We start from the raw sequence: 55,656 nt of genomic DNA on the forward strand, positions 1-55,656 counted from the left end.
GCTTATAAGACATCCCCATGTCCAGAACGGTCCAGGCTTTTAAATTTGCGCCTTTGTCGTCATACACCGCCTTTTGTACTGCGCTGAGGTTGTCGTAATTCTCCGTATAGCGTGGAGCCTTACCGCGGTAGCGAGCGCTCAGCCAGGCGTTCATATCTTCCGTTGCCTGCCAGTTCAGACGGGCGTTCGCCATGTGTTTCGGGGTATAACTCAGTGGCGCGCCTTTATTCTCGCCATCTTTTTGCTTGCTCTGGGTATAGGTGTAATTGAGAGATAAACTCAGCGAGTCCGACCACAGCGGGAATGTACTGGCAAACTCGATACCATCGGTTCTTGCTTTACCGCTATTGGTGTAGCTGTTGGTATTATCATCGATAGAATACGAAACGATTTTATTTTTGTATTCAGTATAGAAACCCGTGACGTTGGCGTTCAGCCCAGCGTCATTCTCATAGTAAAGCCCGGTTTCGTAACTGGTACTTTCTTCAGGTTTAAGGTTCGGGTTCCCGACGGTATTGACGGTTCCCTGTGCCGTCACGCCGCTGATGCCGTTATGAAGTTGGCTGAGCGATGGCGCTTTATAGCCCGTTGTGACACCGCCTTTGAGGGTCCACTCGTCGGAGACGTCCCAGACCATATAGGCGCGTGGGCTGAGGTGCCCCCCAAAGACGTCGTTATGTTCATAGCGTGTCCCCACGGTTAAGGCCAGAGAGTCGAGGATATGCCACTCATCTTCAGCATAGGCCGACCATGTTTTCTGGTGGAATGTCTCGCCGGTATTGGCCAGCACGACACCGTCCTTCATGCGGGCATCCCAGTATTCCCCCCCGAGGGTCAACAGGTGCGAGTCACCTAACGGCGTCAGCAGCATGGAATCCAGAATAACGTTGGTGTTCTTCAGTTCACGCGCGTCGCCAGCCCGGTTCGCGTTCTCTGGTGTCAGTGCCGAGGAGACCAACTGGCGGCCTTTGTTCTCGGTTTCATTCCAGCCCACAGAGGATTTCCAGGTCCCAAATGTTAATGCGGTATCGTGGCCGAGCGTCACTTTGTTACGTTCATAACGCAGCGTTTTATCATATCCGCCGGTCAGATTGCCAAGTTGTCCATCATCGTTATCGTAACGTTGTCTGGCGGAATCGAGATCCAGCCACAACGTATTGCTGCCGCTGGTTTTCCAGTCCAGACGAGTACCGATATTGTAATTCTCGGATTCCGTAGGATACGGCACGCGGGTGGAAGAGGTATCACTCAGCGAAGTGACACTGGAGCCTTGGCGCTGTGTGGTGCTGCCGCGAACCTGCATATCCAGTACACCTGCGATCAATGGGCCGCTTGACCAGAAGTTGGCGACCGTGCTGTTACCCCATTTATTACTTTCTTGCAGGTTAACGCCAGTATTAATGGACGTGCTCCATTTATCGGTGCTCTTTTTGGTGATGATATTGACGACACCGCCAATGGCATCGGAACCGTATAACGTCGACATCGGACCGCGGATCACTTCAATATGGTCGATTGCCGCCAGTGGAGGCATAAAGCTGGTGTTCATGGCCGAAAAGCCGTTCGGTGTCACGTCGCTGCTTCCATTTTGACGGATACCGTCAATCAGGAGCAGGGTATAGCTGGCTGGCATACCACGGATGCTAATTTCCAGACCGCCGGTTTTACCCGTGCTGCTTTCGACATCCACACCTTCCACAGAACGTAGAGCTTCACCTAAATCGTTATATTTATTGGTCTGCAACTCTTGCTGTGAAATAACGGAAACGCTGGCAGCCGCGTTGGTGATCTTTTTTTCGTAACCCGAAGCGGTTACTACCATCACGTCTTCAGCGAAGACAAAGGGGCTGGTAAACCCTATGCAGGACAGAACGACAGAGGCAACAGGTTTTAAACGCATAGTCAAACTTCCTTTGTTAAAAATTCAAAGGCAGTAAGATAATTGATGAAAATGATAATACAAATAATTATCATTATATATTTACATAACTTGTCACTTACTGTGTCTTTCTTTAATAAATATACATAAATTGTCATGAATTTGAGGTAGGCAAAAACCGAAGCGGGTGAATAGTTTCCCCTGCAACTATTGCTTCTTATTTAATATAACGCCGAATAAATACGGTGATTTTGCTTAACCACTTCAGCGAAGTGAAACGTGAAAGCGCCGGGTATTAGAAAGTCGTATGATGTTTTTTAAAAATCGTCATACTTTTCTGCGCTGTATCATTTTTTTCGGCATTACTGTCCGCCATAATCCCTTCCCCAGGAGACCGTCTAACGTAAATTGTTCGTTAAACGAGATAAAAATAACGTAAATCTGGATAAGAGAATGATTAAAGGCAAGCTGGCACTGCTGACGTGCGCACTGACTCTCGCATTAACCTCGCCACTCTTCGCTGCGCAAAATGCAGACGAAGGCCAGACGCTAAAACTGGCCATTGGGCCCGAGCCGACGGAGGGATTTGACCCGATGTTGGGCTGGAGTCATGGCAGCTATCTGCTGTTGCATGCACCTGTGTTAAAGCAAAATGCGGATATGAGCTGGGGGAACCTGCTGACGGAAAAAGTGGTGACCAGTGCCGACGGCAAAACCTGGACGCTGACGCTTAAGCCCGATCTCAAATTCTCTGATGGTTCACCGCTAACGGCTGAAGATGTGGTCTTCACCTACAACAAAGCCGCAAAGAGTGGTGGAAAAATTGACATGGGAAATTTCACCCATGCCCGCGTGATAGACAACCGCACGGCAGAAATTACGCTTAGTCATCCGCAGAGCACTTTTGTGAATGTGCTCGGTTCGTTAGGTATTGTTCCGGCAAAACAGTATGACGAAAAAACATTTGCCAAAAATCCGATTGGCGCAGGTCCTTACCGCCTGGTGAGCTTTCAGCCGGGGCAGCAACTGATCGTGGAAGCAAACCCGTGGTATGCCGGTAAGAAGAATGATTTCAACCGGTTAGTATTTGTATTCCTCGATGAGGATAACGCATATGCCGCAGCGCGAAGTGGTCAGTTGGGACTGGTACGTATTGCGCCGTCGATGGCGGTATCACCTGAACAGCAGAATTTAAAACTGTGGGTTCGCGACAGTGTAGAAAACCGCGGTATTGTTTTCCCAATGGTTCCGGCAGGGAAGAAAGATGCTAATGGTTATCCGGTAGGGAACGATATTACAGCCGATATTGCTATCAGGCGTGCGATCAATTACGCCATTGACCGTAAGCAGCTTGCCGGGCAGGTTATGGAAGGCCATGCAATCCCCGCGTATAGCGCGGTTCAGGGGTTGCCATGGCAGGGGACTTCGGTGGCATTCAAAGATGGTGACGCTGAAAAAGCCCGGACGATTCTGGATCAGGCCGGCTGGAAAGTGGGCAAAGACGGTGTACGGGTGAAAGACGGTAAAGAGGCGCGTTTGACGTTGTGGTATGCCAGCGGCGACAGCACCCGTCGTGATTTAGCCGAGGCCGTGCGTGCCATGCTGCAGCCGGTAGGCATTGCAGTGTCGCTGCAGTCGGGTAGCTGGGAAACCGTTGAACGCCATATGCATGCTAATCCTACGCTGTTCGGCTGGGGGAGTCTGGATCCGATGGAGCTTTTCCATCACTACAGCGGGCAGGCGGCGGGGGTGGAGTATTACAACCCTGGCTACTACAGCAATCCGGTGGTTGAGCAACATCTCAAGCAGGCCATTGATGCGCCAGACTGGCAAAAAGCGTTGCCTTTCTGGCAACAGGTTGAGTGGGATGGCAAACAAGGTGCAGGCGTACAAGGGGATGCCGCATGGGCATGGCTGCTGAATATTCAGCACACCTATCTGGCAAATCCGTGCATTGATCTGGGCAAAGGTGCACCGGAAATTCACGGTAGCTGGTCGTTGCTCAACAATCTTGATGAATGGACCTGGACCTGCCGTTGATGAAGTCTGTTTTAGGCCATGTATTACGGCTGATAGTGTTGTTAGTGCTGGTCGCGGCTGGCACTTTCATCTTGCTCAGCTTTTCTCCGGTCGATCCAATCCGTGCCTATATTGGCAACGATTTGCTGCATGTTCCACCGGAGCAATATGCACGTATTGCTGCGCGTTGGGGCCTGGATCAACCTCTGTGGGAGCGTTTTTTCCACTGGTTCTTACGCGTGCTACAGGGCGATCTTGGTTACTCGATGTTGTTTAATGCCCCTGTTGCCAGCGTGATTAAGGAGCGGTTTGCGACCTCGTTTGCGCTGCTTAGCGGTGCGTGGTTGGTTTCCGGTTTATTGGGAACGACAATGGGGTTTGTTGCTGGTCGCTACCTGAACCGTTGGCCGGATAAAGTCATCTGCCGACTTAGCTATCTGCTTTCTTCCTTACCGACCTTTTGGATTGGCATGCTGTTGCTGGCGGTATTTGCGGTGCGCTGGCCGCTGTTCCCGGTCTGTTGTGCGTGGGAACCGGGAAATAACAGTGATATGGCAACGCTGACTGAACGTCTGCGCCATCTGGTTCTCCCTGTTTGTGCACTTAGTCTGCTGGGGCTGGGGCAAATTACGTTGCACACGCGGGAAAGTATCGCCAGCGTGATGAAAAGCGAATTTGTCCGCTTTGCGCGTTTGCAGGGTGACAAGGGATGGTCGTTGTTGCGACACCAGGTTCTGCGACACGCCATCACGCCAGCGCTATGTCTACAGTTTGCCTCGTTGGGCGAACTGTTGGGCGGTGCGTTGCTGGCTGAAAAGGTTTTTGCCTATCCGGGGCTGGGGCAGGCTACCATCGATGCCGGATTACGCGGTGACCTGCCGTTACTGATGGGGATTGTCTTGTTCAGTACCGTGCTGGTGTTTATGGGTAACTCTCTCTCTGCCTGGTTTGTCCATGTTCTGAATCGTGCGCTGGAGCGACCCGATGCTCTATAACCCGACGCCGACGCTTGTTCGTCTTCTGCTGTCCGTGAGTGGCCTGTTATTTATTGCAGTATATGGTGCGGCCACATTGGATAATCCGTTGAGCGTGAATCTTCTTGCCCGTCATCTTCCGCCTGATGCGCTGTACTGGTTTGGTACCGACAATCTGGGGCGCGATTTGTGGGTTCGTTGCTTTCAGGGGGCGCTTACCAGTCTGCAAATCGGTATTGGCGCGGCCCTGTGCAGCGGGTTCATTGCGTTACTGATGGCAGCGATTTCCCGTTTACATCCACGCCTGGATGTTGTCATGCGTCTGATCACTGATGCGATGCTGTCCATGCCGCACCTTCTGCTGCTGATTTTGATCTGTTTTACGTTGGGCGGCGGGAAAAGCGGGGTGATTATGGCGGTTGCACTCACACACTGGCCGCGGCTGGCATTGATTTTACGTGCTGAAGCGGAACGCGTGGCCCACAGCGATTACCTGACACTCACCTGGCGACTGGGACATGGCCACTTTTACTGCTGGCGGCATCACTATTTACCCGCGCTGTTGCCCCAGTGGCTAACGGGAACGTTGCTGATGTTCCCTCACGCGGTATTGCACAGTGCAGCGTTAAGTTTCCTTGGCTTCGGGTTGGCACCCCACGAACCTTCGCTGGGACTGTTGCTGGCAGATGCGCTGCGGTTTATCAGTCATGGCGACTGGTGGCTGGTGCTGTTTCCAGGGCTGATGCTATTTCTCCTTGTGATGCTATTTGATCAACTTGCCCGGGCGGTACAGCGTTTATGGTTGAGAGGTGATACATGTTGAGTTTGCAGCAGATTTCGCTGGAAGTGGCGCGTTATCGCTGGTACGGCGCAAAAAAATGGTCCTCGTTGCTGCAGGATGTCTCCTTTGATGTTGCGCCGGGCCAGATGGTGGCGTTAGTGGGGGGCAGCGGTGAGGGTAAGAGCCTGCTGCTGCAATGCCTACTTGATCTATTGCCGGAAAATTTGCGCTTGCATGGCAATATCACCCTTGATGGAAAAATGCTGGATAACAATGACATCAGGGCATGCCGTGGCAATACGTTTAGTTATGTTCCGCAAGGTGTGCAGGCGCTGAATCCACTGCTGTCGATTGAAAAGCATTTACGAAGAGCCAGCCAGCTTTCCGGTCAGGCGTGGAATACAGGGCAAATTGAACGCTTGCTCGAACGTCATCATCTGGATACCACCGTGTTAGAGTCTTTCCCGCGTCAGCTTTCGGGGGGGATGGCCAAACGCATTCTGGCGTGTCATGCCGCGCTCAGCCAGGCGCGTTATATTCTTGCTGATGAGATTACCGCCTGGCTTGATGCGCCTCTGGCAAATCAACTGCTGGAACAGCTACGCGGCCTGTGTGAGCAAGGAGCCGGCGTTATATGGGTGACACATGATCTCACTCTGGCGGCACGTCACGCAGATCGCATTGTCGCGCTGCATCACGGAACAGTGTCGGATAATGTCAGCCGGGAACAGCTTTTGCGTGGTGAAATTAGTGAACATCTGCAACGGCAATGGCGAGCGCTGCCCGAAAGAAATCAACTTTTTGGAGAGCGGTATGCTGTGCTGTCGTAATGTGTTCGTTCGTCAGGGCGGTAAAATACTGTGGCAAAATCTCTCGTTCTCGCTTTCGCCAGGGGAACGTATTGGGATTTGCGCACCCAGTGGAACCGGAAAAACAACGCTGGGACGTGTGCTTGCGGGGTGGCAAAAGCCGACATCCGGCGACGTTCTGGTTGATGACCAACCGTTGCCGCGCCATCAATATTGCCCGGTACAGCTTGTGCCGCAGCATCCGGAATTAACCTTTAACCCCAGACGGAGTACCGGTGATGCGGTTCATGATGCCTGGCGGCCAGATGCAGAAACGCTTGCCCGACTGCATATTAAGCCGGAGTGGCTAACGCGTCGTCCCGGACAACTTTCGGGTGGCGAGTTGGCTCGAATTGCCATACTGCGGGCGCTCGACCCGCGTACGCGTTTTCTGATTGCCGATGAAATAACTGCGCAGCTCGATCCCTCTATCCAACGGGATATCTGGGCGCTGCTGCTTGAAGAGTGTCAGCGCCGTCCGTTAGGTATGATGATTATCAGCCATCAACAGGCATTGCTTGATCAGATTTGCACGCGAACGCTACGCAGTCCGGATAACCCCTCAGATTAAACCACTCACTGGTCAATAACATGAAGATAAAACCGATGGCTATGATCGCGGCCCTGTTGTGGGCCGCGGTGCCGATGGCAAATGCCTCTGTTCAGGTAGGTTTTTCACCGGAAGGTTCGGCGCGGGGTTTAGTTCTCGACACTATTCATCATGCGCGGCACACCATCGACATGATGGCGTATTCCTTTCAGTCTGCGGATATTGTTCAGGCGCTGGTAGATGCAGAAAAAAGAGGTGTTGTTGTCCGGGCAGTGATCGATAAAAAACGTAATCAGGGGAAAGTCAGTCAGAAAGCGATTGCGTTTGCGACGGCCAACGGTATCGATATCAGATTGGATGACCACTATCACCTACAACACGACAAGACCATGATTATTGATGGTGACACGCTGGAGACCGGCTCGTTTAATTTTGCCAAATCCGCCGAATTTGCGAATTCAGAAAACGTGTTGGTGATCCGTGGAGAGCCTGGTGTTGTGGCGCAGTACCAGGCCCATTTTGACAGCCGTTGGAAAATTGCCCGCCAGCATGATTGAGTGACGTAAAACGATATTGATTAAACCGTAATGTTATATTATAACATTTCATTCGCAAATGATTTGAGGGTGAAATTTTGGCTATGCATGTGGAAAAATTGGCAGTCGCTCTGGGGATGCTTTTGGTTAGTAGTCAGGTACTGGCGCATGGTCACCATTCCCATGGTGCACCAATGACCGAAATAGAACAAAAGGCGGCAGAAGGCGTTTTTGATGACAAAAATGTACAGAACCGCACGCTAGCCGATTGGGATGGCATGTGGCAGTCTGTCTATCCGTATCTGGTGAGTGGTGAACTGGATCCGGTATTCAAAAAGAAAGCGGAGAAAGACAAGAGCAAAACGGCAGAGCAGATTAAAGCCTATTACCGTGAGGGTTACGCGACCGATGTTGACACTATTGGTATTGAAAACGGCGTAATGGAGTTTCATACCGGTAAAAAGGTGGCATCGTGTAAGTATGATTATGCCGGATATAAAATTTTGAACTATACGTCAGGCAAGAAAGGTGTACGTTACCTGTTCGAATGTAAAAGCGCTGGCAGCGACGCGCCGAAATACGTGCAATTCAGTGATCACATTATTGCGCCACGTAAGTCGAGCCACTTCCATATCTTTATGGGGAATACCTCGCAGGCTGCCCTGCTTGAAGAGATGGATAACTGGCCAACCTATTACCCTTATCAGCTCAAGGGAGAAGAGGTGGTGGATGAAATGCTGCACCACTAATCCTGACTGAAACTGTTCAATGAAACCCGCCGATGTTGGCGGGTTTCTGTGTATTACACTGACAGGAATATTATTTCCCGGATGTCAGCGTGTTGTAGCTGGTCATCAGGTTACGATAGTCAGGAATATGGTTGGAGAACAACGTTCCCAGCCCTTCAATATCGTTGCGCCAGTCGCGGTGTAATTCACAGGCCAGACCGAACCACGTCATTAATTGTACGCCAGCAGATGACATACGATTCCACGCGGAATCACGGGTCAGTGGATTAAACGTACCGGATGCATCGGTGACCACAAACACGTCGAAACCGGCTTCAATGGCAGAAAGCGCAGGGAATGCGACGCAGACTTCGGTTACTACCCCGGCGATAATTAGTTGCTTTTTGCCTGTTGCTTTGATCGCGTTAACAAAATCTTCGTTATCCCAGGCATTAATCTGGCCAGGACGTGCGATGTAAGGGGCATCCGGGAACAGTTCTTTCAGCTCAGGAACCAATGGACCGTTAGGACCGGTTTCAAAGCTGGTGGTCAGAATCGTCGGGAGTTTGAAATACTTCGCCAGATCGCCTAATGCCAGAACGTTGTTTTTAAACTTGTCTGGATCGATGTCACGGACCAGTGAAAGCAAACCCGTTTGGTGATCGACCAGTAGTACGGCAGCCTGATCTTTATCGAGACGTTTATAAGCAATAGTCATTTTTCTTTCTCCATGTGATGAGAGGGTGCCTTGCGGGCTGAATCTACTGATAAACATTAGTGGCTAAACGGGGCATTGGGTAGGCGCAAAAGTGGGTTTCATCGTTGCAAATGTGGAACGAATAATGATGTTGCAACCGGACTGAAACAGAATGCTATATTCTAAAGCTTCTCTTTCCATCCCCTGGCGCATTCGTTAGCATATTGTCTCGCAGCAAGTGCATGTGTTTTTTCAGGAAGAGGTTAACGTGTTCGCAGAGTATGGAGTTCTGAATTACTGGACGTATCTGGTGGGGGCTATTTTTATCGTGTTGGTACCGGGGCCAAATACGATATTTGTGCTGAAGAACAGCGTCGGTCGTGGCGTGAAGGGCGGTTATCTGGCCGCAAGCGGTGTGTTTATCGGTGATGCCGTATTGATGTTTCTGGCCTATGCCGGCGTAGCTGCGCTTATCAAAACGACGCCCGTATTGTTCAATATCGTTCGTTATCTCGGCGCGTTTTATCTGCTGTATCTCGGTGCGAAGATCCTGTATGCCACACTGAAATCGAAGGCCAGCGATGCTGCGCCAGACGAAGTTCCGTTTGGCGCAATTTTCAAACGTGCATTAATTCTGAGTCTGACGAATCCTAAAGCCATTCTGTTTTATGTTTCGTTTTTCGTACAGTTTATTGATGTCAACGCGACTCACTCAGGGTTGTCGTTCTTTATTTTGGCGATGACGCTTGAAATAGTGAGCTTTTTCTATCTGAGTTTCCTTATTTTCTCCGGTGCGTTTGTGACACAGTATATTCGTACGAAGAAAAAACTGGCTAAAGTTGGGAATTCCCTCATCGGCTTGATCTTTGTCGGTTTTGCGGCACGTCTGGCGACGCTTCAGTCGTAATGCTATTGGCCCGCTGCTGACGGCGGGCTTTCAGTATTAAGCTGTTCCTTTCATTGAAAGATGTGATGGTTATAACCAATAAATGGTATTTTAAATGTATATTTTGAGGCGTACCCTGTTTACAGCAGCGATTCAATAAGACTCGCTGGTTGTCGACTGGAAAAGGGAAGAAAAATGCTTCAAATTCCACAGAATCATATTCATACACGCTCAACGCCGTTCTGGAACAAAGAAACTGCACCTGCCGGAATTTTCGAACGCCACCTTGATAAGGGTACCCGTGCCGGGGTTTATCCTCGACTTTCTGTGATGCAGGGGGCGGTCAAATATCTCGGATTTGCAGATGAACACAGCCCGGAGCCTGAAGAGGTGATGATTATCGAAGCCGGTCAGTTCGGCGTTTTTCCACCGGAGAAATGGCATAACATCGAAGTGATGACCGACGACACCTACTTTAATATCGACTTTTTCGTGGCGCCCGAAGTGTTGATGGAGAGCGCAAATCAACGAAAAGTTGTGCGTACCGGCAAGGAGTAAATCATGGGTAAAGCAACCTACACCGTTACAGTCACCAATAACAGCAATGGCGTGTCTGTCGATTATGAAACTGAAGCACCGATGACGCTGTTGATTCCGGATGTGGCCGCTGAAGTGGTTAAAGACCTGGTCAATACGGTTCGTTCATACGATACCGAGAATGAGCACGAAGTCTGCGGCTGGTAGGGTTTCATCTCTGCTATTGCTTGATTGCATTCATTTTAAAATTAAAACCGCATCGCGCGTTGACGGCTCGATGCGGTTTTTTTTATTCATGATGCGTAGTTTGTGCGCTCATTTTCTGTAAAAAAGTTTTCTTAAGAAAACCTTAAGAAGATCGCATAGATTGCTAATGGCTTAAAATTCGCTGGGGTTATGATCGGCTGTCTTTCATTTAACAGAACATCGTGCTTATGAAACTTGATACCCGATTAACATTCCCAACACTCCTGCTGGGGCTGGTCACTGCGGTGATCCCGTTTACTGCCAACTTGAATCTCCCCTTGCTCAACGGCGGCGTCGTCAGATGGATTGAAAATGGTCAGGCGCTTTGGTTGTTTTTTGGTGCCATGTTTACTTTCTGCTACATCCGGCCTTTTTCGCGTCCTGATGGCGAGAAGCAATTTTGGCTGTGGGCCGCGCTGTGGTGGTTAGTTTTGCTGGGACGAAGCACCAGTTGGGGGCGCGATTATTTTCCCGATCAGCCCAGGTTGTTATTCAGGGCTATCTCTGTTGTATTAATCGCCATGATTATCTTGCCGGTAGTGATTTCAGCGAACCTGCGTCGGGAGATTGTCAATCGCTTGCGCAATGAGCCGCTACCGCTCTGGTTGTTGGCGATCACCAGCTGTGCATTTTTGATCTCCGACACGGTCGAGCACCATCGTCTGCTGGCTCCCGTCTTTCTTCACAACGCGCAGTATGGCGATCTGATTGAAGAACTGTACGAATTGCCGTTTATGGTTGGGCTATTTCTGATGAGTTTTAACTTTATGGCGCGGGATAAGCAGGCAGAAGATATGGCTATTCGGTTTAACGATCCGCAGTTGGCGAAGTAACGCAATGGCATTTGCCTGAGCCTGGAGGTACGACTCAGGCAAATGTGCAGGTTACTTACGCGATAGCCTCACACAGACGTGATTTCATCTCGCTGTAAGATTTCGCGGCATAGTTCTCCGCCCAACCTTGATCGGTGATGTGCTCAACATTGACGGCGCAATATTTGGTTTCCGGGGTTTTCGAGATGGGGTCCAGATTATCCTGGGTCAACTCATTACAGGCGCCAATCCACCATTGATAGGTCATGTACACGGTTCCGGGATTGATGCGTTCAGAGACATCAGCCCGACTGATAACCTTGCCACGACGCGAGCTCACCCAAACCAGATCGCGATGACGGATACCGAGAGTTTCCGCATCACGCGTACTGATCTGAACATAGCCCGGCTCATCGGCCAGGGCCTGCAATGCTGCGCAGTTACCGGTCATCGAGCGGCACGAATAGTGGCCGACTTCGCGCACAGTGCATAACACCATTGGGTACTTTTCATCAGGCACTTCTGCAGGAGCACGCCACTGTGCGGCAAACAATTTACCTTTGCCATTGGCGGTATCAAACTGGCTGTGTGCATACAGATACGGCGTGCCTGGATGATCAAGCTCCGGACATGGCCACTGAACATGGCCCATGTCACCCATTTTTTCGTATGTCACACCGTAGAAGAGCGGACATAGCTCGCGCATCTCATCCCAGATTTGCTGGTTATTTTGATACTGCATCGGATAGCCCATTGCGGTGGCCAACAGACTGATGATTTCCCAGTCGCGTTTGACATCCCCCGTAGGCTCAATCGCCTGTTCAAACCGCTGGAATCCGCGGTCGGCGCAGGTAAAGACGCCGCCATGTTCGCCCCACGATGTTGCGGGCAGGAGAACGTCGGCCATTTCTGCCGTCTTGGTCATGAAGATGTCTTGTACCACGATAAAATCGAGCGCGTTAAAGCCTTCACGGACCAGGCCCAGATCGGCCTCGGTTTGCAGCGGATCTTCACCCATGATGTAGTAGGCTTTGACTTTACCTTCGATGGCCAGATGGGGGACTTCGGTGATCCGGGTGCCGACCTTGTCATCCATCAGATTGACGTCAATACCCCAGGCGTTGGCAAACTTCTCTCTCACGGCGAAATCGGTAACGTCCTGATAGCCCGGGAACTGGTTCGGCAGTACGCCCATATCACACGCGCCCTGCACGTTATTTTGTCCGCGCACCGGGCCAACGCCGACATTAGGACGCCCCAGGTTTCCGGTCAGCAATGCCAGGCTCGACAGACCACGAACCACGTCAACCGCCTGGCCAAACTGGGTCACGCCCATTCCCCACATCACGGTCGCCGAGGGGGCGGAAGCGAAAGTACGCATCGCCTGACGAACCTGCTGTGCAGGCACACCCGTTAAATGTTCAACGGCTTCGGGCGCGTAATCCTTGACGGTTTACCAGTAAGTTTCGAGGCCTTCGGCATGTTTCTGCACATACTCGCGATCATAAAGCTGCTCTTCGATAAGCACATGGCCAAACGCGTTGACCAGCGCCATGTTACACCCGTTTTTCAACTGCAGATGCTGGTCTGCAATTCGGGCCGTTTCAATGCGGCGGGGATCGCAGACAATGATTTTTGCCCCGTTCTGGCGAGCTTTGATCACCCGGCGTGCCACAATCGGGTGGGAATCGGCGCAATTATAGCCAAAGATGAGCAGACATTTTGAGTTTTCAATATCGCTAATTGAGTTACTCATCGCACCATTTCCCAGCGTTTCCTGCAGCCCGGCGACGGATGGACCGTGGCAGACGCGGGCGCAGCAATCGACATTGTTGGTGTTGAGTACGCCACGTGCGAATTTTTGCATCACGTAGTTGGTCTCATTCCCGGTTCCACGAGATGAACCCGTCGTCATGATGGCGCGAGGACCATAGGCATTTTTGATCTCGGATAAGCGTTTTGCGGTGTAGCGGATGGCTTCATCCCAACTGACGGGAGTGAATTTCCCACCTTTTTCATAGCGGATCATTGGTCGGGTCAGACGGGGAGTCAAAAGGCGAGTGTCGTTCAGAAAGTCCCAGCCATAGTAGCCTTTCAGACATAGCTGGTTTTGGTTCGTTACACCCTCAGCGGCTTCAGCGCGGATGATTTTGTTATTTTCAACAACAAGCTTGAGCTTGCACCCGGCCCCACAGTATGGGCAAACACTGGTGATTTTTTTCATCAATAACAGACCTGTTAAATGCTGAAATAGCGCGAATTGTAGACGGAGTCTCGCGAGAGTTTTCGCGGACTACGATTTGTCGTAGCGACGGGCTGTTAAAGCATAAACTGTGCCAGAATTGAAAATTCAGCAATGGCGGGGAGCGAAAGCAAAAATAGCAGAATAATGACTGACGATTTGACACTAATGACGATAAACGTCAGTAAATATCACCGTTTTTGCGAGGTTTAACCTCATGAAACATCAGATAAAGATGAAAAATCAAAGTGACACTGATCACAAATTTTAATTTTTCGGCGCTATGCTATGCTTTTATACAACGAGTAAATCGTTCACGTAAAAACATAAGCGAGGAAAATAATGGGTATTGTTTCATGGGTGATTTTTGGTCTTATCGCGGGGATTTTGGCAAAATGGATCATGCCGGGGAAAGATGGCGGCGGTTTCTTTATGACCATTATCTTAGGGGTAGTTGGTGCCGTCGTGGGCGGGTGGATCAGTACATTCTTTGGATTTGGTAAAGTTGATGGTTTCAACTTCGGCAGCTTTGTCGTGGCAATTATTGGCGCGATTGTGGTGTTGTTTATCTACAGAAAAATCAAAAGCTAAGTAACGAAACAGACGATAAAGGCCACATTCTTGTGGCCTTTATTTTGGGTTACCACCAGCCCAGCTCCGTTCCCAGCACGACAATAATGGCCACGCCAATCATAATAAGCGTTGTTTTTTTCATCGTTATGCTCCTGGTGAGGCGTAGCCGCCAATAAAGAACCAGGACAGGAAAACGACAGCGGAAATGAAAATAATAACGGGAAAAATAATACCGAGTCGCATACGCTTATCTGCCAGAATAATTTAAAGACGATTAAGCATAACAGGGCTTAATGTACGACAAAAGCGGTTTTATCCTGACGTTTCTTATCCTGATACATCGCACTGTCTGCAAGATGAAGCGCACAGTTGACGTCTGTCTCCAGCGGGTCTATTTCCACAACGCCCAGACTGGCTCCCGGATAATACAAACAGATTCCACCCAGGTCATAGTCACCGCAAATGAGCTGCTGTAAGTGGTTTCTCACGCTTTGCAAACGAACACACGGCGACATTTCGTTTTCCACTGACAGGCTGGCGACTAAAAATTCATCACCGCCCAGACGACCAAGAATATCATTCTCACTGCATCCACGGCGTAAACGCTGGCCAATTTGGATCAAAAACTGGTCACCGACTTCGTGCCCAAAACGATCGTTGATCAGTTTGAAATCATCTAAATCAATATAGGCGACAATAATTTTGTGTCTGAGGTGGCGAGCCAGCGAAAAGAGGGTGTCGATATTTTCAAATATTGCCCGCCGGTTAGGTAACCCGGTCAGAACGTCAGTGTAGGAGTGGGCTATCAGCGCAGCATTTGCTTCACGTAACTGAGCAACCAAAGATTCTTTCTGAATAGACTGCGCAATCAGGCCCGCGAACAGATGCAATACCTGCTCACCTCGTTCGCTTAGCGGCTGTTGCTGACGACTGGTGGCGCAGAGGGTGCCATAGAACGTGCCATCGGGCAGGTGGACTGGAGTACTCAGAAAGGTTGTGATCTCCAGTGCGCGTGCGGCGCTACATTCTGGCCAACGCGCGGGAACGTTATCGCTATACAGACAGTTTGCGTCTATTGCGCGCTTGCAGAGAGTCTCATCCCACGGCACCGACAGCCCTTCGGGGATCTGCATTTGCTTACTATTACGCGCATACAGAATATGCTGCAGACGCGCATCTAAATCGACCTTAGTAAGGTAGGTCGACTCCATCTCAGTCACGACCTCCAGCATCTCCAGAAGTTGCCGAACCAGACTCTCAACAGACTGCTCCGTGGCTAATGATTTTGAGACTCGGGCGAGGATCATGTCTGACATGAGAGGCAAATACTCCAGAATGCTGATAAGTCCTGTATTGCCCGCATAATAGAACATCGGAGGGAAAGATGAAACACGCTATCCGGGTCAAAATGTAGACATGGGATTGAAACTCGTCAGTAAAACATGGAGATAGGTGGGGAGTCGGGGTACTCTTCCAGTGTAACGTTTTTAACAGGAGTGAATATGAAACTGGCCTCTATCGTTGTGCCCGGCATTTTGGTGCTGGCGGGGTGTTCCACATCACCTGAAGCACCCGTACCACCGAAAATTGGCATGGCGAACCCGGCATCCGTATATTGTGAGCAAAAGGGCGGCGTGCTGATCGCGGTGCAGACACCGCAAGGCGTAAGGTCGGATTGCAAGCTACCCGGTGGCGAAGTTATTGATGAATGGGCGCTTTGGCGCAGAGATCATCCGGCAACGGACAAATAGCCCGCTGTCACAATTGACGTAACCACTCAGCCAGAACCTGCGCATGGTTTTGCTGCGTATCCTTCGCCGCATACAGCAGCGTTAACGGCTGTTGCCGGGCAATGTCCGCGAGTCGCTTGCCTTCCTGCTGTTGTAGGGCAAGTTCTGCGCGGTATTGCTCGGAGAAATGGGCAAAATCGATAACATCAGCGTGGAATGCCTTACGTAAATCAGGCGAGGGCGTCAGCGCTTTATCCCACTCATTGAAAACAAGATCGGTTTTTTTCACCCCGCGTGGCCACAGCCTGTCGACCAGAACACGATAGCCATCACTTTTTTCTGCCGGGTCATACACGCGTTTACACTGAATATTCATCTCTTAATCCGCTCCGTTAAGCCACTGAACTCGTCTTCATTACGGTTAAATAAGATCGTAAAACGTGACCATTATAGCATTTTGGCCATATAGACTCTCAATTTAAGGGATTGTGATAACAACAAAAAATCGGTAGGCTGAGGCTCCTTATGTTGTCCCTCATTGTCTGGACATAAGGAAAGTTAATGGAAATTTCCCCTGTTAAAGATACGCTTCGCATTGCGCTGGTGGGCGATTACAGCCCCGATATTGTGGCGCACCAGGCTATTCCCCTTGCCATCGATGATGCTGCCGCCGTTCTGGAATTAGTGGCTGATTATGACTGGCTCACCACATCTGATATTAGCAGTGGTGAAGATTTAGTCGGCTATGATGCCATCTGGGTGGTCCCCGGCAGTCCTTACCAGCATCCGGAAGGCGCGCTGACGGCAATACGTTACGCACGCGAAAACAGTATTCCATTTTTGGGCACTTGTGGCGGCTTTCAGCATGCCATTCTTGAGTATGCTCGCAATGTGCTGGGCTGGCGTGATGCCGCGCATGCGGAAACAGAGACCACGGGTCGTATGGTGATTGCACCGCTGACCTGCTCGTTGGTCGAAAAGACGGATGATATTGAACTGCGTGCGAATACGCTGATCGCCAGAGCCTACGGACGGGATGTCATTACAGAGGGGTATCACTGTAACTATGGCGTGTCGGAAGGTTTTGCCGCTGAGCTTGAAAGCGGCGATCTGCGAGTGACGGGCTGGGATGACGCGGGTGACGTTCGCGCGATTGAACTGGTGACACATCCGTTTTATGTCGGGACGCTTTTTCAGCACGAACGAGGGGCGCTTGCAGGAAAGCCTGTGCCCCTCGTCCAGGCACTGCTGCGCGCGGCCAGAGGATAACAACTGGGCAGGTTGGTTTTTTGCCTGCCCGGTGTATTACGCGCTGGCGATCTCTTTCTCGCGTCCTGCACAGACGCCAAACACGGCCATGATGAGAGCGAGCAGCGCGACGCCAACCAGCGGGAGCTGCCAGCTATCGTTAAGATCGTGAATTTTCCCCATCATCGGCGGCCCACACGCGGCCAGTAAATACCCGACAGATTGCGCCATGCCTGATAGTGCGGCGGCCTGATGCGCTGAGCTTGCACGTAGCCCGATAAAGGTGAGGCCGAGGATCATCGTGGCACCGGAGCCAAAGCCAAACAGCACGGTCCACAGGGCCGCCTGCTCGGGCATAACGGCAAACCCTGCAGCACCAATAGCGCACATTAACGAGACCAGTGCGGCGATAGTACGCTGATCTTTAAACCGATACAGAACGAGGGGGATCAGTAGCCCAGGCGCTGCGGTCGCCAGTTGTAGCAAACCATGCAGCGACCCCGCCTGTGCTTCACTGTAGCCGTGACTGATCATAATGGCGGGTAGCCAGCCGATAATGACGTAATAAATAAGCGAGTTGATGCCCAAAAACAGCGTGACCTGCCAGGCGAGACTGGAGCGCCAGATTGCGCGGGAGTGTAACGCTCGCGAATTGCTGAGGCTGGCATTGGCCGTCTGGCGCCACTGAGGTAACCAGATCAATAACGCCAGCAGCGGAAAGACCATTAACATCATCAGTGCGCCGCGCCAGCCAAAGCCATGTAACGCCAGCGGCACGACCATTGCCGACCCCAGCGCTGCCGCAGCACCCATCGTTAACGAATACGCCCCGGTGAGCTTTGCCACATGCTGTGAAAAATCACGCTTAATGAGGCCCGGCAAAAGGACATTTCCCAGTGCTATGCCACAGCCAATAACTGCCGTCCCGCCAAATAGGGCTCCGGATGAAGGGAGTGAACGTATAGCAATACCCATACAGATCAGCAGCATGGCGGCTAACAGACTGCGCTCAATACCCCAACGGCGAGCGACGGTTGCCGCCAGAGGCGACACCAGCGCAAAAGCAAGCAGTGGTAGCGTGGTCAGGAGTCCCGTCTGGGCGGTGGTCAGACCGTAGTCAGTGCGAATCGCGTCCAGTAAAGGGGCTGCGCCGGTAAACGTAACGCGTAGTGTGGTCGCGATCATCAGGATACCCGCAATTAACAGCGCACCGTTTTTACCGCGGGAAGAAGGGGAGTTAGTCATTTTTTTCTCATATCGTCAGGCGAGGCGTTACCTTAGCGTTTTTACTCTGTGGATGAATCAAGCTAAAATGACAGTTTATCGCTAAAATCGGACATTCTTATGTTTGGACTGAGGCTGGACGGGTATCAACCCGATCTTTACCACGATGCCGCCGTGGCTTTTTGTATTCAGGCTCAGGAAGACGAACTTTTCAGCCCACTGCATCAACACCGCAAAGGCCAGTTAATTCTGGCGTTGCATGGCGCAATTACTTGCGAAGTTGAGAACGCCATGTGGATGGTGCCACCGCAATATGCGGTGTGGATACCAGGTGAAATTCCGCACAGCAACCACGTTACCGTTGGCGCGCAATTGTGCTTTTTATTCATTGAACCTTATGCAGTAGTGATGCCGGATCGCTGTTGTACGCTGAAAATAACGCCATTATGCCGGGAACTTATTCTTGCGCTGGCGAGCAAAACGGATGCCCAGCTCTGTGAACCTGCTACCCAGCGGTTAACGCAGGTGTTGTTTGACGAACTACCGCAACAGCCACAGGAGCAAATGCAGTTACCGGTATCCGATCACCCGAAAATTCGCAAGATGGTGGCGACGATGGCGCGGGAGCCTGCGCAATGGCAAACACTGGGGCAGTGGGCCAATGTGTTTGCCATGAGTGAGCGTAATCTTGCCCGTCTGGTCGTCAAAGAAACGGGGCTCAGTTTTCGCCGTTGGCGTCATCAGTTGCAACTGATCCTGGCGCTGCAGGCACTGATCGATGGGCACAATGTACAGCAGGTCGCACAAATGCTCGGTTACGATTCAACGACCGCGTTTATCACCATGTTCAAGAAAGGCCTGGGTCAAACACCCGGTCGCTATCTGGCAGGGTTGACTACTGCTTCCCAACAATCAGCGACACCAGACCGGCCGCAATAAGCGGACCCACCGGCACGCCGCGAAAGAGGGCAACGCCCAATACTGTGCCCACCAGTAAACCGGCGACGAGTTGAGGTTGGCTACCCATCAGCGTGACGCCGCGCCCGCCAAGCCAGGAGACAACAACGCCGATGGCGATAGCGACCAGCGACTTCCAGTTTAAAAAGGAGTGAATAAGCGTGGAGGGGGGCAGCGTCCCGCTGGCGATGGGCGCCATGACGCCGATCGTCAGAATAATAATCCCAACGGTAAGCCCCTGCTTTTCAATCCATGGGAAGAATGTATTCAGCGGAGTAACACGGACGATTATCAGCACCAGAATTGAAACGGCGACAGTGGTGTTGTGGCTGACAAAGCCCAGAGCTGCCAGTCCAAGCAGGATCAGCAGTGTGACATCAAACATCGTAGTTTCCTTGCCAAAAGAAAAAATAAGCCTGCTTACTGTACGCGTAAATGCGTGACGGAACAGGCTTTTTTATTGATTATTATTATTTTTGGGCGAACGCATAATATCGCGTTTTGATACTGATGTTACGGGCTTGCTATTGTGCGCGATGGAATGGAATTAATTCAGGTTGTGCAATGCGCAAATAATCCTGGGTGTCCATGATCACGGATTTTTCCAGCAGTCCGGCATTGAACGCAATTTCAGTAAAGCGCTCAAACAACAGCGGATCGGCAACCAGCTTGAGTTTTGGATGGAAACTAAACGGTGGGATAGCGCCAAACACGCAGCCGGTCAGTTCATCCACTTCCGCCGGGCTGGCAAGTGATGCGCGTAAACCGCCGATATGTCCGGCAAGCTGGTTCAGATCAGCCTGTTGGTCAGCCGGGAGAATGGCCAGCACATGCTGATTAACGCCGTTGCCTTTTACTTTACAGACGAGGGCTTTTGCCCCCTGACCCAGCGCTGTACCGCGAATTTCCGAGACAGCTTCACATTTGCCAACGGCCTCATGGCTGAGTACACGATACGTTGCGCCTTGTTCTGACAACAGCGAAATTAAACGTTGGTGCGTCACGTTGCCTTTATTTACATCTGTCATTTCTTACTCCTGGTACTACGATGAACATCCTGACGAATACAGTATCACTCACGGTGGTGTTTTTTCTGTTTGTTCAGATAGAGCTGTACATCTGATGCCTTATAAGCGTCATCAATGGTGTCGTTTGGCTGCATGTTATAAATCCCCGCGGAAAAACTGACGGAGGTATCCGGAGCAATAGTGTGTAAGTTATCGCGAATACGATCCAGTAGTTGGGGGGTAAGTTCAGGGGCATAATCGACAAGGATAATACAAAACTCATCTCCGCCAAGACGGATGGCATAGTCACTTTTGCGAATAGAGGCCTGAATAGCTTTGGCCAGAATGGTGATAATGCGGTCGCCTTCCTGGTGCCCGAGCGTGTCATTAATTGTCTTTAGTTTATCGCAATCAATAGCAATAAAAGTTACGCAGGTTCCGGCGTTGACCAGCTGCTGCAAACGCTGCTCTAGCGTGGGCGTTAATATTTTACGGTTATAAAGCCCGGTCATCGCATCACTGATATTTTCGCGTGTGACGTTGTGATACAAACGAAAATGCATTCTGACCATGTTCAGCAGCAGTGCCGTTGCCAGTAAATAGAAGGCAAATATCTTCCAGGAAGCAACAATAAAATACATAAAATCAAGCGATAATGTGATGCGCATTCCGCCTGGGATGTCATTAATATAATGAACATACTGAAACAAGTCGCTCTCGCTTTGGTGAATGATAATCTCTTCACCTGAGTTGATATCAGATAAAGTCACATTGAGATAGCGCCAGACGAGGGGACGGTCGTTGGTATAGAATATGTTCTTTAAATTGTCTTTGTTAACATCCACCATGACAACGCCTTTTAGCTTGCCGGTATAGTAGACCGGGGTCAAAAAGCTCATCACTTTCTCCTGGGTGAGATCGTCCTGATAAATACTGGAAATGACGGTTCGGCCAGTAAAAATATCATCAATATCGCTCTGGTTAATTCCCAGTGTACCTTTCTGTAAAAAAGACCAGTGATTCATGGCAAATTGATATGAATTTACCAGGTTATAGAAATAGATGTAGTCGTTTTTCAGGTCAATGTAATAGCGAAACTTGTATTCCATGGTGCCTAATCCCTGACCATAATCTACCCGTTCACGATTTGCGTTTACGGCCTGATCGAAGGCGGGGAGTAGAAAAATATCGTCAAGTTGTTCAATACAACTCGGCGAGTGGGTCTGTAACGTGCCGCGTAACGGAAGATAATCATGGGCAGTGAGATTGAATCCATGTATGCCGTTGACGGTTTCAAAAGCGGTGCACAGCGCTTTTCGTTGTTCAACTGTGATGGGCTTTTTCGGGGATGAAAATTGGCGCATCATATGGGCGGCAATGCTCTGATTGGTATATTTATCATAGAGAAAGGATGAATCTGCTTTCTCTATGATGTAGCGCATATACGCGCTCATTGCCCGATCGCTGGCAACAAGTTCATAAACCAAAAAAGAAGATGTCAAAACAATAACGCTTACGGAGATAAAGTGCCGGAGCGCTTTATGATGCAATTTCATAATGATTTACAACCCTGTAAGTCAGATACATCAGTCTATCACACGGTATACATCCACTCTAACAGTACGGAAAATCCTGCAGGATTGCGCATTATTTGTAATAAAAAATCATTCGTGCTCTTCACCTTTAACCTCTATTGTTGTATTTATAATGCAACTTATAAAAAAGGAGACCGGCGAATGAGCGCGACTGAAAAAGCGGGCCATACATTTTTAGCCAGCCTGGGAAAAACCCGCCTGCGCCCAGGTGGGGTTGAAGCGACAGAATGGTTGTTCCGGCAGTCCCAACTGACGCCTGGCAGCCAGGTCCTTGAAGTTGCCTGCAATATGGCTACAACGGCCATCGAGCTGGTACTGCGCTTTGGATGTACGGTCTATGCCATTGATATGGATAAAAATGCGCTGAACAAGGCCAGAAGTAATGTGGCGCACAACGGACTGGAAAATCACATTCATGTCATGGCGGCAAACGCCAATACTCTGCCTTTTGCGGATAACAGCTTCGACGTCGTGATTAACGAAGCCATGCTGACAATGTATGCAGACAAAGCTAAAGCGAAACTGATTGCGGAATATCATCGGGTGCTGAAACCCGGTGGACGTTTGTTGACCCACGACATTATGTTCACAGCGCAAAAAATGGAAGAAGGCGACCAATATCAGTTGGTTCAGGTGGTGAAATCAAACGTCAGTCCGCTGACCAAACAAGGATGGAGTGACCTGTTGATGAGTGCGGGGTTTGAACAGGTCCTGCAACAGAATGGCAAAATGTCGTTGATGTCACCGCGCGGATTAATTCGCGACGAAGGAGTAAAGGGTGCAATTAAAATTGCGTTTAACGGTATGCGGACGTACGAAAATCGTCGCCGATTCTTGAAAATGTTTCGTTTCTTCCACTCGCAACGTCACCAACTAAACTACATTGCCTGCTGTTCCATCAAAGGAAAATAAAAAGGATAAACGGATGAATATTGATAAAATGAAAAGTCAGCATGTTGATATACTGGAAAAAATATCATTCTTGCGTAAGTTAAGCCTCGCTGGCGTCTCAGCCAATGCTCAGGAAATCGCTACTGCGATTGTGAGCATGAGCGCGATCATTAAAACGCATTTATCTGCTGAAGATCAGTTCCTTTATCCGCATATTGAGCAAGATGGTAATAACGTACTTCGGCAAGTTAGCACACAATTTAAGCGTGAAATGGCGGACATCGTTAGTGAATATGAGGTTTTCTCCCGCCGCTGGAATATTGCCAGTAAGTTGATGGGCAACGATGACGCGTTCAGACGTGATGCCAACATTGTTTTGCGTAAAGTGTATGAGCGTATGCAACGGGAAAATAAAGACTTCTATCCGCTGGTGGAGAGAATGTAGCGCCATTTTACGCATGAACGGAACGCACCGCACCCGGCAAGAAAAAATCAGCCAGAGATGAAAACTGGCTGATTTTTTACGTTACTAAGCGCTAACTATTGCTGGTAGCACTTTGCTTATGGAACAGCTCGCGGAAAACCGGATAAATATCATCCTGGTCGCGGATATGCTGCATCGCAAAGTTATCAAAGGTAGATTGCAGATGCTCATACTCACGCCACAGGGTCTGGTGTGCACGTCGGGTGATTTCAATATAGCTATAATATCGCACCACCGGCAGCAGCTTTTTCGCCAAAATTTCATGACACAGTGGTGAGTCATCCGCCCAGTTATCGCCATCCGATGCCTGAGCGGCATAGATATTCCACTGGGCAGGGTTGTAGCGATCTTTTACCACTTCATCCATTAACTTCAGGGCGCTGGAAACGATGGTTCCCCCCGTTTCCTGAGAGTAGAAGAACTCGTGTTCATCAACCTCTTTTGCCTGAGTATGATGGCGAATATAGACAACCTCCACATTTTTGTAAGTGCGGCTTAAGAACAGATACAGCAGGATATAAAACCGTTTTGCCATATCTTTAGTCGACTGGTCCATTGAGCCAGAGACATCCATCAGGCAGAACATCACGGCCTGGCTGGAAGGATCGGGTCGTTTCTCATAATTCTTGTAGCGCAAATCAAAGGTATCAATAAACGGTACGCGCTCAATTTTTGCCCGTAATTCAGCAATTTCTTTGCGTAATCGCTCTTCTTCCAGCAACTGCGCGGGTTCACTTTTGGCGATGGTTTCCAGATCGGCCTCAAGCGCATGCAGCTCACGACGTTTACCCGCCGTCATTGCTGTGCGGCGCGCCAGTGAGTTTTGCAAGGAGCGCACCACGCTGATGTTGGCGGGCACACCGTTGGAGGTAAATCCTGCACGGTGCGTTTTAAACTCCGTTAACTGACGCTGCTGATTCTGCTTCAGGTTAGGGAGCGCTAAATCTTCGAACAGCAGATCAAGATATTCATCTTTAGATATCTGAAAGACGAACTCATCCTGACCCTCTCCATCCTGACTGGCCTGGCCTTGTCCGCTTCCTGAACCACCGCCGCCCCCCTGCGGACGTTCGATACGGTCATTCTGTACAAAATGATCGTTACCCGGATGCACGCGATGACGCAGGCCACCACGCCCCTGATGAAACATCGGTTCGCTAATATCATCGGTCGGAATAGAGACAGATTCGCCGCTATCTACGTCGGTCACCGAACGCTTGTTAATGGCCTCGGAGATCGACTGTTTAATTTGCGATTTATAACGGCGCAAGAAGCGTTGGCGGTTTACCGTGCTCTTGTTCTTGCCGTTAAGACGCCGGTCAATAAACCAGGTCATATGCCCCCCGTACTGCCAACTGTTCGCCATGTCTGTAAGTGCCGGATGGCGCTGGCGCTATCCGGCCTACGGAACATTATTTTGCAAGCCCGGTAAGCGCATGCGCCACCGGGCACTGATGTTAAGACGATTTCCGTACGCGCAAATACCATTCGCACAGTAAACGTACCTGTTTACGCGTATAGCCTTTTTCCATCATACGGTCGACAAAATCGTCGTGCTTTTTCTGCTCGTCAGTCGAGGTTTTAGCGTTAAACGAAATGACCGGCAGCAACTCTTCGGTATTCGAGAACATTTTCTTCTCAATAACCGTGCGCAGTTTTTCGTAACTGGTCCAGTTTGGATTGCGACCGCTGTTGTTTGCTCTGGCACGCAGAACAAAGTTGACGATCTCGTTACGGAAGTCTTTCGGGTTACTGATACCCGCCGGTTTCTCAATTTTCTCCAGTTCGGAGTTCAGTGACTCGCGATCGAACAGCTGACCGGTATCCGGGTCGCGGTACTCCTGATCCTGAATCCAAAAATCCGCATAGGTAACATAACGATCGAAAATGTTCTGTCCATACTCTGAATAGGACTCAAGGTAAGCCGTCTGGATCTCTTTACCAATAAACTCGGCGTATTTCGGGATCAAATAGCCCTTCAGGAACTCAAGGTAACGTTCAGCCTGCTCCTGCGGGAATTGCTCACGCTCGATTTGCTGCTCAAGCACATAGAACAGATGCACTGGGTTTGCTGCGACTTCGGCATGGTCAAAGTTGAACACGCGGGAGAGGATCTTAAACGCGAAACGCGTGGACAGACCGTTCATCCCCTCATCAACTCCGGCGTAATCCCGGTACTCCTGATACGATTTTGCTTTAGGATCGGTATCCTTCAGGCTTTCACCGTCATAAACGCGCATCTTCGAATATATGCTCGAGTTTTCAGGTTCTTTCAGACGCGAGAGAATAGTGAAGCGAGAGAGTGTTTCCAGCGTGCCCGGTGCACAAGGTGCATGGGTCAACTCACTGTGGTTAAGCAGTTTTTCGTAGATCTTGATCTCTTCAGATATACGTAAGCAATACGGGACCTTCACGATGTATACACGGTCGAGGAAGGCTTCGTTGTTTTTGTTGTTGCGGAACGTCACCCATTCAGATTCGTTCGAGTGGGCGAGAATAATGCCGTTAAACGGCAGGGCAGAGATACCTTCTGTCCCGTTGTAGTTTCCTTCCTGGGTAGCAGTCAGCAGAGGATGCAGCACTTTAATCGGTGCTTTAAACATCTCTACGAATTCCATAATCCCCTGGTTGGAGCGGCACAACGCACCTGAGTAGCCGTAGGCATCAGGATCGTTCTGCGCATGGTGTTCGAGTTTACGAATATCCACTTTCCCGACCAGAGCGGAAATGTCCTGGTTGTTTTCATCACCAGGCTCGGTTTTAGCGATGGCGATTTGCTCCAGAATAGACGGCCAGACTTTGACGACACGGAATTTAGTGATGTCCCCGCCGAAATCATGCAAACGCTTCGCAGCCCACGGCGACATGATCGTACCGAGATAGCGACGCGGGACCCCATACTCTTTCTCCAGGATCTGTGCATCTTCCTGCGGATTAAACAGGCATAACGGATGATCGTTAACCGGGCTACGTTCACCATTGGCGCTGAGGACATAAATGGGCACCCTTTGCATCAGCGACTTCAGTCGCTCTGCAAGCGATGATTTCCCCCCTCCCACCGGCCCCAGCAGATACAGGATCTGCTTCTTCTCTTCCAGCCCCTGAGCCGCATGCTTCAGATAAGAAACAATCTGTTCAATTGCGTCTTCCATGCCGTAAAACTCTTCAAAAGCGGGATAACGTGCAATCACCCGATTCGAAAAGAGTCGAGAAAGTCGAGGTTCGTGGGCAGTGTCAACCATGACAGGCTCACCAATAGCCATTAATAGCCGCTCTGCCGCGTTGGCATAAGCACTGCGATCTTGCCGACAAGTGGTAAGAAACTCCTGCAGCGTGAACTCTTCGTCCTTGGCAGCTTCATAACGCTGGCGATAGTGATCGAATATATTCATGGTATGCCGTCCTTTCGTTTTTTAGCACATGTTAAGAGCCGTTCATATGAATAGTAGAGGCCCCTGAAGAGGTAAACTGAACGACGTCGCTGCTGAAAAAATAAGCAACTCTCATGCCATTTCGATGGTCAGGAGATCAACGTATTCGGTGATACACCTTCTAAATTTAAGCGTAGATGGCATTTGCAAAACTTGCCTGCACGCGCAAATGAATTTCAATGGCATATCAATAACTCATCAGCAAAAAAAGCACATGTTATGTAAAGAAATGGGGCTGAATTCATGTGCTGTTCACCGTACTGCAAGCAAAATGTCATCACTCGTTGAGAAATTAGGGGGTTACATTGGGCAGGTAATACGTAAAATAGTTGGGCTGAAGCGTATTGGCGGTTACACTTTCGTCGCTAAACATTTGAATAAGGAATTATGGATTGTGACCAAACTCAAACTTCTGGCACTTGGCGTGCTTATTGCCACATCCGCGAGCGTCGCGCAAGCAGAAAGCAACCTGACGCTGGGCGCAGGCGTTGGTGTGGTTGAACACCCTTACAAAAACTACGATAGTGACGTTTACCCGGTCCCTGTTGTGACCTATGAAAGCGACAACTTCTGGTTCCGTGGTCTGGGCGGCGGTTACTACCTGTGGAATGACAATACAGATAAATTATCTGTGATGGCGTACTGGTCGCCACTGTACTTCAAGCCGGGCGACAGCGACGATAGCCGTCTGCGCAATCTTGATAAACGTAAGAGCACCATGATGGCCGGGCTTTCTTACGTGCATAACACGCAATATGGTTTCCTGCGTACCAGCCTCGCGGGAGACGCACTGGATAACAGTAATGGTATCGTATGGGATCTGGCATGGCTGTACCGTTATACCAACGGAGGCCTGACGCTGACACCGGGGATTGGTGTTGAGTGGAACAGCGAAAACCAGAACCAGTACTACTATGGTGTATCGCGCCACGAATCGTCTCGCAGTGGTTTACGCAGCTACGATCCTGAAAGCAGCTGGAACCCGTACCTTGAACTCAGCGCCAACTATAATTTCTTAGGCGACTGGAGCGTGTACGGCACTGCGCGTTACACCCGTTTGTCTGATGAAGTGACAGACAGCCCGATGGTAGACAAATCCTGGACGGGTCTGATCTCAACGGGTATCACCTATAAGTTCTGATGCATTTCCAATGCTGAACATGAGCCCGCGTTATGCGGGCTTTTTTATGCCTGACGGGAATGAATGTTGATCTAAAGCATGAGAATTCACGATTTCTGCTGATTCTGCCTTATGCGCTGCTGTAACGAATAATTAACGTGTTTTACCTGGTGTAGTTACCAAAAAGGAACGTATTATTTAATTAGTTTGATATCGATTTTCTTCCAGAGTAAGAAATACAGGTGTCCCAGAACCCATCATCGTTAGCGACTAACAAAATCTACTGCGGCAATATATTGAAAATGCACTGTTTTGTTATGACGCCTGGACCTCAATTAACCTTGCAAGGGGTGTTGCAAATATCTGACAATTATTTTGAGCGTCTAACTTAACCATGAAAGTCATCTTTCATGTGAAAAGTAAAAATCAAAGCGTTTAATTTTTATTTTACATTCTTTAGGTAATTATCTGAAAAAATTAAAATTGACATTAAATATTCTATTGCAGATATTACTCAAACTTAAAAAGTAGCGAGAGTAATTCTTCCTTGCAGAAATATAATCTGCGATGAAGGTTTTTTGAGAATAAACCTGGTATAGATAATGAAAAAGTTAATCACGATAGCTGTGATGGGCGGGGTTCTGGCGGGTTGTTCTACCGAGGCCTCTCGCATGAATGACTGTGAGAACAAGGGCGTCAGTCGGGACGCATGCTACGTTGCTGAGCAGAATCGTCAGGCTACAATTAATGCTGCAGCGGAAAAACAGGCTATGGAAAATGCACAGAGCCTGTACAGCACAAATGATGGTAACTCCAGTCATCATCATAATCACAATAAATATTAAGGTTTTCCTCATGAGAAAATTAATTATTATCGCTGCGCTGGTGGCATCAACTGTTGCACCTGCTCATGCTATTAGCGAGGCTTACCGCCGCCAGTTACAACATGATCATAAAACCATGGTTAGCGAAGCGAATGCTCCGGTTAACGCCAGTACGGTAAAACCCATACATGTAAAGAAACTGGGAGTTGATTTTAAACGTGGCACCGATGGCATTGCCTATATTAATGGTAGCCCGGCAGCAAATGATGAAAATAATGCAGATGCGCAAACCTACAGTGCAGGCTTGATTTCGGTTATTGTATATAAGAATGGAAAAATAAACGCCATGCAAGAAGGTAAATATTTAGGCCGTTTAAAATAATCTCTGCACAACTAACAAGTTATCTGTCTAAGCCCGGGAATAAATACTGTTCCCGGGTTTTTTATTGCATCTGATTAACGACGAACCCTCCAAACGAAGATGGTGCAATTTGTGCACCATCACAGGACACATCACCCGTGTTTTGCTTTACTGTGGTGCATGTACTCGGGGGGGAACTATGACAGTAAAACAGGTGATGTTTACCGAGCAGGTTTCACTTCCTGCTATAGGGCAGGGAACATGGAACATGGGGGAGAGGCCGCACTGTCGCTGTGATGAAGTCTCGGCGTTGCAGGCTGGCCTGGATCTGGGGCTGCGCCTGATTGATACGGCTGAAATGTATGCTGATGGTGCAGCAGAAGAGATTGTTGGCGAAGCATTAGCGGGACGGCGCGATGGTGCATTTTTGGTTTCAAAAGTTTATCCATGGAATGCTGGTGGCCAGAAAGCGATTGCTGCCTGTGAAGGCAGTCTGCGCCGGCTGAAAACCGACTATCTGGATCTCTATTTGCTGCACTGGACGGGTGACTTTACTTATGAAGAAACCGTCAGCGCCATGGAAAAACTCATCGCTCAGGGGAAAATTCGTCGATGGGGTGTTTCAAATCTTGATTATGACGAGATGCAGGCGCTATGGCAGGTTGCGGGTGGACGGCAATGCGCCACTAACCAGGTGCTATATCATTTAGCGTCGCGCGGCATTGAATATGACCTGCTGCCATGGTGTCAGCAACAGCGGATGCCGGTTATGGCCTATAGTCCGTTGGCACAGGCAGGACGGTTGCGCAGTGGTCTGTTCACTCATTCGGTGATTAACGACATAGCACGTGCACATGATGCCAGTGCCGCCCAGATCCTGCTGGCATGGGTTATTCGTCAACCGGGCGTGATCGCGATTCCAAAAGCGGCGAGTGTGGCGCATGTCGAACAGAATGCGGCTGCGTTAGAGATAACGCTTTCTACTGATGAGTTAAGGTTATTAGATAAGGCATGGCCTGCCCCAGCAGGCAAAACAGCGCTGGATATGGCCTGATAGCGATGTTTACTTTTCTTATCCGGCCTATGCAATGCGTCAGCAGGCCGGATAAGTCGCCATCAGGTAACAGGCAAAATCTTATCGTTTCGCAACACGAATAGTTTGCGCCAGACGAGAAGGTTTCTCTTCCGTGGTTTTCTGCGGTGCGGTTGCGTACGCTGTTTCTACGCAAACAAACGTTTTGTAGCCATCGTCCGGCATATCACCCATGCTGACCGACAGCGCCGGACCCGGGTTCCAACCCACAACGTTCAGATGGTGGTGGTGCACGACATCGATATTACGCTTGAGCGAACCATCATGGATGACGCTGCATGCTTCCGGGTTCAGATAAACGCGGTCAGTACGATCCGGGAAGGTCTGGATACCATCGGCCAGCACATCTTCTTTCGCATCGTTCACTTTATCGATCAGGCGGTCGCCAAGACCACTGACTTTCACTGCGGCAATATCACCCACGTTGAAGTAGGTATGCAGTGCGGAGGTAGTTTCAAACTCGCCGTGGGCTTCCAGCTCGATTTCACAGGTTGCGCCGACTTTAAAGCGGGCAAGCAGGGTAAAGTCGTGTGGCCAAAGCTGACGCGTTTCAGCGTTGCTTTGCAACTCAAACGTCAGAACCACGCCGTTGTCATCTTCGTTATGCGCCTTCAGCGTCCAGGGCAGGTTACGCGCGAAGCCGTGAGAAGGTAGACCTTGCTGAGCCGCCGGGCCAAACCACGGCCAACAAATCGGTACGCCACCCCGCAGCGCCACACCAGTTTTAAACGGCGTGTTATTACTTAACCAGAGAACGTCATCTTCGCCGTTTGGTTTCCAGGACAGAAGGTGTGCGCCCTGCAGTGCGAAAGAGGCTTTAACCTGAGGGTGATCGACAACAATAACCTCCAGCTCATCAAGCTGGCGGCGGGAGAGGACAGGGGTAATTTGTTCGATTACTGGAAGTGCAAAAATTTTATTAATCATTACGCAATCCTTTTTAACCCTAAATATTTCGAGTTGCAGGACGGCGGCAAGTGAACGAACCCCCGATGAGCTTACTGTAGTAAGTGATTCGGGTGAGAGAGCGTAGCCAACACACCTGCAATTTGAAGTATGACGGGTATCTTCGGGCAAAAAAAAGAGCGACCTGAGTCGCTCTTACAGATTACTGTCTCATCTCAACTTATTTGGAGATGTGAGCAATCAGATCCAGAACTTTGTTGGAGTAGCCAGTTTCGTTGTCGTACCAGGAAACCAGTTTCACGAAGTTGTCGTTCAGAGCGATACCTGCTTTAGCATCGAACACGGAAGTGCAAACTTCGCCGTTGAAATCGGTAGATACAACGTCGTCTTCGGTGTAACCCAGAACGCCTTTCATCGGGCCTTCGGAAGCAGCTTTGATTGCTTTCTTAATTTCTTCGTAAGAAGCAGCTTTTTCCAGACGAACGGTCAGGTCAACAACAGATACGTTCGGGGTCGGAACGCGGAACGCCATACCAGTCAGTTTGCCATTCAGTTCTGGCAGTACTTTACCTACAGCTTTAGCAGCACCGGTAGAGGACGGGATGATGTTCTGGGATGCGCCGCGGCCGCCGCGCCAGTCTTTGTGAGACGGGCCATCAACGGTTTTCTGAGTAGCGGTGGTCGCGTGAACAGTCGTCATCAGACCTTCGATGATGCCGAAGTTGTCGTTGATAACTTTGGCCAGCGGAGCCAGGCAGTTAGTGGTGCAGGAAGCGTTAGAAACGATGTCCTGGCCTTCGTATTTGTCAAAGTTAGCGCCTTTAACAAACATCGGAGTGTTGTCTTTGGAAGGACCAGTCAGAACAACTTTTTTCGCGCCAGCAGTGATGTGCTTACGAGCGGTTTCATCTGTCAGGAACAGGCCAGTAGCTTCAGCTACTACGTCAACACCAACTTCGTCCCATTTCAGGTTAGCCGGATCACGTTCAGCGGTAACACGGATTTTTTTACCGTTTACGATCAGATGACCGTCTTTCACTTCAACGGTACCGTTGAAACGGCCGTGAGTGGAGTCATATTTCAGCATGTAAGCCATGTAGTCAGCGTCTAACAGGTCGTTGATTGCAACGATCTCGATGTCAGAACGTTCTTGAGCAGCACGGAAAACAATGCGACCGATACGGCCAAAACCGTTGATACCTACTTTGATAGTCATATATTCCACCAGCTATTTGTTAGTGAATAAAAGGTTGCCTGTAAAATTACAAAAACCTTACGCAGCGTCAAGCGGAATCGTGTCAATCATTGCGACAAATCAAACTGCTGCTTAAGCTTTGCGCAACTGACTCGCCTCACTCTTCCTTTGGGCTTGAAACCACATGGGGGCGGCGGCCCGAATTTTAAAGGGCAATCAAGATAAAAACGTGATGTTGATCACGATTCTTGGGCTGCCATTTCGCACGGATCAAGTTTAGAACAAAAGTTCGCACTACGGTGTTAATGTTTTGTTAGAATCTGTCTCGCGATGTGAGTTTAGATAAAGCGAGATGTGAGCAAATGGCTAAGCAACCTTCCCCAGAAGAACTGAAAAAAAATTTGTCCGAAATGCAGTTTTACGTGACACAAAATCATGGGACAGAACCGCCATTTACCGGGCGTTTGCTGCACAATAAGCGTGATGGCATCTACCACTGTCTTATCTGCGATAATCCCTTGTTTCGTTCAGAGACAAAATACGATTCTGGCTGCGGCTGGCCTAGCTTTTACGAGCCGGTGAGCGAAGAGGCTATCCGTTACATAAAAGACACGTCTCATGGCATGCAGCGCATTGAAATCCGCTGTGGAAACTGTGATGCGCATCTCGGGCATGTCTTTCCGGATGGGCCTCAGCCCACAGGCGAGCGCTACTGCGTTAATTCAGCGTCATTGAACTTCACAGACGGCGAAAACGGTGAGCAAACGAAAGGCTGAAGAAACGATTCAGCTAATTATTCTACGGAGAGTGGATTTAACATGAATCTTGATGAGATGATCGACAGCATGACGCCGGAAGTTTATCAGCGCTTATCGACAGCCGTTGAACTGGGAAAATGGCCGGATGGCGTCGCGCTGACCGCAGAACAAAAAGAGAACAGTTTGCAACTGGTGATGTTATGGCAGGCACGTAACAACACGAATGCGCAACACATGACTATCGATACCAACGGTGAGATGGTGATGAAGAGTAAGCAGCAACTAAAAGTGGAGTTTGGCATTACGCCTGAGCCGATTGCGACGTTTAAATCCTGATGATAAATGCCCGGTGAGCGTTTATGCCGGGCATATGCAGTAGGCTACTTTTTGTTCATCATCGCTTTAAGGTCAGCAAACGGATTATATTTCGCTTCGCCGACGGTCTTCTGCGCATCTTCTCCGGCAACCACTGTTGAACCATACTGGTCCGCTTCCGTATATTTGGAATGCTCATGATCGTGGCAGTACAGGCACAACATCTCCCAGTTGCTACCATCTTCCGGGTTGTTAGAGTGGTCGTGATCGATATGGTGTACGGTCAATTCGCGCAGATTTGAGTACACGAACTCGCGGGAACAACGTCCACAGACCCAGGGAAAGAGCTTAAGTGCCTTTTCCCGATAACCGACTTCCAGACGGGCGTAATTTTTAGGGATGAAAGCCATACCAGCTCATGCCTCCAGTAGAAGATGAAAAGCTGCGCCAGAGAATGGCGCAGCGGATTGCGATAATCATAACCTATTGTGGCAAGCGTTGGGATCAGTGTTTGATACCCAACGAATCGGCCAACTGCTTCGCTAACTGGTTTTTATCATCCGCACCATACTCCCAGAACATAGCGCCTCCCAGTCCCTTGCTTTTGATGTAGTCCGCTTTGATGGCAACAGAACGCGGGTTTTCGTAGGAGAGGGCGAAAAGTGCTTTTCCGTCGGCAGACTGCACCGACAACCACGGCACTTTTGCTTCATCATCCCAGTGTTGGGTAAAGCGTTTTTGTGGATCGTTGATGAGCTTCGCCACAATGTCGTTGTACTTCACATAGGTGTCTTTGGTCAGATCAACGCCCAGTGATTTGAACAACGCTATTTGCTGTGGCTCAAAATAGGGCTGAGTGGCTGGATTTTTCTGTGCGTCGGGTTTGCTCCAGTCAATCCCTGGCTCAACGGCGCGTTTAGGCACGCGACCGTAGAACCCAATACCCAGGTTCATCTGAGCGGGCTTTAGCCCTGCTGCGAGGTAGTTATTGACGACAAAATCGGCGCTGTACTTATCCGCTTCGGCGACCGTTGGCCACGCTGTCGAATCGTACAGGTTTGAGTTGAAGTACTGAGTACCGTAAGCCATATCGTAGGTCATCAGATTGATGTAGTCGAGCAATGGCGCAATGGCTTTGACGTCTACCCAGCTTTTCGGGCTTTCAGCGTTTGCACCGACTGCGATGGTCACCAGTTTTTTATGGCCCACTGCGGCACGTAACTCCTTCAGCAGCGTAGTAAAGTTTGCACGATCGGTCGGTTTACTTTCAACTAACCCCCATGCACCGTTTACCGGATACTCCCAGTCGAGGTCGATACCATCCAGGCCATATTTCGCAATGATGTCTTGCACCGACTGAATAAATACCGCCCGGGATTCTTTTGTGGCCGCAGCGCCTGAGAATCCACGCGCCCCCCAACCACCAACGGAAAGCAGAACTTTAAGATTCGGGTTCTGTTTACGCAATTCCGGGATCTTATGCAGATCAGACTGCACTTTTTCTGAAAGCCAAATTTGATGCAGCTTACTGGCATCTTTTAGCGCGTCATTGGTTTCGTCCTTCTCGTTGTTATAGATCAGGCCAAATGAGTAGTTCAGGTGGGTTATCTGGCGAACATCCAGTTTGTCGATATCGCCGCCAGGACCGGCAGTGACGTCGCCGCCGCCGTTGAAGTAGCCGACAGACATCAGTGAGTTAGCGGAAACAACGCTGGCACAGAGCAGGGGTAATGCTGCCAACAAAGGCAAAAGTTTCATCGGAGTTCCTCTTTGACAATTAAAAAAGCAAACACACCACGGAAATGGCGTGGCGAAAAAAACAGCTCTTGTAGGATAACAGTTTCATAACAGGAAAAATGCGAAGGGGTTCACGTCACTTTAGCGAAGCGGCTGCCATGTTCCTTTGTTTTTCAGTTCATCGTTGCACTTATTTGTGATCTGAGTTGTGAAATACAGAATTTTATCTGCGTTGTAAAGATTTGATGTTGACCTCAAAAATTATATGGATAAGTATGATGACCACTGATGTAAAACTAAACACAAAGGAAAATTCAATGAAAGCACTGGCAAGATTTGGCAAGGCCTTTGGCGGCTATAAGATGATTGATGTACCGGAACCGGTTTGTGGCCCGGATGACATCGTGATTGAAATCAAAGCGGCGGCTATCTGCGGCGCGGACATGAAACACTACAATGTTGATAGCGGATCCGATCAGTTTAACTCCATCCGCGGCCATGAGTTCGCCGGTAAAATTGTCCGCGTTGGCGACAAAGTTAAGGACTGGAAAGTCGGTCAGCGGGTGGTTTCTGACAATAGTGGACATGTCTGCGGCGTTTGCCCAGCCTGCGAACAAGGCGATTTTCTGTGTTGTACAGAAAAAGTGAACTTAGGTCTCGACAACAACATATGGGGCGGAGGGTTCTCGAAATATTGCCTGGTGCCGGGGGAAATCCTCAAAATTCACCGCCATGCGCTGTGGGAAATCCCACAAGGCGTTGATTATGAAGAAGCGGCGGTGCTGGATCCTATCTGTAACGCCTACAAATCTATCGCTCAGCAATCCAAATTCCTTCCCGGCCAGGACGTTGTGGTTTTCGGCACCGGTCCATTGGGACTCTTTTCGGTCCAGATGGCGCGCATTATGGGGGCCGTCAATATCGTGATGGTCGGGCTGGAAGAGGACGTCGCCGTACGCTTCCCGATCGCCAAAGAGCTGGGGGCGACTGCGGTTGTCAACGGTTCCACCGAAGATGTGGTCGCGCGCTGCCAGGAAATCTGCGGTAAAGACAATCTGGGGCTGGTCATCGAATGCTCCGGTGCCAATATCGCCCTTAAACAATCGATCGAAATGCTGCGCCCAAATGGTGAAGTCGTTCGCGTTGGCATGGGCTTTAAACCTCTCGATTTCTCCATCAACGACATCACCGCGTGGAACAAAAGCATCATTGGTCATATGGCCTATGACTCCACGTCCTGGCGCAACGCCATCCGCCTGCTGGCCAGCGGCGCGATCAAAGTTAAACCGATGATCACTCACCGTATCGGCCTGTCGCAATGGCGCGAAGGCTTTGACGCCATGGTCGATAAAACCGCGATTAAAGTGATCATGACTTATGACTTTGATGAATAACTCCATTTATTAAAGGAAGGTTCCCGGATGGAACAGATAGCAAAACCGCACTGCGGCGCCAGGCTGGACAGGCTGCCTGACTGCCGCTGGCATTCGTCGATGTTTGCCATGGTCGCCTTTGGATTACTGGTGTGCTGGAGTAATGCCGTCGGCGGGTTAATTCTCGCGCAGTTAAAAGAACTTGGCTGGACCGATAATTCCACCACCGCTACGTTTTCCGCCATTACGACGGCGGGAATGTTTCTCGGCGCGCTTGCCGGGGGAATTATCGGGGATAAAACCGGGCGCAAAAATGCCTTTATCCTGTATGAAGCGATTCATATTATCGCCATGGTCGTGGGGGCGTTTTCGCCAAATATGACCTTCCTTATTGCCTGCCGTTTTGTGATGGGGGTGGGATTAGGTGCGCTGCTGGTGACTCTGTTTGCCGGGTTCACCGAATATATGCCCGGCAGGAATCGCGGTACCTGGTCAAGCCGGGTCTCGTTTATCGGCAACTGGTCTTATCCGCTCTGTTCGCTGATCGCGATGGGATTGACGCCGTTAATCAGCGCCGAATGGAACTGGCGCGTGCAGTTGCTGATCCCGGCCGTACTGTCGCTGGTGGCGACCGTTATTGCCTGGCGCTGGTTCCCTGAGTCGCCCCGCTGGCTGGAATCCCGCGGACGCTACGCTGAAGCTGAAAAAGTGATGCGGGCCATTGAAGAAGGGGTTGTTCAGCAGACCGGCAAGCCGCTGCCGCCTGTGGTAATTGAAGATGATGGCAAAGCCCCGCGCACGGTACCTTATTCGGCCTTATTAACGGGTGTGTTACTGAAGCGCGTTATTTTAGGTTCCTTTGTCCTGATTGCCATGAACGTTGTGCAGTACACCTTAATTAACTGGCTGCCGACCATATTTATGACTCAGGGTATTAACCTGAAAGATTCCATTGTTTTAAATACCATGAGTATGTTCGGTGCGCCGTTTGGGATTTTTATCGCCATGCTGGTGATGGATAAAATTCCCAGAAAGACCATGGGAGTGGGCTTATTAGTATTAATCGCCGTGCTGGGATATATCTACTCGCTGCAAACCAGCATGCTGCTGATTACGCTAATTGGCTTCTTCCTGATTACTTTTGTCTATATGTACGTTTGCTACGCTTCGGCAGTGTATGTACCGGAAATATGGCCGACCGAAGCGAAACTTCGCGGTTCTGGTCTGGCGAATGCGGTAGGGCGTATCAGCGGTATCGCCGCGCCTTATGCGGTCGCGGTATTGCTTAACGGTTATGGCGTAACGGGGGTGTTTGTCCTGCTGGGTGCGGTCTCCATTATTGTCGCTGTCGCCATTGCTACCATCGGAATTGAAACCAAAGGCGTCTCTGTCGAAAGCCTCGGTATTGATGCAGTTACCAGCAAATAATATTGATGGGGAAATAAAATGAAAAATTCAAAAGCGATATTAAAAACGCCGGGCACGATGAAAATTATTGCCGCCGATATCCCGGTACCCAAAGAGCATGAAGTACTGATCAAAATTGAATATGTAGGTATTTGCGGTTCAGATGTTCACGGTTTCGAATCAGGTCCCTTTATTCCGCCAAAAGACCCAAACCAGGAAATTGGCCTCGGACATGAATGTGCCGGTACGGTGGTGGCGGTAGGAAACCGCGTCAGTAAATTTAAACCGGGCGACCGGGTGAACATTGAACCCGGCGTGCCGTGCGGTCACTGCCGCTACTGTCTGGAGGGCAAATACAACATCTGTCCTGATGTCGACTTTATGGCCACGCAGCCTAATTATCGCGGCGCGCTAACCCACTATCTGTGCCATCCGGAGAGCTTCACTTACAAGCTGCCCGATAACATGGACACCATGGAAGGCGCGCTGGTAGAGCCTGCGGCGGTAGGGATGCATGCCGCAATGCTGGCAGACGTTAAACCGGGCAAGAAAATTGTCATTCTGGGGGCGGGCTGTATTGGTTTAATGACCCTGCAAGCCTGTAAATGTTTGGGTGCTACCGACATCGCCGTTGTTGATGTTTTGGAAAAACGTCTGGCCATGGCCGAGCAGCTTGGTGCGACGACGGTGATCAACGGAGCGAAAGAGGACACCGTTGCCCGCTGTCAGCAGTTCTCCGGCGATATGGGGGCTGACATTGTTTTTGAAACTGCCGGCTCGGCGATCACCGTTAAGCAGGCTCCGTACCTGGTGATGCGCGGCGGGAAAATCATGATCGTTGGGACGGTTCCCGGTGATTCGGCGATTAATTTCCTCAAAATTAACCGTGAAGTCTCCATTCAGACCGTTTTTCGCTACGCCAACCGCTATCCGGTCACTATTGAAGCCATTTCCTCCGGGCGTTTCGATGTCAAGTCGATGGTGACACATATTTATGATTATGAAGATGTTCAGCGCGCGTTTGATGAGTCAGTCAACAATAAACGCGAAATTATCAAAGGCGTTATTAAAGTTAACCATTAATTTATTGAAAAGGGAGAAACAACTATGCTGGCAGATATTAAATATTGGGAAAATGATGCCCAGAATAAACATTATGCGATTGCCCACTTTAACGTGTGGAATGCGGAAATGTTAATGGGGGTGATCGATGCGGCGGAAGAATCTAAATCGCCGGTGATTATCTCCTTCGGCACCGGTTTTGTCGGTAATACCTCGTTTGAAGATTTTTCGCATATGATGGTTTCGATGGCGAAAAAAGCCTCGGTGCCGGTTATTACCCATTGGGACCACGGGCGCAGCATGGAAATTATCCATAACGCCTGGACCCACGGCATGAATTCGCTGATGCGCGATGCCTCCGCCTTTGATTTCGAAGAGAATATTCGCCTGACTAAAGAGGCAGTGGATTTCTTCCATCCGTTGGGTATTCCGGTCGAGGCGGAGCTGGGCCACGTGGGGAATGAAACGGTTTATGAAGAAGCGCTGGCGGGCTACCACTATACCGACCCGAGCCAGGCGGCGGAATTTGTCGAGCGTACCGGCTGCGATTCTCTGGCGGTAGCGATTGGTAACCAGCACGGTGTCTATACTTCAGAGCCGAAACTGAATTTCGACGTGGTCAAACGCGTGCGCGAGGCGGTATCCGTTCCGCTGGTGCTGCACGGCGCGTCCGGCATTAGCGATGCGGATATCAAAAAGGCCATTTCATTAGGTATTTCGAAAATCAATATTCATACCGAACTGTGCCAGGCGGCAATGGCGGCGGTGCAGGAGAACCAGAATCAGCCGTTCCTGCACGTTGAGCGTGAAGTTCGCAAAGCGGTAAAAGAGCGCGCGCTGGAGAAAATTAAACTGTTTGGTTCTGACGGTAAAGCGGAATGACAATATGGATAATATCGAGGTTATTTGTATCGGGGCGGCTATTGTTGATATTCCCTTGCAGCCAGTAAGTAAAAATATCTTTGATGTAGATTCTTATCCTTTAGAACGTATTGCGATGACGACGGGAGGCGATGCGATTAATGAAGCGACGATTATTTCTCGTCTCGGACATCGTACTGCATTAATAAGCCGGGTCGGTGACGATGCTGCGGGACATTTTATTGTCGACCATTGTCGTCGGGAGAATATTGATATTCAGAGCCTGAAACAGGATGCGGATATTGATACTTCTATTAACGTGGGTTTAGTCACCGCCGATGGTGAGCGCACCTTTGTCACCAACCGCAACGGCAGCCTGTGGAAACTGAATATTAACGATGTTGATTTTGACCGTTTCTCGCAGGCAAAGCTGCTGTCGCTGGCGAGTATTTTTAACAGTCCGCTGCTTGATGGTCAGGCGTTAACGGCCATTTTCACGCAGGCGAAAGCGCATAAGCTCATTATCTGCGCGGATATGATTAAACCGCGGCTGAATGAAACGCTGGACGATATCCGTGAAGCGCTGAGCTACGTGGATTATCTGTTTCCCAATTTTGAGGAGGCAAAACTGCTCACCGGGAAAGAGACGCTGGATGAAATAGCCGATAGTTTTCTGGGCTGCGGCGTGAAAACGGTAGTCATTAAGACCGGCAAGAGAGGCTGTTTTATCAAAAGTGTCGATATGAAAATGGAGGTCCCGGCGGTGTCAGGAATTACCGCCATCGACACCATCGGCGCGGGAGACAATTTCGCCTCGGGGTTTATCTCCGCGCTGCTTGAAGGCAAACCGCTGCGCGAGTGTGCGTTATTTGCTAATGCAACGGCAGCAATATCGGTCCTCAGCGTGGGCGCCACGACGGGCGTGAAGAACAGAAAGCTGGTTGAACAACTTCTCGACGAATATGAAGGGTAATAGCGGCAGATGAAAATGATTCCTTTAGGCATTACGGATATTACGCTCTCCCGTATGGGGCTGGGCACCTGGGCCATCGGCGGCGGTCCGGCATGGAATGGCGATCTTGATTTGCAGGTTTGTATCGACACCATTCTTGAAGCACACCGTTGCGGCATTAATCTGATTGATACCGCTCCGGGGTACAACTTCGGTAATAGCGAAGTGATTGTCGGGCAGGCGCTGAAAAAGCTGCCGCGCAGCGAGATCGTGGTTGAAACCAAATGCGGCATCGTATGGGAGCGAACAGGCAGCCTGTTTAACAAAGTAGGTGATCGCCAGCTGTATAAAAACCTCTCGCCTGAGTCTATTCGCGAAGAGGTTGATGCCAGCCTGCAAAGATTGGGTATCGACAGTATTGATATCTATATGACCCACTGGCAGTCGGTTGAACCCTGTTTTACGCCGATAGCGGAAACCGTTAATACGCTAAACACCCTAAAGAAAGAAGGGAAAATTCGGTCTATCGGCGCCGCCAACGTGGATGCCGGGCATGTCAGGGAGTACCTCAAGTATGGCGAGCTGGATATCGTGCAGGCCAAGTACAGCATTCTTGATCGCGCGCTGGAAACTGAACTGCTGCCGTTATGCCAGCAGAATGGCATTGTTGTGCAGGTTTATTCCCCACTCGAGCAGGGACTCCTGACCGGGACTATTGATCGAGATTATGTCCCTAGCGGTGCGCGGGCCAACAAAGTCTGGTTCCAACGGGACAATATGCTGCGGGTGATTGACATGCTTGAGCAATGGCAGCCACTGTGCGAGAAATACCGCTGCACAATCCCCGCGCTGGCCTTGGCATGGATTTTAAAGCAAAGCGATTTAATTACCTTACTGAGCGGCGCAACCGCGCCTGAACAGGTTCGCGAGAATGTCGAGGCGTTGACCATTCCTCTGACAGATGATGATTCATTATTGATGAGGCAAATGGCAGAGGCGTTGGATAGCAAATAAGCCAGCAGATAGGATTGACCTCTGTTTCTGTGTAAAAGAGTATTGAAATCTGTGATTCAGACATGTTCTTTTGAAAATAAACATAGCCTGTGAGATACTAGGGTCTTATTATTACTTTGCAGGAAACAGAGGTGTCATCGTGGCGGCAAAAGACAGGATTCAGGCCATTAAGCAAATGGTGGCTAATGATAAGAAAGTGGCGGTATCTAATTTAAGTTCAATCTTTCAGGTAACTGAGGAAACGATTCGCCGCGATCTTGAAAAACTGGAAGATGAAGGTTTTCTGACCCGAACATATGGCGGTGCAGTGCTCAATACTACCGCGTTGTCCGACAATATTCATTTTTATAAGCGTGCAAAATCTTTCTTCGAAGAGAAGCAGATCATTGCCCGTAATGCGTTACCGTTTATTAAAAATAAGACCACGATGGCTGCCGACTCCAGCAGTACTGCGATGGAATTATTAAAGCTATTGAAGGAAAGAAACGATCTGACGTTGCTGACGAACTCAGCGGAAGCGTTTCATGAATTAGCGCAATCTGAGATTAATGTGGTTTCGACTGGGGGAGAGTTAAATAAGAATACACTGTCACTTCAGGGCCGTATCACCAAAGAGATTATCAGCCGCTATCACGTTGATATCATGGTGATGAGCTGCAAAGGGCTGGACATTACAAGCGGTGCGCTTGATTCAAACGAAGCAGAAGCTGAGATCAAAAAAACAATGATTCGTCAGGCGGCAGAGGTCGCTCTGTTAGTCGATCACTCAAAGTTTGATCGTAAAGCATTTGTCCAGTTAGTGGATCTTAGCCATATTAATTACATTATAACAGATAAAGCACCGGGTGCTGAGTGGGTTGAATTTTGCAAGAAAAATAATATCCAGCTTGTGTACTAATGCAGGGCTAAGTAGTCGATATTTTTTAGATTGCATCCGGTTAATGCCAAATAAAAATGATGATGGTAAATGCGACAGATTTACACTGTCGCCTATTGCCATAACAAGTTTATTATATTTTGCTGCATTTGAGGCACCCAGATGGAACAATATGAACATATCGGCGCAAGGCTGGATCGCTTACCTTTTTCAAAGTTTCACTTTCGTATTTTTGGTATTATCAGCTTTGGTTTGTTGCTGACGGGCTTTCTGAGTTATTCCGGTAATGTGGTATTAGCTAAACTGGTTAGTAATGGCTGGTCGAATAACTACCTTAATGCGGCATTTACTTCAGCGCTAATGTTTGGTTATTTTATTGGCTCATTGAGCGGTGGGTTTATCGGCGATTATCTTGGGCGGCGGCAAGCGTTTCGGATGAATTTGCTGATAGTCGGTATTTCTGCAACTGCCGCCTCTTTTGTTCCCAATATGTATTGGTTAATCTTCTTCCGTGGGCTTATGGGGGTAGGAATGGGGGCGCTGATTATGGTGGGTTATGCCTCCTTTACTGAGTTTATTCCCCCGGTGGTACGCGGTAAATGGTCTGCTCGTTTGTCTTTTGTCGGCAACTGGTCACCCATGCTGTCTGCGGCTGTCGGTGTTGTCGTCATCGCCTGTTTCAGCTGGCGAGTGATGTTTTTTCTTGGTGGTGTGGGAATGCTGTTGGCCTGGTATCTGTCAGGAAAATACCTTATTGAGTCTCCCCGGTGGCTGGCAGGCAAAGGTCTGCAAGAAAAGGCGGAAAAGCATATCCTGGATGTAGAACAACAGGTCGAGAAAGAAAAAAAGATCATCTTGCCGCCATGTCCAAATCCTCGAGAAAAAACGGGGTTAAGCACGGTAAATGATTCGTTTTGGTTGTTATTCAAGGGGCAAATGTTACGCCGGACGCTGGTGGCGATCACAGTACTGATCGCGATGAACATCTCGCTGTATACTATTACCGTCTGGATCCCGACAATTTTCGTTAACACCGGTTTTGATGTGACGAAATCTATTTTCATGACCTCGATTATTATGATTGGGGCACCGGTAGGCATTTATATTGCCGCATTAATTATTGACCGCTTCCCACGACGGTTATTTGGCTCAACGCTGCTGATTATTATTGCTATCCTGGGATATTTTTATTCGATTCAAACACAGGAATGGGCGATTTTATGCTATGGCCTGGTGATGATCTTTTTTTTGTATATGTATGTCTGTTTTGCTTCTGCGGTTTATGTCCCGGAACTTTGGCCAACCCATCTTCGATTGCGAGGTTCCGGTTTTGTGAATGCCGTGGGGAGAATTGTCGCTGTATTTACACCGTACGGGGTTGCTGTATTACTCACTCAGTATGGCGCGGTCACCGTGTTTATTGTGCTCGGCGCTATGCTGGTGGTGTGCTCACTGATCCTGTTTTGTTTTGGTATTGAAACCCGCAGGGTTTCGCTGGAGCAGATATCGAGCCTGGGGTGAGTTTTGCCTGACAGTACGCCATCAGGCAAAAGGTTAGCGTTGCGTTTCTTCCCAGTCAGCCAGCGTGTACAGCGTTGCTCCGGCCGCAGCCATTTCCATAAAGGCGTGCGCGCTGTCTTCTGGCTGAATATTAACCCCACGGCAACCATCAGTAATAACGCTGACGGTATAGCCAAGATCGAGCGCATCCAGCACGGTAAATTTTACGCAATAGTCGGTTGCCAGACCCATGATGATCAGTTCAACCATGCGATTTTCCAGCAGCCATGCATTAAGCGCAGTTGCCTGACGACGGCCGTTATCAAAAAAGGCGCTGTAACTGTCGACCAGTGGATTTTCACCCTTGGTGAAGGTTTGAGAAATCGCACGCTGGTTCAACAGCGGATGCAGGGCAGCACCTTCGCTATTTTGCACACAGTGATCGGGCCAGAACGTCTGCGGCAGCCCGTCCAGTTGTCCCTGACTGTAAGGCGCAACCTGATGCTGGCTGGCGAAGCTACCGTGATTCGCCGGGTGCCAGTCCAGACTGGCAACGACGGTGTCACCGCGTACGGCGCACCAGTCAATCAGACGGTTGGCAATATCGATTGTGCTGTCGCCTTGCGGGACGGCAAGTGCGCCACCGGCACAAAAATCATTCTGTAAATCGACCAGCAATAAGGCTCGGGCCATCGTCATAGACTCCTTTACTCGTCCGGTGTGAGCTCACCACGCAAATTTTGCGTCATCGCTTCGCGAATTGCCTGGGTATCCAGGTTCTGGCTCAGCAAATAATGCAGCTTGGTAAGCGTAGCTTCGACGGTCATGTCCGCGCCGCCAATGACTCCCGCGTGCGCCAGCGCATTACCCGTCGCGTAACCGCCCATATTGACCTTGCCGGACATGCATTGGGTGAGATTCACCACCACAATGCCACGCGAACTGGCATCTTCAAGCTCTTTCAAAAACTCTTTGTTTTGTGGTGCATTACCGACACCGTAGGATCGAAGAATTAACGCTTTCACGGGCTGGCGCAGGAAATTTCGCACCACGTCAGCAGAGATCCCTGGGTAAATCGTGACCACGCCGATCGGCTGCGGGGTGATGGGGTGAACAATCAGTGAGCCCACACCATGCGGTGCGGGTGGTGTCCCCAGCCGGCGGATGTGGATTCCTGCTTCCAATAGTGGAGCAAGGTTCGGTGAGGCGAAGGCGTCAAAACCGTCAGCATGTGCTTTGGTTGTACGGTTACCACGAAACAGGCGATTGTTGAAAAACAGGGTGACTTCATTAATCGGGTAATTTGCCGCAACGTACAATGCATTCAGCAAATTGATTTGTCCGTCCGAGCGTAGTTCTGCTAGTGGAATTTGTGACCCTGTCACAATGACCGGTTTACCCAGGTTTTCCAGCATAAAAGAGAGCGCCGACGCGGTAAACGCCATAGTGTCAGTACCGTGCAGAATGACAAAACCATCGTAATCGTCATAGTGGGCTTTGATGTCTTCGGCAATATGTTGCCAGTCTTCCGGCGTCATATCGGAGGAATCCATCAGTGGGACGTATTCATGGATGGTGAAGTCTGGCATCTCAGGGCGGTGGAATTCAGGCATCAATGCCAGTTGGCGCTGCAGATGACCCGAAACCGGAATGTAACCCTGTTCAGAGCGCTGCATACCTATGGTACCGCCGGTATAGGCAACGTAAATCGATTTCTTTTGCATGACGATTTTCTTAAGGAGTCAGGATATTAATATAGCCGGATGGCTGCTATGCCTTATCCGGCCTAAAAGTTGCGCGATATACGTAGGCCGGATAAGACGCATTAGCGTCCTGTCCGGCAATAGCGACTTAACGGACGTTGGCGCAGGTCAGGCAGAACGCATAACGGTTTTGCGGATCGTTAAACGCAGCCAGTTTATCTCCTTCAGCTTTTACCGCGCTGGCAGCAGAAGCCAGCGGTGCCGGGAGCATTGCCTGAAGGGCTTCTGGCAGCATGGCGCGCACCGAACCTGACATACTGTCCATGACCATATCCACGAAGGTAGGCTCGTCCTGATAATACTCAATGTGCCATTGTTTCAGTTTTGCCAGCTCTGCAGCTTTCGCGACGGCATCATCGAAATCGCCCAGGCTGTCTACCAGTCCGTTTGCTTTCGCATCCTGACCGGTCCAGACATGACCCTGAGCAATTTTATCAATCTGCTCCGGTGTCGTCTTACGCGCATCCGCAACCAGCGTGATAAAGCGCTTATAGCCGTTCTCGATGCTTAACTGCATCATTTGCTGTACTTCCGGCGGTAACGCTTTGGTGATGGAGATATCCGCCAGTGGGGACGTTGCAACACCGTCAGTATGTACGCCAATTGAATCCAGACTGTTTTCTACGGTATTGATAACACCAAAGATGCCGATGGAGCCGGTCAGGGTGCTGGGGTTTGCCACGATGTAGCTTGCAGGCGTGGAGATCCAGTACCCCCCGGACGCCGCCATGCCGCCCATGGAAACGACAACCGGTTTGCCCGCCGCTTTTGCCGCTGCCAGCTCAGAACGGATCACTTCCGAGGCGCTGACGCTACCGCCAGGGCTATTCACGCGCAGGACAATGGCCTTCACTTTCGGATCGAGGCGTGCTTCACGGATCTGTGCGGCGGTCGTATCGCCACCCACATTCCCTGGCGTTTCCTCTCCGTCCATAATGGCACCGTTGGCGAAGACGACGCCGATGCTGTCCCCGGTATCAGCAGGTGTTTTCAGCGTGTAATCGTAGTAGCTGACAGAGCGGTAGTTTTTATCCGCTTTGCTCCAGCCAAACTGTTTGGTCAGTAACTTTTCGACTTCAGCGCTGGAGGCAAGAGCATCCACCAATTTGTTATCGAGAGCATATTTCGCCGTATCACCGTCGACTTTCGTCAGGCCGTCCAGCATCGCTTGCGCGCCAGGGAATACCTGTTGCGCCGGGATTTGTCGGTTAGCGGCGACCGTATCGAGATAGTTCTGCCACAGCTCGCCAATCCAGCGGCTGTCAGCTTCACGCGCGGCAGGTGACATATCATCACGGATAAACGGCTCGACGGCGGATTTATAGGTGCCCACGCGGAATACGTGCGTTGAGACCTTCAGCTTATCCAGCAGGGATTTGTAGTACAGACCGTTGGTGGCAAAGCCGTGCAGATCAACGGAACCCTGCGGAGATAGCCAAATTTTGTTGGCAAAACTTGCCAGGTAATACTGCCCCTGGCTGAAGTTATCGCCTACAGCAAAGACAGGCTTACCGCTGTCGCGGAACTCGCGTAGCGCTTTACCGATATATTGCATCGACGGTTGGTCGGCACCGGCGAAGTTTTTCAAGTCCATCACGATGCCGGTAATGTTGCGGTCATCTTTGGCCTGTCGAATGGTATTCACGATATCGAACAGGGAGTTTTCCTGTAGACGATCGGAACTTGCGCCAAACAGCTGACGACCGATGACACTTAACCGACTGGTGCTTGAAGGTTTATCAACAATTACCCCCGAGATATCCAGCAGCAGTGCGCCACGTTCAGCATGTTCGCTGGTGTTGCTGCTACTGACCTGCATCCAGATCCCAACACCCACCAGTACTAAAAAGATAAAGAACAGGTTAAGCACAAATTCACGGACGAAATTGAGTAATCGCCATGTCCATTTAAAAAATCCGGCAATAAATCGCCACAGGGTTCGCATGTATTCTCCCTATCGATTAACAACACGCCCCCGTGAGCCACGAGAAAGGCGTTAAGATGTGGCTATCGTAATGACCCGACAGGCACTTGTCAGCAGGAATCACCACCTGTGCTGTAACAAAATCCGCCCGCGTGTTAATTTTGTGAACAAATATCATTGTTGGAGTTAAGCAAATGGATGCACTCGAATTACTTATGACCCGTCGTAGCGCTTCTCGTCTTGTCGAACCGGCCCCGGTGGGAGAGCAACTGCAAAATATCCTGCGCGCCGGTATGCGTGCGCCAGACCACAAATCGCTACAACCGTGGCAATTTTTTGTGATTGAAGGCGAAGGGCGCGAACGTTTTAGTGCCGTGCTTGAAAAAGGTGCGATTGCTGCCGGAAGTGATGAAAAAGCACAGGAAAAAGCCCGTACAGCACCGTTTCGCGCGCCGCTGATTATCGCTGTGGTGGCGAAATGTGAAGAAAGCGACAAGGTCCCGATGTGGGAACAAGAAATGTCTGCGGGCTGTGCGGTAATGGCGATGCAAATGGCGGCGATTGCGCAAGGGTTTGGCGGGATCTGGCGCAGCGGAGCCTTAACGGAAAGTACGGTAGTCCGCGAAGCGTTTGATTGTCGTCCACAGGATAAAATCGTCGGTTTTCTCTATCTGGGAACGCCGCAGCTAAAAGCCTCCACCTCGATTAATCTTGCCGATCCGACCTCATTCGTCCGTTATTTCTGACATCAACGGCAAAACTGTCTGGATTATGAGCAAAGACACCCTAATTCAGACAGTCACTCTTACCACATCATGGAATGAGCGCTACCATATCCGCATTGCAATGACAGGAGATGTCCATGAGCGAGAACGCTATTCGTTTAACACAATACAGCCACGGAGCCGGTTGCGGTTGTAAAATTTCCCCGAAAGTGTTGGAAACCATCCTGCACAGCGAGCAGGCGAAGTTTGTTGATCCGAATTTACTCGTGGGTAATGAAACCCGCGATGACGCGGCGGTGTACGATCTGGGTAACGGCACCAGCGTTATCAGTACCACCGATTTCTTTATGCCGATTGTCGATAATCCGTTTGATTTTGGCCGCATTGCTGCGACCAACGCTATCAGCGACATTTTTGCAATGGGCGGCAAACCGATTATGGCAATCGCTATTCTGGGCTGGCCTCTTGATAAGCTGGCACCGGAAATAGCCCGCGAAGTGACCGAAGGCGGGCGTTTTGCCTGTCGTCAGGCGGGGATTGCACTGGCGGGTGGACACTCTATTGATGCCCCTGAACCAATCTTTGGACTCGCTGTGACGGGTATTGTGCCAACCGAACGTGTGAAGAAAAACAGCACCGCTGAGGCTGGATGTAAGCTGTTCCTCACCAAACCACTGGGTATTGGTGTACTGACCACCGCAGAGAAGAAATCGCTGCTGAAACCGGAACACGTCGGACTGGCGACAGAAGTGATGTGCCGTATGAACATTGCCGGTGCGGCATTTGCCGATATCGACGGTGTGAAAGCCATGACCGATGTAACCGGTTTTGGTCTGCTGGGTCATTTGAGCGAGATGTGCCAGGGGGCCGGCGTTCAGGCGCAGATCGTCTACCAGGACATTCCTAAGCTTCCCGGTGTTGAAGAATACATCGCACAGGGCGCAGTGCCGGGCGGTACGCAGCGTAACTACGCGAGCTATGGACACCTGATGGGGGAAATGCCGCAATCGGTACGCGATCTGCTGTGCGATCCGCAAACTTCCGGCGGCTTACTGCTGGCGGTAACACCGGAATCTGAAGCTGAGGTCAAAGCCGCAGCGGCGCAGTTTGGTATCGATCTCACGGCTATCGGTGAGCTAGTGGAAGCCCGCGGCGGTCGCGCCATGGTTGAGATTCGTTAACCCGATGCGGTTGTTTATTGCCGAAAAACCGAGTCTGGCGCGCGCCATCGCCGATGTGCTACCCAAGCCACATCGTAAAGGTGACGGTTTCATTGAATGCGGAAATGGGCAAGTGGTGACCTGGTGTATCGGTCACCTGCTTGAACAGGCACAGCCAGACGCCTATGACAGTCGTTATGCTCGCTGGAGCCTGGCCGATCTGCCGATTGTTCCGGAAAAGTGGCAACTACAGCCGCGTCCCTCTGTGACCAAACAACTCAACGTCATTAAACGCTTTTTACATGAAGCCAGCGAAGTTATTCACGCCGGAGACCCCGATCGTGAAGGACAACTGCTGGTGGACGAGGTGCTGGATTACCTGCAGCTTGCCCCCGAAAAACGCCAGCAGGTGCAACGCTGCCTGATTAACGACCTCAACCCACAGGCAGTGGAGCGGGCGATAGAGCGTCTACGTGCAAACAGCGATTTCATCCCACTGTGCGTGTCGGCACTGGCACGCGCACGCGCGGACTGGCTGTACGGCATCAATATGACGCGTGCTTACACTATTCTCGGGCGCAACGCAGGGTACCAGGGCGTTCTTTCTGTTGGCCGTGTACAGACACCGGTGCTTGGGCTGGTTGTACGTCGCGATGAAGAGATCGAGAACTTTGTCGCTAAAGATTTTTTTGAGGTGAAAGCGCATATCGTGACACCCGCCGATGAGCGTTTTACCGCCATCTGGCAACCCAGCGAGGCCTGTGAACCTTATCAGGACGAAGAAGGGCGTTTACTGCATCGCACGCTGGCTGAGCATGTGGTGAAGCGCATCAACGGTCAGCCGGCGATAGTCACCAGTTATAATGATAAACGGGAATCAGAATCCGCGCCGCTGCCGTTTTCGCTGTCGGCGCTGCAGATTGAAGCCGCGAAACGCTTCGGTTTAAGTGCGCAAAACGTTCTGGATATCTGCCAGAAACTGTACGAAACCCACAAGCTGATTACCTATCCGCGTTCGGACAGTCGCTATCTACCGGAGGAACACTTTGCCGGACGTCACGCGGTGTTGAACGCGATTAGCGTTCATGCCCCGGATCTGTTGCCGCAGCCTGCTGTGAATCCCGATACGCGAAATCGTTGTTGGGACGATAAAAAGGTGGATGCGCACCACGCTATTATTCCGACAGCGCGCAGCTCATCCATCAACCTCAATGACAATGAGTCGAAGATTTACAACCTGATTGCGCGTCAGTATCTGATGCAGTTTTGCGCGGATGCTGTTTTTCGTAAGTGCGTCATTGAACTGGATATCGCCAAAGGTAAGTTTGTTGCCAAGGCGCGTTTCCTGGCCGAGGCCGGATGGCGTACGCTGCTCGGTAACAAAGAGCGCGATGAAGATAACGACGGTACACCGCTGCCAGTGGTGGCAAAAGACGATGCGTTGCTGTGTGAAAAAGGCGAAGTGGTTGAACGCCAGACCCAGCCGCCACGTCACTTTACCGATGCGACGTTGTTATCGGCAATGACCGGGATCGCGCGTTTTGTGCAGGATAAAGATCTGAAAAAGATCCTCCGCGCGACGGACGGACTGGGGACAGAAGCAACACGAGCCGGGATTATCGAATTACTGTTTAAACGCGGATTCCTGGTGAAAAAAGGGCGCTATATCCATTCGACCGATGCCGGAAAAGCGCTGTTCCACTCGCTGCCTGAAATGGCGACACGCCCGGATATGACCGCGCACTGGGAGTCGATTCTGACCCAAATTAGTGAAAAACAGTGTCGTTATCAGGACTTTATGCAGCCGTTAGTCGGAACGCTGTATCAGTTAATCGACCAGGCTCGTAGTACACCCGTTCGCCGGTTCCGTGGGATTGCTGCACCTGGCGGTAGTGAGAAGAAAAAGAGTGTGCCGCGTAAACGTCCGGCAAAAAAAAGCCCGCCAGCAGATGAGGCGAGCGTGTAGTGTATTCGTAGGCCGGATAAGGCACGCGTGCTGCATCCGGCAATGCCTGATGGCGCGACGCTTATCAGGCCTACGGGAGCTACAGTTCTGAATTAAATCACACCCTGGCCCAGCATCGCGTCGGCAACTTTCACAAAGCCTGCGATGTTGGCGCCGCGCACATAGTTGGTTTGTTTGCTTTCACCGCCGTACTCGACACAGGCGTGGTGAATATCCAGCATGATATGGTGCAGACGGGCATCGACTTTCTCTGCCTTCCAGCCCAGACGCGCGGCATTCTGCGCCATTTCCAGACCGGATGTGGCGACACCACCTGCGTTAGCGGCTTTGCCTGGCGCAAACAAAACGCCTGCTTCCAGGAACAGATCGGTGGCCTCGATGGTCGTCGGCATATTTGCGCCTTCGGCGACGGCTTTCACGCCATTGGCGATCAGTACGCGTGCGGCATCGACATCCAGTTCGTTCTGGGTTGCGCATGGCAGGGCGATATCAACCGGAACAGACCAGGGTTGTTTACCTTCCAGATAGGTCAGACCAAACTCACGGGCGTAATCCGCCACGCGACCGTCACGGCTGTCTTTAATTGCGCACAGACGCGCCAGTTTTTCTGTTGTAAATCCACTTTCATCAACCACGGTACCGCTGGAATCGGAGGCGGTAACCACACGCGCACCAAACTCCATCGCCTTCTCAATGGCGAATTGTGCAACGTTACCGGAGCCGGAAACAGCCACACGCATCCCTTCAAAGCCCAGACCATGACGTTTGAGCATCGCTTCGGTGAAGTACACCAGACCGTAGCCCGTTGCTTCCGGGCGAATCAGACTGCCACCGAAAGAAAGGCCTTTTCCGGTGAAGACGCAGGCGCTGTTATTGGACAGCTTTTTCATCATCCCGGCCATAAAGCCGACCTCACGACCGCCCACGCCGATATCACCCGCAGGGACGTCGGTATCAGGCCCTAAATGGCGGAACAGTTCCGTCATCAGCGCCTGACAAAAACGCATGATTTCGCCTTCGCTTTTACCTTTCGGATCAAAGTCGCTACCGCCTTTACCACCCCCCATTGGCAGCGTGGTGAGTGCGTTTTTAAAGGTCTGCTCAAAGCCGAGGAACTTCAGGATCGACAGGTTCACCGAAGGATGGAAACGCATGCCGCCTTTGTACGGGCCAATTGCGGAGCTGAACTGTACGCGCCACGCACGGTTAACCTGTACCTGATTGCGATCGTCGAGCCAGACCACGCGGAACTGGATCACGCGCTCAGGTTCAACCAGACGCTCCAGCAAGGACATTTGACGATAGCGCGGGTTTTGCTCAAGGAACGGCCACAGTGTCGTCATTACCTCACGAACGGCTTGCGCGAACTCGGTCTGATTCGGGTCGCGCTTTTGTACATGGTTGAGAAACGACTCCAGAGAACATGTCTGATCCATAGATATAAGAACCTCTTATGTATTGATATGGTTATATTTTTGATATTTGTGTTAAGTGTTTTGCAGTTTTTGACTATACCATCAGCAGTGTGACGAGACGCAAGAAAAAATTAATCCCGCTAAGTAAATTAATATCGCGGCGTTGCTCATAACCAAAAACGATGATGGAGGAACTAAAGTTTCTGCCGGTTTATACCGTTATACTGAGCATAGATGTCAGTTAAAAAGGAAAGAATATGCGCCGTTTAATCATGGCAGGTGCGTTGGTGATGTTATCCAACGGGGTACTGGCAAATCAGCTTTATCGTCCGGATGTGCAAGTGAATGTGCCGCCGGAAGTGTTCAGTTCCAGCGGCCAGCGCGCGCAGCCCTGTAATCAGTGCTGCATTTATCAGGATCAAAACTATTCAGAAGGGGCGGTGGTGAAAGCCGATGGCGTGCTGCTACAGTGCCAGCGCGATGAGAAAACCATCAGCACGAACCCGCTGGTCTGGCGGCGTGTAAAAGAATAAACGCTTCTAATAGCGGGATATCGGCAGGCGCGAGTGGATAACGTAGCGCCTCTTCGGGTGAGCACCAGACCAAATCCTGATGCTCATGGGCGTAAAGCTCGCCCTGATAAGCCGGCACGTGCCAGGCATGCAGATGTATCAATCGGCCTGATACTTCGCGCTGATGACTGGCGACGTAATTCCCAACGATAGCCTCGATACCCAGTTCCTCACGTAATTCACGGACCAGCGCCTGTGGCTGGCTCTCTCCAGGTTCAACCTTACCACCAGCAAATTCCCACATACCGGATTGATCTGCATGCTGCGGGCGTTGAGCCAGTAAAATTTTGCCATCACGTTCAATAATCGCAGCGACCACGTCGAGGGTTTTCATCATATTCATCAAGATCTAACAGCAGAAAATGACATAATATAGTTAACCATGGGTTTGACCAAAAGTATTCAGGAGCAACCGTTGAATGAACCTCAGTCATGGGTAAAACCGTTGACGCGCATCCCTTCCAGTTTGAAACCGCTTGTTGCAACACAGAAAAAACACTATGGCGATGTGCTACATCCCACGCGCTGGTGGGGGCGAATGCCATTTCTGTTCTGGCTGGTGGCGCTGTTTGTTGGCTTCCTGGAGCGTAAGCGGGCGCGCTTAACGCCGGTGATGCGAGCATTGTTGATGACTCGTGTTTCTCAGGTGTGCCATTGCGCCTTTTGTGTGGATGCCAACAGTTTACGTCTGGCTGAACGCTGTGGCGCACTGGATAAAGTATTGCAGGTTGCTGCCTGGCAAGAATCGACGCTGTTCAGTGAAGAAGAACGTGTCGCACTGGCTTATGCGGATGCCGTTACGGCCACGCCGCCTCGGGTTGATGAGGCATTAAAGGCGCAAATGAAGCTGTATTTTACCGAGGATGCCATTACTGAAATGACCGCGCTGATTGCGTTCCAAAATCTCTCGGCGCGCTTTAATGCCGCCCTTGATATTCCTTCGCAGGGACTGTGCGACACCTTCAAAGGACGCCCACATGCTTGACTGCCATCTTCATCCGCGCTTAAAACCGCTTTTGCATCGGTGTGTGCGGGTTATTGATAAGCCTGCAATTACGCCGGATGGACTGACACTGGTTGGTTTTGCCATTGGCGTGCTGGCGTTGCCGTTTCTGGCTTTAGGCTGGTATCAGGCGGCGTTGGTGGTTATCGTGCTAAATCGTCTGTTTGATGGACTGGACGGTGCGCTGGCGCGGCGCAGGGGGCTTACTGATGCCGGCGGGTTTCTCGATATCTCGCTCGACTTTCTTTTTTACGCCTTAGTACCGTTTGGTTTTATTCTGGCCGCACCGGAGCTGAATGCGCTGGCCGGCAGCTGGCTGTTGTTCGCCTTTATCGGAACGGGGAGTAGTTTTCTCGCCTTTGCCGCGTTGGCGGCGAAACACCAGATTGATAATCCGGGCTATGCGCATAAGTCGTTTTATTATCTGGGCGGGCTGACCGAAGGAACCGAGACCATTTTGTTGTTTGTGCTGGGCTGCCTGTTCCCGGGATATTTTGCCCTGATGGCATGGATATTTGGCGCGCTGTGCTGGATGACAACACTCACCCGGATCTGGAGTGGATATTTGACGCTGAAAGCGGTTCAGCGTCAGGCGTAACGTATTGCGTTGCCGGATACGCTTATCCGGCAATCATGCCAATCTTACTTGCTGCTGTCCGGACCACGTTCACCGCTGGCTACCGGGTTCTTCGGATCGCTGCTCCACTCATACCAACCGCCATCATAGACCGACACGTTTTGCCAGCCCATTGCGCGGGCGTACATAAAGGTTTCTGAGGCGCGCCAACCGGTACCGCAATAGAAAGAGACCTGCTGATCCGGCAGAATGTTCCATTGCTTCCACATTGCGGCGATGTCGTCTGCACTGCGCATCGTACCATCCGGATTATGGAAATCT

At 50.4% G+C, this 55,656-nt stretch carries 58 protein-coding genes and 2 pseudogenes (2 of these 60 running past the window's edge); 37 read left to right on the plus strand and 23 right to left on the minus strand.

Features of this window, described 5'->3' with window-relative positions:
• On the minus strand, positions 1-1,900 hold the 5' portion of the coding sequence (locus tag QMN38_RS01630) for a TonB-dependent receptor (protein ID WP_271455642.1). The gene continues 188 nt to the left of window position 1, outside the view; only the first 1,900 of its 2,088 coding nucleotides appear in the window; it begins with the start codon at positions 1,898-1,900; its stop codon lies beyond the left edge, outside the window.
• Between the two features lie 432 nt (positions 1,901-2,332).
• Between QMN38_RS01630 and QMN38_RS01635 the strand changes: the two genes are divergently transcribed.
• The 7 genes from QMN38_RS01635 to zinT all read left to right on the plus strand — a co-directional run bounded on the left by QMN38_RS01635 (position 2,333) and on the right by zinT (position 8,336).
• On the plus strand, positions 2,333-3,919 hold the full coding sequence (locus tag QMN38_RS01635; protein WP_323604350.1) for an ABC transporter substrate-binding protein: 1,587 nt from the start codon (positions 2,333-2,335) through the stop codon (positions 3,917-3,919).
• Entirely contained in the window at positions 3,919-4,893 is a 975-nt protein-coding gene (locus QMN38_RS01640) for an ABC transporter permease (RefSeq protein ID WP_323604351.1), read from the plus strand. The genes QMN38_RS01635 and QMN38_RS01640 overlap by 1 nt, the downstream gene beginning before the upstream one ends.
• On the plus strand, positions 4,883-5,695 hold the full coding sequence (locus tag QMN38_RS01645) for an ABC transporter permease (protein ID WP_271455778.1): 813 nt from the start codon (positions 4,883-4,885) through the stop codon (positions 5,693-5,695). Before QMN38_RS01640 ends, QMN38_RS01645 begins: the two co-directional genes overlap by 11 nt.
• Positions 5,689-6,483, plus strand: coding sequence for an ATP-binding cassette domain-containing protein (locus QMN38_RS01650; RefSeq protein WP_323604352.1), 795 nt, complete (start codon positions 5,689-5,691; stop codon positions 6,481-6,483). The genes QMN38_RS01645 and QMN38_RS01650 overlap by 7 nt, the downstream gene beginning before the upstream one ends.
• A complete protein-coding gene (locus tag QMN38_RS01655; protein ID WP_323604353.1) occupies positions 6,467-7,072 on the plus strand; it encodes an ATP-binding cassette domain-containing protein in 606 nt (201 codons plus the stop codon). The genes QMN38_RS01650 and QMN38_RS01655 overlap by 17 nt, the downstream gene beginning before the upstream one ends.
• A 35-nt stretch (positions 7,073-7,107) precedes the next feature.
• Positions 7,108-7,608, plus strand: coding sequence for a phospholipase D family nuclease (locus tag QMN38_RS01660; protein ID WP_323604354.1), 501 nt, complete (start codon positions 7,108-7,110; stop codon positions 7,606-7,608).
• 83 nt (positions 7,609-7,691) lie between these two features.
• Entirely contained in the window at positions 7,692-8,336 is a 645-nt protein-coding gene (zinT, locus tag QMN38_RS01665) for a metal-binding protein ZinT (protein WP_323604355.1), read from the plus strand.
• Between the two features lie 70 nt (positions 8,337-8,406).
• Here the strand turns inward: zinT and ycaC are convergent, their stop codons facing one another.
• The gene (ycaC, locus tag QMN38_RS01670; protein ID WP_005120379.1) at positions 8,407-9,033 is read right to left on the minus strand and encodes an isochorismate family cysteine hydrolase YcaC; all 627 of its coding nucleotides are present in this window, start codon (positions 9,031-9,033) and stop codon (positions 8,407-8,409) included.
• A 247-nt stretch (positions 9,034-9,280) separates the two neighbouring features.
• Between ycaC and leuE the strand changes: the two genes are divergently transcribed.
• The 4 genes from leuE (at position 9,281) to QMN38_RS01690 (ending at position 11,514) form a co-directional block, all read left to right on the plus strand.
• A complete protein-coding gene (gene leuE / locus QMN38_RS01675; RefSeq protein ID WP_137382924.1) occupies positions 9,281-9,919 on the plus strand; it encodes a leucine efflux protein LeuE in 639 nt (212 codons plus the stop codon).
• A gap of 174 nt (positions 9,920-10,093) precedes the next feature.
• The gene (gene yeaR, locus QMN38_RS01680) at positions 10,094-10,456 is read left to right on the plus strand and encodes a DUF1971 domain-containing protein YeaR (protein ID WP_045441926.1); all 363 of its coding nucleotides are present in this window, start codon (positions 10,094-10,096) and stop codon (positions 10,454-10,456) included.
• A gap of 3 nt (positions 10,457-10,459) precedes the next feature.
• Positions 10,460-10,642: a DUF1869 domain-containing protein gene (locus QMN38_RS01685; RefSeq protein WP_003030733.1), complete on the plus strand. Its 183-nt coding sequence runs from the start codon at positions 10,460-10,462 to the stop codon at positions 10,640-10,642.
• A gap of 227 nt (positions 10,643-10,869) precedes the next feature.
• On the plus strand, positions 10,870-11,514 hold the full coding sequence (locus tag QMN38_RS01690; protein WP_271449131.1) for a hypothetical protein: 645 nt from the start codon (positions 10,870-10,872) through the stop codon (positions 11,512-11,514).
• Positions 11,515-11,569: 55 nt separating this feature from the next.
• Here the strand turns inward: QMN38_RS01690 and fdhF are convergent.
• Positions 11,570-13,717 (minus strand): annotated as a pseudogene (gene fdhF / locus QMN38_RS01695) (formate dehydrogenase subunit alpha).
• A 360-nt stretch (positions 13,718-14,077) separates the two neighbouring features.
• On the opposite strand from fdhF, the gene QMN38_RS01700 reads away from it, so the two are divergent.
• Positions 14,078-14,326 (plus strand): GlsB/YeaQ/YmgE family stress response membrane protein, encoded by a 249-nt coding sequence (locus QMN38_RS01700; RefSeq protein ID WP_323604356.1) that lies wholly within the window; start codon positions 14,078-14,080, stop codon positions 14,324-14,326.
• 49 nt (positions 14,327-14,375) lie between these two features.
• Here QMN38_RS01700 and yoaJ read toward each other — a convergent pair whose 3' ends face one another.
• The 3 genes from yoaJ to QMN38_RS01715 are packed head-to-tail and all read right to left on the minus strand — an operon-like array spanning position 14,376 to position 15,624.
• On the minus strand, positions 14,376-14,450 hold the full coding sequence (yoaJ, locus tag QMN38_RS01705; protein WP_099530266.1) for a protein YoaJ: 75 nt from the start codon (positions 14,448-14,450) through the stop codon (positions 14,376-14,378).
• 2 nt (positions 14,451-14,452) lie between these two features.
• Entirely contained in the window at positions 14,453-14,551 is a 99-nt protein-coding gene (locus tag QMN38_RS01710; RefSeq protein WP_086523648.1) for a YoaK family small membrane protein, read from the minus strand.
• 47 nt (positions 14,552-14,598) lie between these two features.
• Positions 14,599-15,624: a sensor domain-containing diguanylate cyclase gene (locus tag QMN38_RS01715; protein WP_323604357.1), complete on the minus strand. Its 1,026-nt coding sequence runs from the start codon at positions 15,622-15,624 to the stop codon at positions 14,599-14,601.
• Positions 15,625-15,810: 186 nt separating this feature from the next.
• Between QMN38_RS01715 and QMN38_RS01720 the strand changes: the two genes are divergently transcribed.
• Complete coding sequence (locus QMN38_RS01720; protein WP_323604358.1) at positions 15,811-16,059, plus strand: putative hemolysin; 249 nt, start codon at positions 15,811-15,813, stop codon at positions 16,057-16,059.
• A 7-nt stretch (positions 16,060-16,066) separates the two neighbouring features.
• On the opposite strand, the gene QMN38_RS01725 is transcribed toward QMN38_RS01720, so the two are convergent.
• Complete coding sequence (locus QMN38_RS01725; RefSeq protein ID WP_137382918.1) at positions 16,067-16,414, minus strand: DUF488 domain-containing protein; 348 nt, start codon at positions 16,412-16,414, stop codon at positions 16,067-16,069.
• A gap of 185 nt (positions 16,415-16,599) precedes the next feature.
• Between QMN38_RS01725 and QMN38_RS01730 the strand changes: the two genes are divergently transcribed.
• Positions 16,600-17,307 (plus strand): CTP synthase C-terminal region-related (seleno)protein, encoded by a 708-nt coding sequence (locus tag QMN38_RS01730; protein WP_271441163.1) that lies wholly within the window; start codon positions 16,600-16,602, stop codon positions 17,305-17,307.
• Between the two features lie 36 nt (positions 17,308-17,343).
• Here QMN38_RS01730 and QMN38_RS01735 read toward each other — a convergent pair whose 3' ends face one another.
• Positions 17,344-18,531, minus strand: coding sequence for a CynX/NimT family MFS transporter (locus tag QMN38_RS01735; RefSeq protein ID WP_323604359.1), 1,188 nt, complete (start codon positions 18,529-18,531; stop codon positions 17,344-17,346).
• Between the two features lie 99 nt (positions 18,532-18,630).
• Here QMN38_RS01735 and QMN38_RS01740 point away from each other — a divergent pair.
• Positions 18,631-19,423, plus strand: a pseudogene (locus tag QMN38_RS01740) (AraC family transcriptional regulator); the annotation flags it as partial.
• Here the strand turns inward: QMN38_RS01740 and QMN38_RS01745 are convergent.
• The 3 genes from QMN38_RS01745 to dgcJ form a co-directional block, all read right to left on the minus strand.
• Complete coding sequence (locus tag QMN38_RS01745) at positions 19,406-19,852, minus strand: DUF441 domain-containing protein (RefSeq protein WP_271457385.1); 447 nt, start codon at positions 19,850-19,852, stop codon at positions 19,406-19,408. The pseudogene QMN38_RS01740 and the gene QMN38_RS01745 sit on opposite strands and share 18 nt — an antisense overlap.
• Before the next feature lie 139 nt (positions 19,853-19,991).
• Positions 19,992-20,495, minus strand: a complete 504-nt coding sequence (locus QMN38_RS01750; protein ID WP_271441159.1) for a YbaK/prolyl-tRNA synthetase associated domain-containing protein — start codon at positions 20,493-20,495, stop codon at positions 19,992-19,994.
• 44 nt (positions 20,496-20,539) lie between these two features.
• On the minus strand, positions 20,540-22,030 hold the full coding sequence (gene dgcJ / locus QMN38_RS01755; protein ID WP_323604361.1) for a diguanylate cyclase DgcJ: 1,491 nt from the start codon (positions 22,028-22,030) through the stop codon (positions 20,540-20,542).
• Between the two features lie 180 nt (positions 22,031-22,210).
• On the opposite strand from dgcJ, the gene QMN38_RS01760 reads away from it, so the two are divergent.
• Entirely contained in the window at positions 22,211-22,981 is a 771-nt protein-coding gene (locus QMN38_RS01760; protein WP_323604362.1) for a class I SAM-dependent methyltransferase, read from the plus strand.
• 13 nt (positions 22,982-22,994) lie between these two features.
• The gene (locus tag QMN38_RS01765; protein ID WP_271449124.1) at positions 22,995-23,405 is read left to right on the plus strand and encodes a hemerythrin domain-containing protein; all 411 of its coding nucleotides are present in this window, start codon (positions 22,995-22,997) and stop codon (positions 23,403-23,405) included.
• A gap of 91 nt (positions 23,406-23,496) precedes the next feature.
• Here QMN38_RS01765 and QMN38_RS01770 read toward each other — a convergent pair whose 3' ends face one another.
• Positions 23,497-24,780 (minus strand): YeaH/YhbH family protein, encoded by a 1,284-nt coding sequence (locus QMN38_RS01770; RefSeq protein ID WP_137383441.1) that lies wholly within the window; start codon positions 24,778-24,780, stop codon positions 23,497-23,499.
• Positions 24,781-24,901: 121 nt separating this feature from the next.
• A complete protein-coding gene (gene yeaG / locus QMN38_RS01775) occupies positions 24,902-26,836 on the minus strand; it encodes a protein kinase YeaG (RefSeq protein WP_005120355.1) in 1,935 nt (644 codons plus the stop codon).
• Between the two features lie 433 nt (positions 26,837-27,269).
• Between yeaG and QMN38_RS01780 the strand changes: the two genes are divergently transcribed.
• The 4 genes from QMN38_RS01780 (at position 27,270) to QMN38_RS01795 (ending at position 30,234) form a co-directional block, all read left to right on the plus strand.
• On the plus strand, positions 27,270-28,016 hold the full coding sequence (locus QMN38_RS01780) for a MipA/OmpV family protein (RefSeq protein WP_048212595.1): 747 nt from the start codon (positions 27,270-27,272) through the stop codon (positions 28,014-28,016).
• Between the two features lie 581 nt (positions 28,017-28,597).
• Positions 28,598-28,840, plus strand: coding sequence for a hypothetical protein (locus tag QMN38_RS01785; RefSeq protein ID WP_323604363.1), 243 nt, complete (start codon positions 28,598-28,600; stop codon positions 28,838-28,840).
• 10 nt (positions 28,841-28,850) lie between these two features.
• On the plus strand, positions 28,851-29,201 hold the full coding sequence (locus QMN38_RS01790) for a hypothetical protein (RefSeq protein ID WP_271449122.1): 351 nt from the start codon (positions 28,851-28,853) through the stop codon (positions 29,199-29,201).
• Positions 29,202-29,379: 178 nt separating this feature from the next.
• A complete protein-coding gene (locus QMN38_RS01795) occupies positions 29,380-30,234 on the plus strand; it encodes an aldo/keto reductase (RefSeq protein WP_323604364.1) in 855 nt (284 codons plus the stop codon).
• An 81-nt stretch (positions 30,235-30,315) separates the two neighbouring features.
• Here the strand turns inward: QMN38_RS01795 and QMN38_RS01800 are convergent, their stop codons facing one another.
• A complete protein-coding gene (locus tag QMN38_RS01800; RefSeq protein WP_323604365.1) occupies positions 30,316-31,200 on the minus strand; it encodes a D-hexose-6-phosphate mutarotase in 885 nt (294 codons plus the stop codon).
• Positions 31,201-31,399: 199 nt separating this feature from the next.
• The gene (gapA, locus tag QMN38_RS01805; RefSeq protein WP_003030697.1) at positions 31,400-32,395 is read right to left on the minus strand and encodes a glyceraldehyde-3-phosphate dehydrogenase; all 996 of its coding nucleotides are present in this window, start codon (positions 32,393-32,395) and stop codon (positions 31,400-31,402) included.
• Between the two features lie 341 nt (positions 32,396-32,736).
• Here gapA and msrB point away from each other — a divergent pair, with 341 nt between their 5' ends.
• The gene (msrB, locus tag QMN38_RS01810) at positions 32,737-33,150 is read left to right on the plus strand and encodes a peptide-methionine (R)-S-oxide reductase MsrB (protein ID WP_040233651.1); all 414 of its coding nucleotides are present in this window, start codon (positions 32,737-32,739) and stop codon (positions 33,148-33,150) included.
• A gap of 42 nt (positions 33,151-33,192) precedes the next feature.
• Positions 33,193-33,468, plus strand: coding sequence for a YeaC family protein (locus tag QMN38_RS01815; protein WP_271441150.1), 276 nt, complete (start codon positions 33,193-33,195; stop codon positions 33,466-33,468).
• A 44-nt stretch (positions 33,469-33,512) separates the two neighbouring features.
• Here QMN38_RS01815 and yajD read toward each other — a convergent pair whose 3' ends face one another.
• Both yajD and chiD read right to left on the minus strand, forming a co-directional pair.
• A complete protein-coding gene (yajD, locus tag QMN38_RS01820; protein WP_271454286.1) occupies positions 33,513-33,857 on the minus strand; it encodes an HNH nuclease YajD in 345 nt (114 codons plus the stop codon).
• A gap of 94 nt (positions 33,858-33,951) precedes the next feature.
• The gene (chiD, locus tag QMN38_RS01825) at positions 33,952-35,205 is read right to left on the minus strand and encodes a chitinase ChiD (RefSeq protein ID WP_323604366.1); all 1,254 of its coding nucleotides are present in this window, start codon (positions 35,203-35,205) and stop codon (positions 33,952-33,954) included.
• A gap of 296 nt (positions 35,206-35,501) precedes the next feature.
• Here chiD and QMN38_RS01830 point away from each other — a divergent pair, with 296 nt between their 5' ends.
• The 8 genes from QMN38_RS01830 to QMN38_RS01865 all read left to right on the plus strand — a co-directional run bounded on the left by QMN38_RS01830 (position 35,502) and on the right by QMN38_RS01865 (position 44,251).
• Entirely contained in the window at positions 35,502-36,578 is a 1,077-nt protein-coding gene (locus QMN38_RS01830) for a zinc-binding dehydrogenase (protein ID WP_323604367.1), read from the plus strand.
• 27 nt (positions 36,579-36,605) lie between these two features.
• Positions 36,606-37,985, plus strand: a complete 1,380-nt coding sequence (locus tag QMN38_RS01835) for an MFS transporter (protein ID WP_271457169.1) — start codon at positions 36,606-36,608, stop codon at positions 37,983-37,985.
• Between the two features lie 18 nt (positions 37,986-38,003).
• Complete coding sequence (locus QMN38_RS01840; RefSeq protein ID WP_003832485.1) at positions 38,004-39,047, plus strand: NAD(P)-dependent alcohol dehydrogenase; 1,044 nt, start codon at positions 38,004-38,006, stop codon at positions 39,045-39,047.
• Positions 39,048-39,071: 24 nt separating this feature from the next.
• Complete coding sequence (locus QMN38_RS01845; RefSeq protein ID WP_079938513.1) at positions 39,072-39,908, plus strand: ketose-bisphosphate aldolase; 837 nt, start codon at positions 39,072-39,074, stop codon at positions 39,906-39,908.
• A gap of 4 nt (positions 39,909-39,912) precedes the next feature.
• Positions 39,913-40,860: a carbohydrate kinase family protein gene (locus tag QMN38_RS01850; RefSeq protein WP_271449115.1), complete on the plus strand. Its 948-nt coding sequence runs from the start codon at positions 39,913-39,915 to the stop codon at positions 40,858-40,860.
• Between the two features lie 9 nt (positions 40,861-40,869).
• Complete coding sequence (ydjG, locus tag QMN38_RS01855; RefSeq protein WP_323604368.1) at positions 40,870-41,853, plus strand: NADH-dependent methylglyoxal reductase; 984 nt, start codon at positions 40,870-40,872, stop codon at positions 41,851-41,853.
• A gap of 139 nt (positions 41,854-41,992) precedes the next feature.
• Positions 41,993-42,751 carry a DeoR/GlpR family DNA-binding transcription regulator gene (locus QMN38_RS01860; RefSeq protein ID WP_137383429.1) on the plus strand — a complete coding sequence of 253 codons (759 nt, stop codon included), beginning with the start codon at positions 41,993-41,995 and terminating at the stop codon, positions 42,749-42,751.
• 141 nt (positions 42,752-42,892) lie between these two features.
• Positions 42,893-44,251, plus strand: a complete 1,359-nt coding sequence (locus QMN38_RS01865) for an MFS transporter (protein ID WP_323604369.1) — start codon at positions 42,893-42,895, stop codon at positions 44,249-44,251.
• Between the two features lie 33 nt (positions 44,252-44,284).
• Here the strand turns inward: QMN38_RS01865 and pncA are convergent, their stop codons facing one another.
• The 3 genes from pncA to sppA form a co-directional block, all read right to left on the minus strand.
• On the minus strand, positions 44,285-44,923 hold the full coding sequence (gene pncA, locus QMN38_RS01870) for a bifunctional nicotinamidase/pyrazinamidase (RefSeq protein ID WP_271457190.1): 639 nt from the start codon (positions 44,921-44,923) through the stop codon (positions 44,285-44,287).
• 14 nt (positions 44,924-44,937) lie between these two features.
• Positions 44,938-45,954, minus strand: a complete 1,017-nt coding sequence (gene ansA, locus QMN38_RS01875; RefSeq protein WP_202038841.1) for an asparaginase — start codon at positions 45,952-45,954, stop codon at positions 44,938-44,940.
• A 127-nt stretch (positions 45,955-46,081) separates the two neighbouring features.
• Complete coding sequence (gene sppA, locus QMN38_RS01880; RefSeq protein ID WP_271441144.1) at positions 46,082-47,938, minus strand: signal peptide peptidase SppA; 1,857 nt, start codon at positions 47,936-47,938, stop codon at positions 46,082-46,084.
• 173 nt (positions 47,939-48,111) lie between these two features.
• Between sppA and QMN38_RS01885 the strand changes: the two genes are divergently transcribed.
• From QMN38_RS01885 to QMN38_RS01895, 3 genes are all read left to right on the plus strand, one after another.
• Complete coding sequence (locus QMN38_RS01885) at positions 48,112-48,663, plus strand: NAD(P)H nitroreductase (RefSeq protein WP_271449112.1); 552 nt, start codon at positions 48,112-48,114, stop codon at positions 48,661-48,663.
• A gap of 116 nt (positions 48,664-48,779) precedes the next feature.
• Positions 48,780-49,823, plus strand: a complete 1,044-nt coding sequence (gene selD / locus QMN38_RS01890) for a selenide, water dikinase SelD (protein WP_271449111.1) — start codon at positions 48,780-48,782, stop codon at positions 49,821-49,823.
• Between the two features lie 4 nt (positions 49,824-49,827).
• Entirely contained in the window at positions 49,828-51,768 is a 1,941-nt protein-coding gene (locus QMN38_RS01895; protein WP_323604370.1) for a DNA topoisomerase III, read from the plus strand.
• A gap of 92 nt (positions 51,769-51,860) precedes the next feature.
• Here the strand turns inward: QMN38_RS01895 and gdhA are convergent, their stop codons facing one another.
• Positions 51,861-53,204, minus strand: coding sequence for an NADP-specific glutamate dehydrogenase (gene gdhA / locus QMN38_RS01900; protein ID WP_137383421.1), 1,344 nt, complete (start codon positions 53,202-53,204; stop codon positions 51,861-51,863).
• Between the two features lie 236 nt (positions 53,205-53,440).
• On the opposite strand from gdhA, the gene QMN38_RS01905 reads away from it, so the two are divergent.
• Positions 53,441-53,716 carry a YnjH family protein gene (locus tag QMN38_RS01905; RefSeq protein WP_137383420.1) on the plus strand — a complete coding sequence of 92 codons (276 nt, stop codon included), beginning with the start codon at positions 53,441-53,443 and terminating at the stop codon, positions 53,714-53,716.
• On the opposite strand, the gene QMN38_RS01910 is transcribed toward QMN38_RS01905, so the two are convergent.
• A complete protein-coding gene (locus QMN38_RS01910) occupies positions 53,676-54,089 on the minus strand; it encodes a pyrimidine (deoxy)nucleoside triphosphate diphosphatase (RefSeq protein ID WP_271441176.1) in 414 nt (137 codons plus the stop codon). The two genes, QMN38_RS01905 and QMN38_RS01910, sit on opposite strands and share 41 nt — an antisense overlap.
• 81 nt (positions 54,090-54,170) lie before the next feature.
• Between QMN38_RS01910 and QMN38_RS01915 the strand changes: the two genes are divergently transcribed.
• Both QMN38_RS01915 and QMN38_RS01920 read left to right on the plus strand, forming a co-directional pair.
• Positions 54,171-54,740: a carboxymuconolactone decarboxylase family protein gene (locus QMN38_RS01915; protein WP_323604371.1), complete on the plus strand. Its 570-nt coding sequence runs from the start codon at positions 54,171-54,173 to the stop codon at positions 54,738-54,740.
• Positions 54,733-55,356 carry a CDP-alcohol phosphatidyltransferase family protein gene (locus QMN38_RS01920; RefSeq protein ID WP_271449109.1) on the plus strand — a complete coding sequence of 208 codons (624 nt, stop codon included), beginning with the start codon at positions 54,733-54,735 and terminating at the stop codon, positions 55,354-55,356. The genes QMN38_RS01915 and QMN38_RS01920 overlap by 8 nt, the downstream gene beginning before the upstream one ends.
• 44 nt (positions 55,357-55,400) lie before the next feature.
• Here the strand turns inward: QMN38_RS01920 and QMN38_RS01925 are convergent, their stop codons facing one another.
• Positions 55,401-55,656 carry the final stretch of a sulfurtransferase gene (locus tag QMN38_RS01925; protein ID WP_271454278.1) on the minus strand. 1,052 nt of this gene lie beyond the right edge of the window, so the window shows 256 of its 1,308 coding nt (coding positions 1,053-1,308); the start codon falls outside the window, past its right edge — the gene reads right to left on this strand; it ends in the stop codon at positions 55,401-55,403.

The sequence above is a fragment of the Citrobacter sp. R-1.5.2 genome (assembly GCF_035064245.1).
In the GTDB taxonomy this organism is placed as follows: domain Bacteria; phylum Pseudomonadota; class Gammaproteobacteria; order Enterobacterales; family Enterobacteriaceae; genus Citrobacter.

What these genes read in the sequence shown, in the direction of transcription:
- QMN38_RS01635 (WP_323604350.1), top strand. Translation starts at nt 2,333, where the DNA reads ATGATTAAAGGCAAGCTGGCACTGCTGACGTGCGCACTGACTCTCGCA.
- QMN38_RS01640 (WP_323604351.1), top strand. Translation starts at nt 3,919, where the DNA reads ATGAAGTCTGTTTTAGGCCATGTATTACGGCTGATAGTGTTGTTAGTG.
- QMN38_RS01645 (WP_271455778.1), top strand. Translation starts at nt 4,883, where the DNA reads ATGCTCTATAACCCGACGCCGACGCTTGTTCGTCTTCTGCTGTCCGTG.
- QMN38_RS01650 (WP_323604352.1), top strand. Translation starts at nt 5,689, where the DNA reads ATGTTGAGTTTGCAGCAGATTTCGCTGGAAGTGGCGCGTTATCGCTGG.
- QMN38_RS01655 (WP_323604353.1), top strand. Translation starts at nt 6,467, where the DNA reads ATGCTGTGCTGTCGTAATGTGTTCGTTCGTCAGGGCGGTAAAATACTG.
- QMN38_RS01660 (WP_323604354.1), top strand. Translation starts at nt 7,108, where the DNA reads ATGGCTATGATCGCGGCCCTGTTGTGGGCCGCGGTGCCGATGGCAAAT.
- zinT (WP_323604355.1), top strand. Translation starts at nt 7,692, where the DNA reads ATGCATGTGGAAAAATTGGCAGTCGCTCTGGGGATGCTTTTGGTTAGT.
- ycaC (WP_005120379.1), bottom strand. Translation starts at nt 9,033, where the DNA reads ATGACTATTGCTTATAAACGTCTCGATAAAGATCAGGCTGCCGTACTA.
- yeaR (WP_045441926.1), top strand. Translation starts at nt 10,094, where the DNA reads ATGCTTCAAATTCCACAGAATCATATTCATACACGCTCAACGCCGTTC.
- QMN38_RS01685 (WP_003030733.1), top strand. Translation starts at nt 10,460, where the DNA reads ATGGGTAAAGCAACCTACACCGTTACAGTCACCAATAACAGCAATGGC.
- QMN38_RS01690 (WP_271449131.1), top strand. Translation starts at nt 10,870, where the DNA reads ATGAAACTTGATACCCGATTAACATTCCCAACACTCCTGCTGGGGCTG.
- QMN38_RS01700 (WP_323604356.1), top strand. Translation starts at nt 14,078, where the DNA reads ATGGGTATTGTTTCATGGGTGATTTTTGGTCTTATCGCGGGGATTTTG.
- QMN38_RS01710 (WP_086523648.1), bottom strand. Translation starts at nt 14,551, where the DNA reads ATGCGACTCGGTATTATTTTTCCCGTTATTATTTTCATTTCCGCTGTC.
- QMN38_RS01715 (WP_323604357.1), bottom strand. Translation starts at nt 15,624, where the DNA reads ATGTCAGACATGATCCTCGCCCGAGTCTCAAAATCATTAGCCACGGAG.
- QMN38_RS01720 (WP_323604358.1), top strand. Translation starts at nt 15,811, where the DNA reads ATGAAACTGGCCTCTATCGTTGTGCCCGGCATTTTGGTGCTGGCGGGG.
- QMN38_RS01725 (WP_137382918.1), bottom strand. Translation starts at nt 16,414, where the DNA reads ATGAATATTCAGTGTAAACGCGTGTATGACCCGGCAGAAAAAAGTGAT.
- QMN38_RS01730 (WP_271441163.1), top strand. Translation starts at nt 16,600, where the DNA reads ATGGAAATTTCCCCTGTTAAAGATACGCTTCGCATTGCGCTGGTGGGC.
- QMN38_RS01735 (WP_323604359.1), bottom strand. Translation starts at nt 18,531, where the DNA reads ATGACTAACTCCCCTTCTTCCCGCGGTAAAAACGGTGCGCTGTTAATT.
- QMN38_RS01745 (WP_271457385.1), bottom strand. Translation starts at nt 19,852, where the DNA reads ATGTTTGATGTCACACTGCTGATCCTGCTTGGACTGGCAGCTCTGGGC.
- QMN38_RS01750 (WP_271441159.1), bottom strand. Translation starts at nt 20,495, where the DNA reads ATGACAGATGTAAATAAAGGCAACGTGACGCACCAACGTTTAATTTCG.
- dgcJ (WP_323604361.1), bottom strand. Translation starts at nt 22,030, where the DNA reads ATGAAATTGCATCATAAAGCGCTCCGGCACTTTATCTCCGTAAGCGTT.
- QMN38_RS01760 (WP_323604362.1), top strand. Translation starts at nt 22,211, where the DNA reads ATGAGCGCGACTGAAAAAGCGGGCCATACATTTTTAGCCAGCCTGGGA.
- QMN38_RS01765 (WP_271449124.1), top strand. Translation starts at nt 22,995, where the DNA reads ATGAATATTGATAAAATGAAAAGTCAGCATGTTGATATACTGGAAAAA.
- QMN38_RS01770 (WP_137383441.1), bottom strand. Translation starts at nt 24,780, where the DNA reads ATGACCTGGTTTATTGACCGGCGTCTTAACGGCAAGAACAAGAGCACG.
- yeaG (WP_005120355.1), bottom strand. Translation starts at nt 26,836, where the DNA reads ATGAATATATTCGATCACTATCGCCAGCGTTATGAAGCTGCCAAGGAC.
- QMN38_RS01785 (WP_323604363.1), top strand. Translation starts at nt 28,598, where the DNA reads ATGAAAAAGTTAATCACGATAGCTGTGATGGGCGGGGTTCTGGCGGGT.
- QMN38_RS01790 (WP_271449122.1), top strand. Translation starts at nt 28,851, where the DNA reads ATGAGAAAATTAATTATTATCGCTGCGCTGGTGGCATCAACTGTTGCA.
- QMN38_RS01795 (WP_323604364.1), top strand. Translation starts at nt 29,380, where the DNA reads ATGACAGTAAAACAGGTGATGTTTACCGAGCAGGTTTCACTTCCTGCT.
- QMN38_RS01800 (WP_323604365.1), bottom strand. Translation starts at nt 31,200, where the DNA reads ATGATTAATAAAATTTTTGCACTTCCAGTAATCGAACAAATTACCCCT.
- gapA (WP_003030697.1), bottom strand. Translation starts at nt 32,395, where the DNA reads ATGACTATCAAAGTAGGTATCAACGGTTTTGGCCGTATCGGTCGCATT.
- msrB (WP_040233651.1), top strand. Translation starts at nt 32,737, where the DNA reads ATGGCTAAGCAACCTTCCCCAGAAGAACTGAAAAAAAATTTGTCCGAA.
- QMN38_RS01815 (WP_271441150.1), top strand. Translation starts at nt 33,193, where the DNA reads ATGAATCTTGATGAGATGATCGACAGCATGACGCCGGAAGTTTATCAG.
- yajD (WP_271454286.1), bottom strand. Translation starts at nt 33,857, where the DNA reads ATGGCTTTCATCCCTAAAAATTACGCCCGTCTGGAAGTCGGTTATCGG.
- chiD (WP_323604366.1), bottom strand. Translation starts at nt 35,205, where the DNA reads ATGAAACTTTTGCCTTTGTTGGCAGCATTACCCCTGCTCTGTGCCAGC.
- QMN38_RS01830 (WP_323604367.1), top strand. Translation starts at nt 35,502, where the DNA reads ATGAAAGCACTGGCAAGATTTGGCAAGGCCTTTGGCGGCTATAAGATG.
- QMN38_RS01835 (WP_271457169.1), top strand. Translation starts at nt 36,606, where the DNA reads ATGGAACAGATAGCAAAACCGCACTGCGGCGCCAGGCTGGACAGGCTG.
- QMN38_RS01840 (WP_003832485.1), top strand. Translation starts at nt 38,004, where the DNA reads ATGAAAAATTCAAAAGCGATATTAAAAACGCCGGGCACGATGAAAATT.
- QMN38_RS01845 (WP_079938513.1), top strand. Translation starts at nt 39,072, where the DNA reads ATGCTGGCAGATATTAAATATTGGGAAAATGATGCCCAGAATAAACAT.
- QMN38_RS01850 (WP_271449115.1), top strand. Translation starts at nt 39,913, where the DNA reads ATGGATAATATCGAGGTTATTTGTATCGGGGCGGCTATTGTTGATATT.
- ydjG (WP_323604368.1), top strand. Translation starts at nt 40,870, where the DNA reads ATGAAAATGATTCCTTTAGGCATTACGGATATTACGCTCTCCCGTATG.
- QMN38_RS01865 (WP_323604369.1), top strand. Translation starts at nt 42,893, where the DNA reads ATGGAACAATATGAACATATCGGCGCAAGGCTGGATCGCTTACCTTTT.
- pncA (WP_271457190.1), bottom strand. Translation starts at nt 44,923, where the DNA reads ATGGCCCGAGCCTTATTGCTGGTCGATTTACAGAATGATTTTTGTGCC.
- ansA (WP_202038841.1), bottom strand. Translation starts at nt 45,954, where the DNA reads ATGCAAAAGAAATCGATTTACGTTGCCTATACCGGCGGTACCATAGGT.
- sppA (WP_271441144.1), bottom strand. Translation starts at nt 47,938, where the DNA reads ATGCGAACCCTGTGGCGATTTATTGCCGGATTTTTTAAATGGACATGG.
- QMN38_RS01885 (WP_271449112.1), top strand. Translation starts at nt 48,112, where the DNA reads ATGGATGCACTCGAATTACTTATGACCCGTCGTAGCGCTTCTCGTCTT.
- selD (WP_271449111.1), top strand. Translation starts at nt 48,780, where the DNA reads ATGAGCGAGAACGCTATTCGTTTAACACAATACAGCCACGGAGCCGGT.
- QMN38_RS01895 (WP_323604370.1), top strand. Translation starts at nt 49,828, where the DNA reads ATGCGGTTGTTTATTGCCGAAAAACCGAGTCTGGCGCGCGCCATCGCC.
- gdhA (WP_137383421.1), bottom strand. Translation starts at nt 53,204, where the DNA reads ATGGATCAGACATGTTCTCTGGAGTCGTTTCTCAACCATGTACAAAAG.
- QMN38_RS01905 (WP_137383420.1), top strand. Translation starts at nt 53,441, where the DNA reads ATGCGCCGTTTAATCATGGCAGGTGCGTTGGTGATGTTATCCAACGGG.
- QMN38_RS01910 (WP_271441176.1), bottom strand. Translation starts at nt 54,089, where the DNA reads ATGAAAACCCTCGACGTGGTCGCTGCGATTATTGAACGTGATGGCAAA.
- QMN38_RS01920 (WP_271449109.1), top strand. Translation starts at nt 54,733, where the DNA reads ATGCTTGACTGCCATCTTCATCCGCGCTTAAAACCGCTTTTGCATCGG.